This window comes from Loktanella salsilacus (assembly GCF_024206795.1).
In the GTDB taxonomy this organism is placed as follows: domain Bacteria; phylum Pseudomonadota; class Alphaproteobacteria; order Rhodobacterales; family Rhodobacteraceae; genus Loktanella; species Loktanella salsilacus.
In genome coordinates this window covers 2,013,066-2,070,736 of record NZ_CP072994.1, presented here as the reverse complement: position 1 = coordinate 2,070,736, position 57,671 = coordinate 2,013,066, and the positions used below count along the sequence as shown (strand labels likewise).

Annotated in this window: 50 protein-coding genes (2 of these 50 cut by a window edge); 23 read left to right on the top strand and 27 right to left on the bottom strand. The window is 62.5% G+C overall.

What is annotated here, in order from left to right; translation table 11 throughout:
• Both KBW81_RS10100 and KBW81_RS10095 read left to right on the top strand, forming a co-directional pair.
• Window positions 1-342, top strand: partial view of an XdhC family protein gene (locus KBW81_RS10100; protein ID WP_254247073.1) — the final stretch only. 444 nt of this gene lie to the left of the window's left edge; 342 of the gene's 786 nt are visible here — the last part of the coding sequence; its start codon lies beyond the left edge, outside the window; its stop codon occupies window positions 340-342.
• Between the two features lie 139 nt (window positions 343-481).
• Window positions 482-934, top strand: coding sequence for a CoxG family protein (locus KBW81_RS10095; RefSeq protein WP_254247072.1), 453 nt, complete (start codon window positions 482-484; stop codon window positions 932-934).
• Window positions 935-963: 29 nt separating this feature from the next.
• On the opposite strand, the gene KBW81_RS10090 is transcribed toward KBW81_RS10095, so the two are convergent.
• Window positions 964-1,395 (bottom strand): VOC family protein, encoded by a 432-nt coding sequence (locus KBW81_RS10090; protein ID WP_254247071.1) that lies wholly within the window; start codon window positions 1,393-1,395, stop codon window positions 964-966.
• A gap of 67 nt (window positions 1,396-1,462) precedes the next feature.
• Here KBW81_RS10090 and KBW81_RS10085 point away from each other — a divergent pair, with 67 nt between their 5' ends.
• Window positions 1,463-1,945 carry a nucleoside deaminase gene (locus tag KBW81_RS10085; protein ID WP_254247070.1) on the top strand — a complete coding sequence of 161 codons (483 nt, stop codon included), beginning with the start codon at window positions 1,463-1,465 and terminating at the stop codon, window positions 1,943-1,945.
• 77 nt (window positions 1,946-2,022) lie between these two features.
• Here KBW81_RS10085 and KBW81_RS10080 read toward each other — a convergent pair whose 3' ends face one another.
• From KBW81_RS10080 to KBW81_RS10060, 5 genes are all read right to left on the bottom strand, one after another.
• A complete protein-coding gene (locus KBW81_RS10080; RefSeq protein WP_254247069.1) occupies window positions 2,023-2,412 on the bottom strand; it encodes a response regulator in 390 nt (129 codons plus the stop codon).
• Window positions 2,413-2,457: 45 nt separating this feature from the next.
• Window positions 2,458-4,368 carry a PAS domain-containing sensor histidine kinase gene (locus tag KBW81_RS10075; protein ID WP_254247068.1) on the bottom strand — a complete coding sequence of 637 codons (1,911 nt, stop codon included), beginning with the start codon at window positions 4,366-4,368 and terminating at the stop codon, window positions 2,458-2,460.
• A 164-nt stretch (window positions 4,369-4,532) separates the two neighbouring features.
• A complete protein-coding gene (locus KBW81_RS10070) occupies window positions 4,533-5,915 on the bottom strand; it encodes an alpha,alpha-trehalose-phosphate synthase (UDP-forming) (RefSeq protein WP_254247067.1) in 1,383 nt (460 codons plus the stop codon).
• Window positions 5,912-6,661, bottom strand: coding sequence for a trehalose-phosphatase (gene otsB / locus KBW81_RS10065; RefSeq protein WP_254247066.1), 750 nt, complete (start codon window positions 6,659-6,661; stop codon window positions 5,912-5,914). Before otsB ends, KBW81_RS10070 begins: the two co-directional genes overlap by 4 nt.
• Entirely contained in the window at window positions 6,658-7,500 is an 843-nt protein-coding gene (locus tag KBW81_RS10060; protein ID WP_254247065.1) for a UTP--glucose-1-phosphate uridylyltransferase, read from the bottom strand. Before KBW81_RS10060 ends, otsB begins: the two co-directional genes overlap by 4 nt.
• Before the next feature lie 332 nt (window positions 7,501-7,832).
• On the opposite strand from KBW81_RS10060, the gene KBW81_RS10055 reads away from it, so the two are divergent.
• Together KBW81_RS10055 and KBW81_RS10050 are read left to right on the top strand one after the other, a co-directional pair.
• On the top strand, window positions 7,833-8,234 hold the full coding sequence (locus KBW81_RS10055) for a hypothetical protein (protein ID WP_254247064.1): 402 nt from the start codon (window positions 7,833-7,835) through the stop codon (window positions 8,232-8,234).
• Between the two features lie 63 nt (window positions 8,235-8,297).
• Window positions 8,298-8,501: a hypothetical protein gene (locus KBW81_RS10050; RefSeq protein ID WP_090189863.1), complete on the top strand. Its 204-nt coding sequence runs from the start codon at window positions 8,298-8,300 to the stop codon at window positions 8,499-8,501.
• A 315-nt stretch (window positions 8,502-8,816) separates the two neighbouring features.
• Here the strand turns inward: KBW81_RS10050 and KBW81_RS10045 are convergent, their stop codons facing one another.
• The 9 genes from KBW81_RS10045 to KBW81_RS10005 all read right to left on the bottom strand — a co-directional run bounded on the left by KBW81_RS10045 (window position 8,817) and on the right by KBW81_RS10005 (window position 24,011).
• A complete protein-coding gene (locus KBW81_RS10045) occupies window positions 8,817-12,701 on the bottom strand; it encodes a hybrid sensor histidine kinase/response regulator transcription factor (RefSeq protein WP_254247063.1) in 3,885 nt (1,294 codons plus the stop codon).
• A 336-nt stretch (window positions 12,702-13,037) separates the two neighbouring features.
• The gene (locus KBW81_RS10040) at window positions 13,038-13,721 is read right to left on the bottom strand and encodes a glutathione S-transferase family protein (protein ID WP_254247062.1); all 684 of its coding nucleotides are present in this window, start codon (window positions 13,719-13,721) and stop codon (window positions 13,038-13,040) included.
• A gap of 98 nt (window positions 13,722-13,819) precedes the next feature.
• The gene (locus tag KBW81_RS10035; protein WP_254247061.1) at window positions 13,820-15,454 is read right to left on the bottom strand and encodes an ABC transporter ATP-binding protein; all 1,635 of its coding nucleotides are present in this window, start codon (window positions 15,452-15,454) and stop codon (window positions 13,820-13,822) included.
• Window positions 15,447-16,265: an ABC transporter permease gene (locus KBW81_RS10030; RefSeq protein ID WP_254247060.1), complete on the bottom strand. Its 819-nt coding sequence runs from the start codon at window positions 16,263-16,265 to the stop codon at window positions 15,447-15,449. Before KBW81_RS10030 ends, KBW81_RS10035 begins: the two co-directional genes overlap by 8 nt.
• Window positions 16,262-17,224: an ABC transporter permease gene (locus tag KBW81_RS10025; RefSeq protein ID WP_254247059.1), complete on the bottom strand. Its 963-nt coding sequence runs from the start codon at window positions 17,222-17,224 to the stop codon at window positions 16,262-16,264. Before KBW81_RS10025 ends, KBW81_RS10030 begins: the two co-directional genes overlap by 4 nt.
• Window position 17,225: 1 nt before the next feature.
• Window positions 17,226-18,803 carry an ABC transporter substrate-binding protein gene (locus tag KBW81_RS10020; RefSeq protein ID WP_254247058.1) on the bottom strand — a complete coding sequence of 526 codons (1,578 nt, stop codon included), beginning with the start codon at window positions 18,801-18,803 and terminating at the stop codon, window positions 17,226-17,228.
• Between the two features lie 221 nt (window positions 18,804-19,024).
• A complete protein-coding gene (locus KBW81_RS10015; RefSeq protein ID WP_254247057.1) occupies window positions 19,025-19,831 on the bottom strand; it encodes a DUF6635 family protein in 807 nt (268 codons plus the stop codon).
• A 120-nt stretch (window positions 19,832-19,951) separates the two neighbouring features.
• Window positions 19,952-22,489 (bottom strand): ATP-binding protein, encoded by a 2,538-nt coding sequence (locus KBW81_RS10010; RefSeq protein WP_254247056.1) that lies wholly within the window; start codon window positions 22,487-22,489, stop codon window positions 19,952-19,954.
• Between the two features lie 217 nt (window positions 22,490-22,706).
• Window positions 22,707-24,011: a mechanosensitive ion channel family protein gene (locus KBW81_RS10005; RefSeq protein ID WP_254247055.1), complete on the bottom strand. Its 1,305-nt coding sequence runs from the start codon at window positions 24,009-24,011 to the stop codon at window positions 22,707-22,709.
• Window positions 24,012-24,581: 570 nt separating this feature from the next.
• Between KBW81_RS10005 and KBW81_RS10000 the strand changes: the two genes are divergently transcribed.
• The 17 genes from KBW81_RS10000 to KBW81_RS09920 all read left to right on the top strand — a co-directional run bounded on the left by KBW81_RS10000 (window position 24,582) and on the right by KBW81_RS09920 (window position 44,897).
• On the top strand, window positions 24,582-25,655 hold the full coding sequence (locus KBW81_RS10000) for a transporter substrate-binding protein (RefSeq protein WP_254247054.1): 1,074 nt from the start codon (window positions 24,582-24,584) through the stop codon (window positions 25,653-25,655).
• Window positions 25,652-26,251: an ANTAR domain-containing response regulator gene (locus KBW81_RS09995; RefSeq protein ID WP_254247053.1), complete on the top strand. Its 600-nt coding sequence runs from the start codon at window positions 25,652-25,654 to the stop codon at window positions 26,249-26,251. The genes KBW81_RS10000 and KBW81_RS09995 overlap by 4 nt, the downstream gene beginning before the upstream one ends.
• The gene (locus KBW81_RS09990; protein WP_254247052.1) at window positions 26,248-27,132 is read left to right on the top strand and encodes an ABC transporter permease; all 885 of its coding nucleotides are present in this window, start codon (window positions 26,248-26,250) and stop codon (window positions 27,130-27,132) included. The genes KBW81_RS09995 and KBW81_RS09990 overlap by 4 nt, the downstream gene beginning before the upstream one ends.
• Window positions 27,132-28,052, top strand: a complete 921-nt coding sequence (locus KBW81_RS09985) for an ABC transporter permease (protein WP_090189842.1) — start codon at window positions 27,132-27,134, stop codon at window positions 28,050-28,052. Before KBW81_RS09990 ends, KBW81_RS09985 begins: the two co-directional genes overlap by 1 nt.
• Before the next feature lie 19 nt (window positions 28,053-28,071).
• On the top strand, window positions 28,072-29,688 hold the full coding sequence (locus KBW81_RS09980) for an ABC transporter substrate-binding protein (protein WP_254247051.1): 1,617 nt from the start codon (window positions 28,072-28,074) through the stop codon (window positions 29,686-29,688).
• Between the two features lie 4 nt (window positions 29,689-29,692).
• Window positions 29,693-30,652, top strand: a complete 960-nt coding sequence (locus tag KBW81_RS09975; protein WP_090189838.1) for an acetamidase/formamidase family protein — start codon at window positions 29,693-29,695, stop codon at window positions 30,650-30,652.
• 32 nt (window positions 30,653-30,684) lie between these two features.
• Window positions 30,685-32,430, top strand: a complete 1,746-nt coding sequence (locus KBW81_RS09970) for an ABC transporter ATP-binding protein (protein ID WP_254249039.1) — start codon at window positions 30,685-30,687, stop codon at window positions 32,428-32,430.
• Between the two features lie 202 nt (window positions 32,431-32,632).
• Entirely contained in the window at window positions 32,633-33,676 is a 1,044-nt protein-coding gene (locus KBW81_RS09965) for a C4-dicarboxylate TRAP transporter substrate-binding protein (RefSeq protein ID WP_090189834.1), read from the top strand.
• Window positions 33,677-33,747: 71 nt separating this feature from the next.
• Window positions 33,748-34,284 carry a TRAP transporter small permease gene (locus KBW81_RS09960; RefSeq protein ID WP_254247050.1) on the top strand — a complete coding sequence of 179 codons (537 nt, stop codon included), beginning with the start codon at window positions 33,748-33,750 and terminating at the stop codon, window positions 34,282-34,284.
• Window positions 34,284-35,621: a TRAP transporter large permease gene (locus tag KBW81_RS09955; RefSeq protein ID WP_254247049.1), complete on the top strand. Its 1,338-nt coding sequence runs from the start codon at window positions 34,284-34,286 to the stop codon at window positions 35,619-35,621. Before KBW81_RS09960 ends, KBW81_RS09955 begins: the two co-directional genes overlap by 1 nt.
• Window positions 35,622-35,653: 32 nt before the next feature.
• Window positions 35,654-36,463, top strand: coding sequence for an IclR family transcriptional regulator (locus KBW81_RS09950; RefSeq protein ID WP_090189826.1), 810 nt, complete (start codon window positions 35,654-35,656; stop codon window positions 36,461-36,463).
• 90 nt (window positions 36,464-36,553) lie between these two features.
• Complete coding sequence (locus KBW81_RS09945; RefSeq protein ID WP_254247048.1) at window positions 36,554-38,641, top strand: 3-hydroxyacyl-CoA dehydrogenase NAD-binding domain-containing protein; 2,088 nt, start codon at window positions 36,554-36,556, stop codon at window positions 38,639-38,641.
• 10 nt (window positions 38,642-38,651) lie between these two features.
• Complete coding sequence (locus KBW81_RS09940; RefSeq protein ID WP_254247047.1) at window positions 38,652-39,827, top strand: acetyl-CoA C-acyltransferase; 1,176 nt, start codon at window positions 38,652-38,654, stop codon at window positions 39,825-39,827.
• 12 nt (window positions 39,828-39,839) lie between these two features.
• A complete protein-coding gene (locus KBW81_RS09935; protein ID WP_254247046.1) occupies window positions 39,840-41,030 on the top strand; it encodes an acyl-CoA dehydrogenase family protein in 1,191 nt (396 codons plus the stop codon).
• A 7-nt stretch (window positions 41,031-41,037) separates the two neighbouring features.
• Window positions 41,038-42,150, top strand: a complete 1,113-nt coding sequence (locus KBW81_RS09930) for an acyl-CoA dehydrogenase family protein (protein ID WP_254247045.1) — start codon at window positions 41,038-41,040, stop codon at window positions 42,148-42,150.
• Between the two features lie 37 nt (window positions 42,151-42,187).
• Window positions 42,188-43,681: a class I adenylate-forming enzyme family protein gene (locus KBW81_RS09925; protein WP_254247044.1), complete on the top strand. Its 1,494-nt coding sequence runs from the start codon at window positions 42,188-42,190 to the stop codon at window positions 43,679-43,681.
• 4 nt (window positions 43,682-43,685) lie between these two features.
• Window positions 43,686-44,897 carry an acyl-CoA dehydrogenase gene (locus KBW81_RS09920; protein WP_392338554.1) on the top strand — a complete coding sequence of 404 codons (1,212 nt, stop codon included), beginning with the start codon at window positions 43,686-43,688 and terminating at the stop codon, window positions 44,895-44,897.
• Window positions 44,898-44,926: 29 nt separating this feature from the next.
• Here KBW81_RS09920 and KBW81_RS09915 read toward each other — a convergent pair whose 3' ends face one another.
• Window positions 44,927-47,527: an AAA family ATPase gene (locus tag KBW81_RS09915; protein WP_254247043.1), complete on the bottom strand. Its 2,601-nt coding sequence runs from the start codon at window positions 47,525-47,527 to the stop codon at window positions 44,927-44,929.
• Window positions 47,524-48,651 carry a metallophosphoesterase family protein gene (locus tag KBW81_RS09910; RefSeq protein WP_254247042.1) on the bottom strand — a complete coding sequence of 376 codons (1,128 nt, stop codon included), beginning with the start codon at window positions 48,649-48,651 and terminating at the stop codon, window positions 47,524-47,526. Before KBW81_RS09910 ends, KBW81_RS09915 begins: the two co-directional genes overlap by 4 nt.
• A 147-nt stretch (window positions 48,652-48,798) precedes the next feature.
• Here KBW81_RS09910 and trxC point away from each other — a divergent pair, with 147 nt between their 5' ends.
• Window positions 48,799-49,221: a thioredoxin TrxC gene (gene trxC / locus KBW81_RS09905; protein ID WP_090189809.1), complete on the top strand. Its 423-nt coding sequence runs from the start codon at window positions 48,799-48,801 to the stop codon at window positions 49,219-49,221.
• A gap of 4 nt (window positions 49,222-49,225) precedes the next feature.
• On the opposite strand, the gene KBW81_RS09900 is transcribed toward trxC, so the two are convergent.
• The 10 genes from KBW81_RS09900 to KBW81_RS09855 all read right to left on the bottom strand — a co-directional run.
• Window positions 49,226-49,837 (bottom strand): ABC-type transport auxiliary lipoprotein family protein, encoded by a 612-nt coding sequence (locus KBW81_RS09900; RefSeq protein ID WP_254247041.1) that lies wholly within the window; start codon window positions 49,835-49,837, stop codon window positions 49,226-49,228.
• A 2-nt stretch (window positions 49,838-49,839) separates the two neighbouring features.
• Complete coding sequence (locus KBW81_RS09895; RefSeq protein WP_254247040.1) at window positions 49,840-51,555, bottom strand: MlaD family protein; 1,716 nt, start codon at window positions 51,553-51,555, stop codon at window positions 49,840-49,842.
• A complete protein-coding gene (locus tag KBW81_RS09890) occupies window positions 51,555-52,343 on the bottom strand; it encodes an ABC transporter ATP-binding protein (RefSeq protein WP_254247039.1) in 789 nt (262 codons plus the stop codon). Before KBW81_RS09890 ends, KBW81_RS09895 begins: the two co-directional genes overlap by 1 nt.
• A complete protein-coding gene (locus KBW81_RS09885) occupies window positions 52,343-53,428 on the bottom strand; it encodes an MlaE family ABC transporter permease (RefSeq protein ID WP_090189802.1) in 1,086 nt (361 codons plus the stop codon). Before KBW81_RS09885 ends, KBW81_RS09890 begins: the two co-directional genes overlap by 1 nt.
• 60 nt (window positions 53,429-53,488) lie before the next feature.
• Window positions 53,489-53,923, bottom strand: coding sequence for a universal stress protein (locus KBW81_RS09880; RefSeq protein WP_090189800.1), 435 nt, complete (start codon window positions 53,921-53,923; stop codon window positions 53,489-53,491).
• 83 nt (window positions 53,924-54,006) lie between these two features.
• Window positions 54,007-54,348 (bottom strand): chaperone modulator CbpM, encoded by a 342-nt coding sequence (locus KBW81_RS09875; protein ID WP_090189798.1) that lies wholly within the window; start codon window positions 54,346-54,348, stop codon window positions 54,007-54,009.
• A complete protein-coding gene (locus KBW81_RS09870) occupies window positions 54,345-55,277 on the bottom strand; it encodes a DnaJ C-terminal domain-containing protein (RefSeq protein ID WP_254247038.1) in 933 nt (310 codons plus the stop codon). Before KBW81_RS09870 ends, KBW81_RS09875 begins: the two co-directional genes overlap by 4 nt.
• 162 nt (window positions 55,278-55,439) lie before the next feature.
• On the bottom strand, window positions 55,440-56,417 hold the full coding sequence (gene speB, locus KBW81_RS09865) for an agmatinase (protein ID WP_254247037.1): 978 nt from the start codon (window positions 56,415-56,417) through the stop codon (window positions 55,440-55,442).
• 24 nt (window positions 56,418-56,441) lie between these two features.
• Window positions 56,442-57,182: an MBL fold metallo-hydrolase gene (locus KBW81_RS09860; protein ID WP_254247036.1), complete on the bottom strand. Its 741-nt coding sequence runs from the start codon at window positions 57,180-57,182 to the stop codon at window positions 56,442-56,444.
• Window positions 57,179-57,671, bottom strand: the end of a protein-coding gene (locus KBW81_RS09855) for an ABC transporter ATP-binding protein (RefSeq protein ID WP_254247035.1). The gene runs 494 nt beyond the window's last position; the window shows 493 of its 987 coding nt (coding positions 495-987); its start codon lies off the right edge, out of view; its stop codon occupies window positions 57,179-57,181. Before KBW81_RS09855 ends, KBW81_RS09860 begins: the two co-directional genes overlap by 4 nt.

Sequence of the window (57,671 nt, the reverse complement as noted above, 5' to 3'; positions counted from 1 at the left end):
GAGGCCGCAAGCGATGTGCCCCTGCCAGACCGCGCACCGGGCCGCGCCCGCTATGTCGTGATTGCCACGCAGGGGCAGGGGGATTTGGCCGCGCTGACCGCCGTTCTGACCAGCGGCGCGGACTACACCGCTTTCGTGGGCAGCGGCAAAAAGTACGCCACGCTGTCGGCGAAATTGGCCGCGCAGGACATCCCAGCGGGTCAAATCGCCGCTGTGCACGCACCTGCGGGCCTGAACATTGGTGCCGTCACGCCAGCAGAAATCGCCCTGTCGATCCTTGCGCAGATGACCGAAGTCAAACGCCAGATTTCAACGCAGGCCGCCCAAAGCGCCGCATCCTAATGACCCCGGCCAAAGGAACATGACCATGACACGACTGCGCCACGTCTTTGCTGCGCTGCGCCGCAAATGGGCCCTGACCCCAGAGCAGGCCGAGACGCTATCCACCGTAAAATTTCCCTGCTGTTAGAAAGAGATACCCATGGAACTGAAAGACGCCATCATCATCAATGCCCCGCTGGACCGGGTCTATGCCGCTTTGAATAATCCCGAAATCCTGCGCCAATGCATCCCCGGCTGCGAAGAGCTGATCCAGCATTCCGACACCGAGCTTGAGGCCAAGATCGTGCTCAAGATCGGTCCGGTCAAAGCCCGCTTTAGCGGCAATGTGCAGCTCGACAAAAGCGGCGCGCCGCATGCGTTTTCCCTGACGGGGCAAGGCAATGGCGGCGCTGCTGGTCATGCCAAGGGCGGCGCGGATGTCACGCTGGTGGCGGACGGCGACACCACGGTGCTGACCTATGACGCCAAGGCCGAAATCGGCGGCAAGTTGGCGCAGCTGGGCAGCCGCCTGATCCAAAGCACGGCCAAAAAACTGGCCGCGAAGTTCTTTCAAAGTTTCGCCGAAGTGCTGGAGGCCGAGCAGGTCGCGTGACAATAGCGGGCGGGGCCGTCCCCGCCCGTTTAGGCCGTGGTGCCTTCCATCGGCCATAGACCCGGAGAGGCCGCAATCTCCACCAGATTTCCATCGGGATCGCGGAAATACAGGCTTTTGCCGCCGCGCATCCAGCTTGTCCGGCTTAGGATGTCGACCCCGCGCGCGGTCAGATGCTCGTCCCATTCGGCAAAGGCCGCGTGCGTGGCTTCAAACGCAAAGTGGATCTGCCCCGCCGCGTCATGCGGCGGGATCTCGTTTCCGCCATCGGCCGTGGCACCCTGCGCCGTGCCGCCGCGCAAAAAGATCAGCAAAACGCTGCGTTCGTTCACGCCATAAGCGCAAAGGCGGTCTGTTTTCTTAAGCGGCCGCAGCCCCATGACGTCTTCGTAAAACGCACAGGCGCGGCCCAAGTCGTCGACATAAATCGCTGTTTCCAGAATTGATTTTAGCGCGGGCATATATTTTATCCTTTTGCGGTGGACTGTCCCCTTGGCGCACTAATTAGATCGCTAAAGGAGATTGCACATGTCCGATCTAGAAAATGACACCCGTTTATCTGAAACCGAGCGCGATGCCATTCAAGGTGTCATTGACCGGGCATTGGATGCGTCCAAAGCGGATGACCGCAATGGAATTGCCGCCGCAATTGTAAGTGGCGATCAGATTCTGGAAATCGGAGAGAACGAGGTCAATGCCCTGACCGATCCGACCAAGCATGCCGAAATGGTCGTGCTGGCCGCCGTCACGCAGCGGCTTGATCGCAAGCAATTGTCGGAATGCACCCTGATATCATCCCTGCAACCCTGCGAGATGTGCCTGTCAGCCATGCGCTTTGCCGGGATCACCCGCGTCATTTACTGCGCGCAGCAAGAAAACGTGGCGGAAAAGTATTTCGTATTTCCAAAGCTCAAGATTACCGATTTCGCAAATGCAGGCGCGGCGTTTACGCATATTGGCGGTGTGAAAGAGGCGGCGGTTATTCACCTTTACGCGGATGGTGATGAATAAAACGACAACGCCCGCGACACGCGCTTATTTGGCAAGGTTACGCAGGCGTTTGTGCTGCCTGCGGGGTGAAGGCGGCGTTAGCTAGACGCCTGCATTCTGGAACTGATCATCTGGTTCAGCTTGTCGATCAGCCGTTCTGGCTCTGTCGGTTTTAGGAACACTTCAGCGTTCGGGATCAGCGCCTTTAGCTCTGCCGGCAATCCGACCCCTGTGCAGAACACGATGGGCAAGCCCTTGGCGATCAAGGCTTGTGCCAGCGGTGTCACCGGCCCGTCGATCAGATCGACGTCTAGGATCGCGCCGGCGATGTCTGCGCCCTGGATCATCTGCAGCGCCTCGCTGACGCGGGCGCAGGGGCCCAGCACGCGGGCCTCTCGGTCCTCTAGGGCGAGGGCGATGTTCAGCGCGACAAGCATGTTGTCTTCGGCGACAAGCACAGTCGCGCCTTTGATATGACGATATGTCATTGCATGAATGTCCTGAATTTTTGAATCATGTCGGAACGCGTGCCATCAAGGTTTCGTTCCGACTTTTGCATCACGAAGTTGCGCTTTGATTTGAACCTCGACCCCCTGCGCGGGGTAATTCATCGTGGCTGACCCGTTTAGCTGGCCGCCAAGAAGGCGTTCCAGCAAGGTCGTGCCAAAGCCTGTGCGCGTTGGCGGGCAGACTTCAGGCCCGCCCATTTCGCGCCAATCAAGGGTCAGATGCTCACCCTCTGGCCCGATGGTGACGGACCAGCGCACTTCGATCTGGCCATCCTCGTTGGACAATGCGCCGTATTTGACGGCGTTCGTCGTCAGCTCGTGCACCGCCATGGTCAGCGGCACGACGGTGTCGGACGACAGAAAGACGCGTGGCCCCTTCAGGATCAGACGCTTGCCATTGTCATAGGGTTCCAGTTCGGACCGCAGCACGGCGCGCAGGTCCATGCCCTGCCATTCGGCGTCGGTGAGCGAACTGTGGCTGCGCGCCAGCGACGCGATGCGGTTGCTGACACCGGTGCGGAAACTTTCCATGTCGGTCGAGGTGCGCAGCGTGAAGCCGATGATCGCCTGCACCGTCGCCAGCGTGTTCTTGACGCGGTGGTGCAGTTCTCTGACCATCAGGGCCTGACGCTCTTCAAAGTCTTTGCGCTCGTCAATATCCAATCCCGATCCCAGCAGGCCGACAAAGGTGCCGTCTGTGGTAAAGCGGGGCTGGGCGGTGTTCAGCGTCCAGACATAAGTGCCGTCCTCTTGGCGCAGACGGTATTCCAGCTCGAATACATCATGATCGACGTGGGCTTGTTGCAGGGCAAGGCGCACCTCTTCTAGATCATCGGGGTGGACGGCATCCAGCCAGCCATTGCCGCGTACGTCCTGCGCGGTTTGCCCGGTAAAGCTATGCCAACGTTGGTTAACATAGGTGCAACCGCCCGACGGCTCTGTCATCCAGATAAAGTTTGGCGCGTTATCGGCCATTTCGCGAAAGCGGGTTTCGCTTTCGGTCAGCGCGCCTTGGCTGATCATCCGCTCGGTCACGTCATGCCCGTCAATGAACACGCCGGTGACTTCGCCGTCATCGCCCTTGATGGGCTGAAAGATGAACGACACGTACCGGTCCGTCGGCGCGCTGTCTTCCGAGGTCTGAAAGGTGACCTTGGCGTCTTGGTTCACGAACGGCTGACCGGTCGCATAGACCTCGTCCAGAATTTCAAAAAAGCCTTGCCCCGCGATATCGGGCAGGGCCTCTCTGACCGACCGTCCGATGATGTCATCGCGCCCGATCAGGCGGTTATAGGCGGCGTTGGTCGATTCAAAGATGTGGCGCGGCCCGCGCAGGATCGCCATAAAGCTGGGGGCCATCGCGAACATATTTTCCAGCCGTTCGCTTTCGGCGATTTCGCGGCGGCGGGCCATGACTTCTTTGGTGGTTTCGGTGCAGGCACAGAACATGCCCATGACAGTCCCGCTGCCGCCCCGCACAGGCGTGTAGGAAAAGGCAAAGTGCGCTTCTTCGGGATAACCGTGTCGGTGGATCAGCAACATCAGATCGTCCATATGCGTGCTTTCGCCCGCAAAGGCCTTGTCCATGATCGGCTTCACCACGTCGATAATATCGTGCCAAACGTCGAAAAACGGCCGCCCTAGCGCGTCGGGGTGGCGTGCACCCAACACGGTCGCATAGGCGTCGTTGTAAAGCATTGTGCGCGCGTCCCCCCAGGCCAGAAACATGGGCTGGCGTGACTGCAGCATCACCTCGACCAGTGTGGTTAGCGCGGTGGGCCAGGTTGACGGCGCGCCAAGCGGCGTGGTCTGCCAGTCGAACGCGCACATGCGCTGACCCAGCTCGCCGCCGCCTAAAAACGCAGGGGCATGTCCGCTGTCTTTTGGTGCAGACTTAGCATCAAAGGACTCTTTAGGGGCACTGGACTCGATCATGGCGCGCACTTTCCAAAAACAAATACGCCTCAGCCGATGGACTTGCCCAGAGGTCGCAACCCCTAGTGTAAAAGTGTCGCAGGCGATTGAATAGAGGGGATCGCATGCTGCACAGCGCATTGACGGTGCGTCAAGCTTGGGCCGTTATGCGGGGCCCTGCTGGATCAGACCGCCTCTGCCACCAGCGGTTTATGCGCAATCCGGGCCATGGCTGCCAGATAGCTATCCGTCCAGTGCCCAATGTCGTCGCGCTGCACCACCTTGAATAAGGCCGCGTGCCGTTCGCGCCGCTCTGCCAGGGGCATCGACAGGGCGGTGCGCAATGCGGCGGCCATTTCGCCGATGTCATAGGGGTTCACGATCAGGGCCGACGTCATCTGTTCTGCCGCGCCAGCGAACTGCGATAGGATCAGCACGCCGGGGTCTTCGTGTGATTGGGCTGCAACATATTCCTTGGCCACAAGGTTCATGCCATCGGCAAAGGGCGTGACAAAGCCCACATCCGCCGCCCGGTACAGCGCCGCCAGCGTATCGCGGGGGATGCCCCGGTGGATGTAACGGATCGGGGTCCAGTCCAGATCGGAATGCAGTCCGTTCACCTTGCCGGAAATCCGCTCCATCTCTGACCTGATGTTCTGATAGGCGGTCACGGCTTCCCGCGTGGGCGGGGCGATTTGCAGCAAGGATGCGCGCGGATCGCCGTCTTCGCGGGCCTCTAGGTACTGGCCAAAGGCGCTTAGGCGATTGTCGAGTCCTTTGGAATAATCCAGCCGGTCCACACCGATCACCAGCCGTTCGTCTGTGGCAAGGTTGAGCAAGGCGCGGCCATCGCGGCGACCCGCCTCTTTGGCAAAGGCATCCACGTCGATCCCGATGGGAAAACTGCGGATTTCAAAGTTCCGGCCCCGATATTGCAGCGATCCGTCGCGCAGCTGCTCTGCCCCAACAAGGGACCGATACATCTCGAGCGCGGCGGCAACATCGCGCTGGGTTTGCAGACCGACAAGGTCGAAACTGGCGATCCATTGCGGGAAAATGTGGTGCTGGGGCAGGGCCAGCAGGTCATGCACGGCCGGAAACGGAATGTGGTGGAAAAAGCCGATGGTCGCGGTGACGCCCAGTTCGCGCAGGCAGGCGGCAAGGGGCAGGAAATGATAGTCGTGAATCCAGACCTGATCGTCGGGGCGCAATTCGCGGGCCATCATTTTGGCAAGGCGGCGGTTCACAGCGATATAGGTTTCAAAATCGCCCGTGCTCAGCGCCATCAGATCGGCGCGGCGGTGACACAGCGGCCACAGGACAGAGTTGGCGTAGCCAAGGTAATAGCCGTCGTGTTCGGCCTGCGTCAGATCAAAGGTGCGCATGTCATAGCCATCGCCAGCCACATCGCTGAACCCGTCGCTGGGTGCATCGTTGATCTGGCCAGAGGTGCCGTACCACACGCCGCCATTTTCGTGCAGGCAATCATGCAGCGCGACAACAAGCCCGCCAGAAGGCGGCCCGTCCGATGGCACCCGGTTCGAGACGACGACAAGACGACCAGTCATAATGTTTCCTCCGATAGCCACGATTCAAGCAAAGCCAGCACCGCCGCCGGGTTCGGCAGGCGGTAGGCGGCGCAGGTGTCGCCGCCGCCGACGCGCACAGCGAAACCGCCCGCGGCGTTGGCCACCACCATCGCCTCTTCATCCGTGACGTCATCACCGATCACGACGGGGCGGATGCCGCTGGGCTGCTCTGCGATGATGGCGTGCACTGCGCCGGCCTTGCTGGCGTCCGATGGCCTGATTTCGAACGCCATTTTAGAGGTGTGCATTTCCATGCCCGGCGCGGCAGCCGCAATGGTTTCAGCCGCCGCGCGGGCAGCGGCTTCGGCTTGCGGGACAGCGCGGTAGTGGATGACAGCGCCGGTGTCTTTTGTTTCCAGCGTCACGCCGTGCATCTGCGCCACCGCGTCTTGCGCTTGGCTTTGCACGCTAGCGACCACCGGGCTGCCGACAAGCGGGTGACGCGACAGGGTGCCGCCCCGCCGCGCCTCTGCCCCGTGGGCCCCAAAGATGTCGCCGGGGAAATCCGGCAAAAAGCGTTCCAGCACCGCGACTTCGCGGCCCGACACCAGACACAGCCGCCCATCCAGTTTGGCGTGCAGGCCCGCCAGCAAGCCGTGCAGGCGGGCGGGCACGTGAATGCCATCCGGCGTCGGGGCCAGATCAATCAGCGTGCCGTCAAAGTCGAGCATCAGGTAAATATCAGTGGTCCCTTCGCGCGTTGTTGCGTCGATGTCATCCGTCATTCGGCCGCCACGGCGCAGGTCAGTTCCGTGGCGCGGGCATTCGCCGCGCCCAGCAATCCGGCATGCGATCCGCAGTCGTGGCGCGCGCCGGAAAAGCGAAAGCCCGCCAGCCCGAACGCTGGCGCATCGGCTGCAATCGCGTCAGTCAGCTGATATTCACCGCCAGCGCCGGGTTCCAGATTGCGCAGCGCGTCAAAGATGCGGCTGTCTAGGATATAGCGGCCCACGGCGGCCAGTTGCGACGGGGCGACTTCGGGGCTTGGCTTTTCCACCAGTTCCGACGCTTGTACGATCTTGCCGATGGACGCGGCGGCGGTTGGGCGGAAAATGCCGTATTTCTTAACATCCGCGCGGTCCACATCCATCGCCGCGATCATGTGGCCGCCGCTATACGCCTGCGCCATTTCCGGCAGGCAAGGTTGCCCAAGGATCACATCGTCGGGCAGGATCACACCAAAGGCATCGCCGCGCACATGGTCTGCGGCCATCAGCACCGCGTGACCCAGACCCAGCGGCTCGTCCTGTTCGACAAAGATCACCTCGACGCCGCTGCCCAGCGTGATTTCATCCAGCGCGCGGGCCAATTCAACCTTGCCGTCACTTTCCAACACGTCCTTAAGCGCGCTGTCCGGCTGCAAATAATCCCCGATCGCAGGCTTTGAGGCATGGGTGACGAACACAAGCCGCTTTGCCCCGGCCTTGATCGCCTCTTCAACCGCGAATTGCAGGATCGGCTTGTCATAGACGGGCAGCAGTTCTTTTGGGACCGATTTGGTCAGCGGCAAAAGCCTTGTGCCCCGTCCGGCGACTGGAAAGACAACGGTGTCCAAGATCGGCATTTGAATTCTCCTGATGGCAGTCATGTGATTATGCTGCGGTAACGTGTGGCTGATGGGGATGTTCCCCGCCCCATGGGGGCCATCGGCGCAAATTTGCCTGATATGCCGCGACCGCAGGCGCGATGCTGACAAAAACGGCAGCCGCGAAACTTGGTTTACAACTGCAGGTCATGACGGATGCCGCGCGCCATCACACCGCAGCGTGTGAAATTGGCAGACTTTGCACTTTTTTCGCACCCTGCACGCTGGGTGCATATTCACTGCAAATCCGCTCCTCAAACTTATCGCAAAAGCATCAGGCGACGGCGCGATTTGCGCCAAAACAGGAGAAGATGATGTTTCCCAAGATCAATAAACGCGCAAGCAATCAGCGCGGCACAATGACGTCCGCAGGCAAAGGCCCGACCGCGCTGTCATTCGCCTTTGTCGCCGCTATCACGCTGCTTAGTGCGGCGGCTGTGACGACATCGGGCGCGATGGCCCAAGGCGCAGAGGGCCAAGGTCCGAAAGGGCAGGGGCCGAACCCGATGGACGCCGTGGCCGAAGCCTTGGACCTGACGCCGTCCCAGATGCAAAGCTGCATGGGGCCACGGCCCGAGCCGGGCAGCGAACCATCACAGGCTGATCGCGCGGCCCTTGTCGATTGTCTGATGGTGCAGAACCCGTCGCTGACCCCCGCACTTATCGACGCCGCGATGGAGCAGATGCGCAAGGCCCCGCCGCCGCGCAATTAGATCAGGCTGTGAAAACGGCCTGCGCAATGTGCAGGCCATCAAGACACCAAAAGGATAAAGACTATGTTTCGCAAATCTCTGACCATACTGGCCGCCACGCTGTCGCTGGCCGCCCCGGTGGCATCCTATGCCCAGCAAGCCCCAGCGCCGCGCGCCGCCCAATACGCCCAACCGGCCCCCGCCCGCGGCGGCATGGATGCGGCCAGCCTGTTGCTGCCCCTTGCGCTGGTGGTGATTGTGGTTGGCGCTTTGGCGCATAAGCACTGACGCGCATACGGCACCGCGCGTTTGCGCGGTGCCGCCGTTTGTTATCCGGCACCGCGCGAACGCAGCGAGGAGCGGGGTGGACGCATTAAATTGTAGTTGAATGGATACCGGTCAAAAAACGTGACGTATCATCGGGGGTCGCCCTAAAAGTCCACCACCTCAGCGGAGATCAATAATCCGCGCCTTACCCTTGCCGTCTGCGTCATGCTGGCTCAACCGGGGATGGCATGGCTTCGGCGCAATTGGCGCGGCCTGCACAACAAGACGGCTGTTTGGCACAAGGTTCGACCGCTATTTAGGCCGCCGGCAAAGCAATTAGCCCGTCCGGACGGATGTTTGCGCCGCTGCATAGTCGCGCGGGGACTGGCCATGAAACGCTTTGAACCGCCGCGAAAAGCTGGACAAGTTGCGATAGCCGCAGGCGCTTGCGACATCGGTGACGCTTTGGCGGCCCTGCTGCAACAGATCGCCTGCGTGCTGCATCCGGCGGTCCGACAGCAGCGTATTGAACGGCTGCGGGCACAGCGCGTCGATCTTGCGCTGCAAGACCCGCGTGCTGACACCGCAAGCCGTTGCCGCATCCTCGATCCGCGCATCAGGGTTCGCAAGAGCGCCTTCAAAAAACACATCCAGCCGGTCCAGTAACTGCCGATCAAACGGCGCAAGGTCCGGTTGCAGCGCAGGCGCGGGCGCGCCGGGGTCCGGCAGCAGATGGTCGACGACATAGTTCTGCACCCGCTCTGCTGCGCGCAGCCGTAGCTGCACCTTACGCAGCACATCTTGCGGGTCAAAGGGCTTGGTCAGGTAATCATCCGCCCAAGCATCCTGCGCCGCGCGGCGGGCGGCGGTGTCCTGCAAGGCGGTCAGAAAGATCAGACCGATATGGGCGGTGGCCTTGTCGGACTTTAGCGATTTGCCAAAATCAAAGGCCCGCCCATCGGGCAGCATCACATCGCATAGCACCAGTTGTACCGGGTGCCGGTCCAGCGCCCGGCGCGCAGCGGCAAGCGATCCGACGGCGCGGATCTGGCCCACCTCGGCCAGAAGGTCCGCCAAAAAGCCGCGCAGATCGCTGTCGTCTTCGACGATCAGGATGGTGGGGGCATCGTCCTGCGCCGCCTTGGACAGCGGTGCCATGGCGGCGCCATCGTCCTGCGCTAAGGGTAACGCTTGCGGCGCAAGGGTCGCATCGCAGGGGATCACCACCTGAAGGGTCGTCTGTGGGCCGGTGTTTACACTCAGTTCGCCCTGCAACTGCAGAACGGACTGCGCAATGATATCCAAACCTTTTGATGGCTCGACCTCAAGGCTGCGCGCGATCAACCGGTCCGCAAGGTGCTGTGGCAACGGCGCGGTGTTGGTGACGCGAATTGTCAGATCTTGCGCCTGTGCGGTGATCTGCACGGCGACAGTGCCGCCCGCAGGCGTGTGGCGCACGGCGTTGGACAACAGGTTGTGCAGCAAGGCATCGCAGGCGCTGGGATCAAGGGTCGCCGCCCCGCTGAGCGGCGTTGTCGCAGACCAGATCAAGCCGCGCTCTTGCGCCATCTCGTGGTAGAAATCGACAATCGGTTGCACAAAAGACGCTAGATCAAGGGTCGCGCGGCCACCGCCCAGCCCTTCGGGGGCGGCGGCGGTATCAGCCATTTGCTGGGTCAGCATGGTCATACGGGCGGCGGCGCGGATCACAAGGTTGATCAGGCGCCGGGCCTCGGCGGGCAGGTCCGGCAGGCGCAAGGCGTGGTCCAGCGGCGCGCTGATCAGCGACAGGGGTGTGCGGATTTCATGCACGGTGCGCGCGTAAAACGCCGCCCGGTCCCGCGCAACGCAGGCCAGCTTGGCATTTTGCTGCGCCAGTTCGGCGGTTTTTGCGGCGACGATCTGCTCTAGACTGCGATTGCGTGCCCGGACTTGCCGCGTGCGCAGACGGGACACGGCCACAAGCCCGCCAGCGGCAATCGCGGCATAGCAAAGCCACGCCCACCAGCGCTGCGTAAAGGGTGGCATGACCTGAAAGGCAACCGCAACGGGGGCGGATGCGACCCCTGCAGAGGATATGCCCTGATATTCCAGCTGGTAATCGCCAGCCTTGAGCAGTTGGTAATTGATCCGGTGCCGCACGCCGCTGGCTGTCGTCCAATCGGTCTGATCCGGCAGCAGCCGCCAGCGCAGGGCGTTATCACCCGGCTTGTCATATTGGATAACGGACAGATCAATCGCGATGCCAAAGGGGGCGATAATTGGGGTCGTCGGCTGCTGATCCCACACCGCCGACACGCGCGGCGCGCTGCGCTCTGCATAAATTTCGCGGGGGTCGAACAGGGAAAACCCGTCGATCCCGCCCACCGCGATGGACCCGTCGTCCAGCACGGTGCCAGCGTTAAAGTTGAACTCTGCGCCTTGCAGCCCGTCAGAGGCGCGGAATACGTCGATCTGGTCCGTCGCCAGATCAAGCCGCGCCAGACCGTTGTTCGTGGTCAGCCACAGATCACCAAGGCTACCCGGCAGCATCTTGTAAATCGTCTCGTTCGGCAGACCATTCGCCCGGCCGATCTGCCGGAGTGGGGCCATATCGCTGTCCAGCAGAACGATCCCGCCTTGCGTGCCAACATAAAGCGGATCGCCCGGCGCGCCCTGCCAGACCGCGCGCACGTCGTTGTCGGGCAACACATCAAGGCCGGATACGGTGGTGAAATCGCCAGTGTCCGCGTTCCACCGGCTTAGCCCGCCGCTGGTGCCAATCCAGATCGTGTCGTCCGGCCCCTGATACAGGCTTCGCGTGCGGTTATGGGGCAAGTCGCGCGGCCCGTCGCCTTCGACGTAATGCGCAAGCTGCGTGCCATCTGCGCCAACGTGAAACACCCCGGTATGTGTGCCGATCCACAGCGTGCCATCCGCCGCGCGCAGCAGCAGCCGGATAAAGGCATCGCCCGCGACAGGCGTGCCATCCGGTGCGGTCATGCGGGACCACGTCAGCTGACCCGCTTTGCGCCGCTGCAGGCCATGGTCGCGCACGGCGATAATGACGCCCGACGGCTCTGACAGGATCGTGCGGACATCGTGGGGGCCGGGGCCAAGGTCTTTGTCCAGATCGACAATGGCCAGATCCTGCAGGTTCCGGTTCAGGCGCAAAAGGCCATCCTTACCGCCGATCCAGAGCCCACTTCGGCCTGCGTCGGCCAGCGCCCAGATGACGCCGCTGTCTTGCGGGTAGTAGGTTTCGAACAGGTCGGGGGACTGGGACACGCTGCTGACGCCGTTGTCATAGGTGCCGATCCACATACGCCCCAGATTGCCGGGCGTCAGCGCGACGATAGTGTCAGAGCTGATGCGCTGGCGCACGCCGCGGCGGCTGCGGTAGTTTTCCATGACGCCGGTGGCGGGGTCATAGACGAAAATGCCGTTTGACCATGTGCCAATCCACAGCCGCCCGTCTTGCCCCTGCGCAAGGGCTTCGACGTCGTCATCGGGGATGGCAAGTGGCTGGTCGATGACGCCTGTATCAGGTGTTAGACGGTGCAGTCCCGCGTCCTCTGTCGCGATCCAGACAAGGCCGTCGGTGTCGATCAGCACGTCAAGCACGGTCAATCCGGTCAGCGCGCTATTGCTGTCATCCCAATGGGTAAGCTGCCCGCTTGCCGGATCAAAGTGATAAAGCCCTGCGCTGCCGGTGCCAATGTAAACGCCGCCATCTGCACTGACCACAAGGCTGCGGATATAGTCGGTGTCGATGTCCGCAGGCTGCGCGCCGCCGGGCTGGGTAAAGGTGCCATCGTCCAGACGCAACTGCGTGACGCCGCGGCCATGGGCGATCCACATCGTGCCGTCGGGGCCGGGGGCAAGGTCGAAAACCTCGTCCGAGGCAAATAGACCACTGGCGGCGCGCAGGCTGGCCACGGGGTTCACCTGCTGGTCAAACACCGCGATCCCGCCGCCCAAGGTGCCCACCCAGATCAGCCCGTTAGTATCCTGCGCCAGCGCAAAGGTGTAATTGTTCGCCAGTCCCGGCGCGTCCGGCTGGGCGCGATAGACGTATTGAAAACTTTCCCCGTCATACAGGCTTAGCCCGTCGCCCGTCGCAAACCACATCCGGCCATCGTCGGCCTGAAGGATGTCATTGACGGTGCTTTGCGACATGCCGTCGTTGATCGTCAATTGGATCGCAGATTTCTGCGTCTCGGATCGGGCGGGTTGGCACATTGCGCAGACCAGGGACAGGGCGGCAATGGTAAGACGCGTAAGATTGGAAATGATGACACACCTAAAAAATATCGACGTAAAATAAATTGAAAACAGACGATTGTCTGGTGACGTTAAAGTCAAATTGAACGACGCCGCCCAAACGGAGTCCAGTAATACTTTAGATTGTGTTAAAATCGACCCTGCACGCTGTGCCATTTCCACCCAAAAGGCGAATTGGCGCATACTGCATATAAATAGGGGTTCGCTGCAAAGTCTTGGTCGCGGCAGCAATCGGCAGCGCTGTCCAAGCCAGCAAGGTCCGGCGCATATCGCGCCGGACCCATCGCAATCGCGTTACGCGAGGCGCTTGTTCTGCGGGAACATCATGGCCTTCGCATCGTCGTCCATCTCTTTTTTAAAGGTATGGCTGGCGAACATCGCCTCTGCGGCCTTTGCGGCGGGACGCGCATTAATTTCGTCCAGCAACCGCTTGAGGTTGGGCAGGTTTTCCCATGCGTCAGCGCCAAGGATGAACGGCACAGCGCGCGCCCAGCCCCAGACGGCCATGTCCAGAACGGTATAGGTTTCGCCCATCATATAGGCACCTTCCGAAAGGCGCTGGTCGATCAGGCCCCAGTGACGCTCTGCCTCATAGCCGTAACGGTTGACGGCATAGTCTTTTGGCTCTGGCGCGAAGTGCTTGAAGTGCACGCTTTGGCCCGAATAGGGGCCGATGCCACTGGCGACGAACATCATCCAGGACAGGTACTGCGCCTGCGCCTCTGGTGTGTTGTCGGGCAGGAATTTACCCTCTTTATTGGCCAGATACATCAAGATCGCGGTGCTATCGAACAGTTTGGCGTCGCCATCGGTCATCGCGGGCGTCTTGCCGTTGGGGTTGATCGCTAGGAATTCTGGCGTGAACTGCTCGCCTTTGCGGGTGTCCACGGGAACCGCGTCATAGGCAACGCCCAGCTCTTCCAGCAGCAGGGCGACTTTGGCGGGGTTCGGGGAGGGGTGAAAATAGAATTTGATCATCGGATCGTCCATTCGTGGATAAGATGGGTTTCGCTGGCGAAGTTAAGGTGGGGCAAGCGCCTGATTGCAAGTCACAAAGCGTTGCCCGCCACGCCCCGCTACCTTCCCGCGCTTTCAATCTTGCGGGATGCCACGACGTTTTCGAGCCATCCGACTTTCATCTCTGGCACAGAGGCGAGCAGCAGGTCTGTGTAGTCGTCGAAGGGCGGGGCGATGACCTGTGATTTGGGGCCGTATCGGACGACTTTGCCGCGGTGCATGACGGCGATTTGGTCGGCGATGGCTTTGACGGTGGCCAGGTCGTGGGTGATGAACATATAGGCGACGCCTTCTTGCGCCTGCAGGTCCAGCAGCAGTTTCAGGATGCCGTCGGCGACCAGCGGATCAAGGGCGGATGTGACCTCGTCGCAGATGATCAGGCGGGGTTTGGCGGCCAGGGCGCGGGCGATGCAGACGCGTTGCTTTTGCCCGCCTGACAGTTCCGCTGGGTAGCGGTCGATAAAGCCTTTGCCCATCTCGATCTGGTCTAGCAGTTCCTGCACGCGGGCGCGTTTAGCCGCGCCTTTGAGGCCAAAGTAGAACTCTAGCGGGCGCCCGATGATGGTGCCGACGGTGTGGCGCGGGTTCATCGCGGTATCGGCCATTTGATAGATCATTTGCAATTCGCGCAGATCGTCCCGGGCGCGGCCGTCCAGCGCGGCGGGCAGGGTGCGCCCGTCGAATGTGATCTGCCCGTCAGACGGGGGCAGCAGGCCGGTGACGACGCGGGCCAGCGTGGATTTACCAGAGCCGCTTTCGCCGACCACGGCCAGCGTTTGCCCCGGCGCGATCTGGACGCTGACGTCTTTGAGCACGTCCAGTTTGACCCCCGGATAACGGGCGGTCATGTTGTCCACGCGCAGCAGCGGCGCGGCGGGTTCTTTTTCCGTGTGGTCGATGGACCGGACCGACACGAGGGCGCGGGTGTAGTCCTGTTGCGGGGCCTCAATGATCTGGCGCACCTGCGCGTGTTCAATGGTTTTGCCGGACTTAAGGACCATAATCTCGTCCGACACCTGCGCCACGACGGCCAGATCGTGGGTGATGTAAAGCGCGGCGACACCGGTGTCCTGAATGGCCTTTTTGATCGCCGACAGCACGTCAATCTGCGTGGTGACATCCAGCGCGGTCGTCGGCTCGTCAAAGATCACTAGCGACGGGCGCGGGCACAGGGCCATGGCGGTCATCACGCGCTGCAATTGCCCGCCAGAGACTTGGTGCGGATAGCGCCGCCCGATGCTGTCCGGGTCCGGCAGGCCCAGCTGGCCGAACAGCTGCACGGCGCGGGCCTCGGCCTCTGCCCGGGTGGCAAGGCCGTGGCGGACCGTGGCCTCGACCACTTGGTCCATCAGGCGCATCGCGGGGTTAAAGGCGGCGGCGGCGGATTGGGCGACGTAGGTGACCTCTTGCCCGCGCAAATTGCGCAGGCCCGCCGCGCGCTCTTGCAGGATATCGCGGCCGTTCAGGAACACCTGACCGCCGGTGATCCGCACGCCGCCGCGCCCGTAGGCCATGGCGGACAGACCGATGGTGGACTTGCCCGCGCCGGATTCCCCGATCAGCCCCAGCACGCGGCCCTTGGCTAGGGTGAACGACACGCCGTGCACGATAGAGATGTCTTTGGGCGCGGCATCAGGCGGATAGACCGTCGCGCCAATCGTCAGATTGCGCACATCAAGCAGGGTATCATCCATCCCGGCCTCCTTTCAGGCTGGCGGTGCGGCTCAGCACCCAGTCCGCCACCAGATTGACAGAGATCGCGAGCGTCGCGATGGCAAAGGCCGGGATCAGCGCGGCAGGGATGCCGTAGACGATACCGTCCTTGTTTTCCTTCACGATACCGCCCCAATCCGCCAAGGGCGGTTGCACGCCAAGCCCGAGGAACGACAGGGTCGAGATGAAGAGCACCATAAAGATGAACCGCAGGCCCATTTCGGCCACCAGCGGCGACAGGGCGTTTGGCAGGATCTCGTGGAAGATGATCCAGCGGTTGCCTTCGCCGCGCAGGCGGGCGGCCTCCACGTAATCCATCACGGTGATATCGACGGCGACGGCGCGGGACAGGCGGAATACACGGGTGGCGTCCAGCAGGCCCATGACGACGATCAAGACGGGCAGGGTGACGGGCATCACCGACAGCACGACAAGGGCAAAGATCAGCGCCGGGATCGACATGATGAGATCGACAAACCGCGACAGAAACTGGTCAACCCAGCCGCCTGCCACAGCGGCGGTCAGCCCCATGATCGACCCCACGGTAAAGCTAAGGATCGTGGCGGCGGTGGCGACAAAGATCGTCGTCTGCCCGCCAAAGATGATCCGGCTCAGCAGATCGCGGCCAATGCTGTCGGTGCCTAGCAGGTGTTCGGATGACGCAGGCTCCCACACATCGCCGACGACCTCGGCCATGCCGTAGGGGGCGATGAAGCCTGCAAAAATCGCGCCAAAGGCATAAAGCGCAACAAAGGCGAGCCCGATCAGGGCGGAAACAGGTATCCCCCTCATTTCGGGTGCCGCAGGCGGGGGTTGGACAGGATCGACACGATATCAGCCACCATATTCAGGCCGATATAAACGGCAGCAAAGACAAGCCCGCAGGCCTGCACGACAGGCACGTCACGCTTTGTGACGTGATCGACAAGGTATTGGCCCATGCCGGGAAAGACAAAGACCACCTCGACCACCACAACGCCCACGATCAGATAGGCCATGTTCAGCATGACCACGTTGACCACAGGCGCGATGGCATTGGGAAAGGCGTGGCGGGCGATCACGGTGATCGGGCGCAGGCCCTTCAACTCGGCGGTCTCGATATAGGCCGATTGCATCACGTTCAGGATCGCGGCGCGGGTCATGCGCATCATATGGCCCAGCACGACCAGCACCAACACCAACACCGGGATCGCCACGGCATGCAGCTTTTCGCCAAGGCTCATGCTGTCGTAGATCGTGGATACGGATGGAAAGATGCGGAACTGCACCGTCAGAATGAACATCGCGATATAGCCCAGCATAAATTCCGGGATCGATACCGATGTCAGCGTGATGCCAGAGATCAGCTTGTCCGGCCATTGCCCGCGGTAGCGCACCGCGATGACGCCAAGGATGATCGCCAGAGGCACGGCAATGATCGCAGCGCAGCTTGCCAGGAACAGCGTATTGGCCAGCCGCCCCGACATGGCGGTCCAGATATCCTGACCATTGGTCAGCGCCGTGCCCAGATCGCCGCGCAGAATGCCGCCCAGCCAATCAAAGTAGCGCGCCAAGGCAGGCTCGTTCAGGCCAAGCTCGTTGCGCAGGTTCGCCAGCGCCTGCGGAGTTGCGCTTTGGCCAAGGATGGACTGGGCCACATCGCCGGGCAAAATCTCGGTGCCCATAAAGATCAAGGCAGAGGCCGCGAGCAGCAAGAGCAGGCCCAGCGATAAACGCTGGGCCAACAAAAAGACAATCGGGTTGCGCGTCACCTTAGCTGGCCAACCACGTCTTGTGCGGTGCAAGGCCGTTCATCGTGTCGCCGCCGCCGTCTGCGACCCAGCCCTGCACGTCATTGCTGACCGCCTCGATGAAGTCGTTGAACATTGGCACGATCACGCCGCCTTCGTCATGCACAATGGCGCCCATTTGCGCATAGGTCGCGGTGCGCGCGGCGGGGTCCAGTTCGGCCCGGGCTTGCAGCAGCAGATCGTCGAAGGCTGCGTTCGTGAACCGGGTGTCGTTCCAGTCTGCCGTCGACAGATAGGCGGTCGTGTACATCTGGTCCTGCACCGGGCGGCCGCCCCAATAGGATGCGCAGAACGGCTCTTTGTTCCAGACCTCGGACCAGTAGCCATCGTTGGGCACGCGCTGGATTTCCAGCGGAATGCCAGCCGCGGCGGCGGATTGCTGGAACAGCGCGGCGGCATCGACAGCGCCGGGGAACGCGGTATCCGCGACCTTCAGCACGATCGGGCTGCCGTCGTGGCCGGACGCCTTGTAGTGCTCGGCGGCCTTTTCGATGTCAAAGGTGCGCTGCGGCAGGCTGTCGTCAAACAGCGGATAGGCGGCGTTGATCGGGGTGTCGTTGCCGATCGTGCCAAAACCCTGCAGGATCTTGTCGACCATTTCCGCGCGGTTGACGGCGTATTTCAGGGCCAAACGCAGGTCGGCATTATCAAACGGCGCGGTGTCGGTGTGCATGACAAAGACGTAGTGACCGCGGCCAGAGACGCTCTTGACCTCGAGCGTTGGCGCACGGTTCAGCAGGCCCGCAACCTTAGGCTCCACGAGGTTGGCAATATGCACCTGGCCGGACTGCAGCGCCGCCATCCGGGCGGTGGCATCGTTGATTACAAGGAATTCCACCGCGTCGTAGTGACCGCGCTCGCTGTCCCAATACTCTGCATGCTTTTCAAAGGTATAGCGCACGCCGGGTTCCTGCGCGACGATCTTATACGCGCCAGCGCCAATGCCTGCTGCCGCATCGTCGCGGCCGCCGTTTGGCTGGATCTGCAGGTGATAATCGGCCATCAGATAGGGCAGGTCGGCGTTCGCCGTGGTCAGCGTGACCTCGACCCAGTCGCCATCGACGCGCATGGATTCAATGCCCTGCATGATGCCAAGGGCACCGGACTGAGAGTCCTCGTCCGAGTGCCGCTCTAGCGTGGCCAGCACATCGTCCGGTGTCATCACCGCGCCGTTGTGGAACGTGACACCTTGGCGGATCTTGAACCGCCAGACCTTCGCCTCGGCGTCGCTCTCGACCTCTTCGGCCAGACGCATTTCCAACTGCCCGTCGGGGGTGACATCCACCAACTGCTCGCCCAGCGTCCGCATCAGGTGGAATGTGACAGGGTTCGCCGCCAGCGCCGGATCAAGGCTGTCCGTGCTGCCGCCGCCGCCAAGGCCCATCTTCAGCGTCCCGCCCTTCACAGCCGTCTGCGCCCGCGCGCCGCTTGCCAGCATCGCGCTGCCAACCGCCGCCGTCATCGCAAGCGCAGACGCGCGGCCCAGAAAAGAGCGGCGGTTCAGGCTGGTGCGGCCTTTGGTGTTGACTGTCTTGTGCATATTCGGAATCCCTGTTGTCGTCTTTTTCGTCAATAAATTACGTGCGCCTCTTAATGAGCGCAGGCCATATTGCGGGGAAAATCCTGCGTTGTCAAAATCTTGAGGTTCAGACGTGAAAACGCGCGTGGGATTGGCCTTGATATGGTCGCCCAATATTGCGCTGTAACGTGTAACAAAATGACTGCGCTGCCGGGCGATTGCAGCCCCGCAAAGCCTTTAGTCTATGACCGAAAGACACGTAGCAAACTGATGCCTGCGTCCATCAGATCAGCGACGCGGGCCAGGATATGTTCCGGTGCCAGACCAGGGGAGCCGCCCTCGATCAGGGCGATTTTGCCCATCAGGCGGATCAATCGGCGGCGGTGAATCCCCAGATGCGCCTGCACCGGGTCTGCGATGATACCCGCAAATGTTGTGACCACGGACGCCGACATGGCAAGCCCTGCGCCGATGGCGATGACAAACCAGACCGGCAGCGCGACGGGAAACACACCATACCACGCGCCGCCCAGCGTTGATCCCAGCGGAAAATTCGTGACCGCCGTCGCATGCCCGACATAGCCCGATACGGCAGGTGCCAGCGACGCGATCCCCGGCGTGGCCGTGCCGAACAGCAGCCAGCCGGTCGTCAGCACAATCAGCGATGTCGTGATTTCCGCCACAGCAGAACGGACCGAGGTGTAGTCGTCGATCAACGCTTGGCTGCGCGCGGTAAGGGGCGCAGCTTGCAGCAAATCGGCTGCGATATCCGCCTCGATCTTGCGCGCGACAGAGGTGCGCAGCAGCACCCGCCGCGCCATGAGCCACGCGCTAAAACGGCGAAGTTTAAAAAGCCGCGCCACAAGGGCGACCAGCGCCATCAGCAAAAAGATCGGCGCAAGCGCCACGTTGATCGGCGCGCGAAGCAGGTCCCAGCCAAGCGCACTGCGATGCAGTCGCAGGGTCGCGCCCAAGTGGAAATGCCGCCGCACAAAAGCATCAACCGCGGCCTTAACCGCCTGTGCGTTCTGGTCTGGCGCTGCGGGCATCGGGTTCATTTTCGTAAAGGGGCGCATGTGAATGACTTAAGGTGGGCGGCATTTGTTTGAAAGGGCCGCAGTGTTCCCGCCGTCCGGCATCAGTGCGGCGGCCCGCAATTGAACTGCGCGTTATTCCAGCGCCTTTGCCACCGCGGCCAGCAAATCGGCCCGGCGGACAGGTTTCATCAGCCGGGTATCACCGGCTTTGACCCCATCGCAATTCATGTGCGCATCGCTCGCGTAGCCAGACATAAAGACGATGGGCAGGTCAGGCCATTTGTGCCTAATTTTCTGCGCCAAATGGGTGCCCTGCAATTTCCCCGGCATGACGATATCGGTCAAAAGCAGATCAAAGGTCGGGTCTTTGCTAAATACGGAATAGGCTTCATCGCCCGACGCGGTTTGCGTGACAAGATAACCAGCACGTTCTAGCATTGTCACAATTGCAGCGCGCACCGCGTGTTCATCTTCGGCGACAAGAATCCGTCCCAAAGATGTGCCCGCTTCCGTCTTTTCAGTTTTCGATGCTTCGGCGGACGTATCGGCCGTGTTTGCTGCAGGAAAGTACAGTTTAAATGTCGTTCCTTGGTCTGGATTAGATTCAACCTGAACCGTTCCACCAGATTGTTTCATAAAGCCAACAATCATCGACAGGCCTAGGCCCGACCCTTCACCCTGCCGCTTAGTGGTAAAAAACGGCTCAAAGATCAGGGCGAGGTTGTCTGGCGCAATGCCTTCGCCCGTATCTTTGACGGTCAACATCACATAGCGACCGGGGGCAAGTTCGCCTTGCTGGTTTTGTATATCAGAGGCGTCGATCACAACATTTGACGTTGCAATGGTGACATTGCCCGACCCCAACATCGCATCGCGCGCGTTTAGAATTAAGTTGAGCAAAGAGTTTTCAAGCGAACTCAGGTCAGCCTCTATAGGCCATAAATTCGTAGATAAAGAGGTGTCGATCACCACGCTTTTCGGCATGGTGCGGCCGATCCATGTTTGCGCATCGCGCACAACTGCGTTCAAATCTAATATAACGGGCGTTAGCCGCGCCTTGCGGGCGAAAGAAAGCATGCTTTTGGTCAATTCAGCGCCGCGCATGGTCGCCGTGATCGCATTGGTGATCAATTCGGCATGCATCGCCGGATCTGTTTCATCCATTAGCAATTCAAGGTTGCCAAGGATCACGGCAAGCAGGTTGTTGAAGTCATGTGCGACTCCGCCGGTCAGTTGGCCAATACTTTCGATCTTCTGCGCCCGATGAGAGATTTCCCGCTCTTTTTCGATCTGTTGTTGAACCTGCACCTCGCTGGTGACGTCAAGAATGATCGCCTCGATCATAACGCGATCATTTGAAAAAATTGGGCCGCCGCGAAATTCAAGCCAGCGCGTGCTGCCGTCCCGCGCCGTAATCATATAGCGGTGTGAAAAGGGCGTGGCAGTTGTGATGCTTTGCCGGACTGCGGCTAAAAATACAGGACGATCCTGAGGATCATGCGCTGTTACAAGTAGGGAATTATCGGCATAAAGCTCTTGGTCGGTATATCCCCAAAGTGACAGGCATTTGGGGCCGATGTAGATAATATTGGTGTTGTTTGGATCGGTGATGTCAATTTGAAAGACGACACCGGGTAAATTATCGGCAATCAAAGCCACACGCGCCATTGATTCAAGGTGAACGCGCTCAGCCTCTCTGATGTCGGTCACGTCGAAGTGGATTGCAATGATCCCAAGCTTCTTGCCATTGCGATCAAATTCGCCAATCCAATTCTCGTGTATATCGCGAACTCTCCCATCGGGTCTAATGATGCGATAGTCAAATATACCTTGATCATGCGTTGGTGAATTAATCTCTCGCATCGCCGCAAGGACTGTTGGGACATCGTCAGGGTAAATGGAACCAAGCCATTCGGACCGCGTGACCGACGTCGTCCCTGGGGGTAAGCCGTAAATCGACACGTATACCTCGTCGACCGTCCCCCTGTAATCTTCGAGCGCACGCTCGAACAATCCGACTTTTGTATGTTTCAGCGCAAAATGAAGGCGCTTTGCCAGGAGCGTGGCCTTTGAGACTTGGCTGGCAAAGTGTTGGGCAATAACGGTAATCAGGGTTGTCAGTGCAATGGATGTGCCGCCGATAGAAGTCGACGCCAAAACGGCCTTATGCAGACATTCCCATTTATTATCTGGGTTGAAGATAAAAGGATGTACAACAACATGGCCAATTTGAAATATAACAAAGCCGAGTGCAATATAAACGATGGCGCGGCTTGGTATCACATTTGGGTTTTTTGAAGGCACCAGACATCGGACGATAAGGCCGATGATTGGAAACATCAAAGCAAGGTTCGGCGAAAATCCGGTAGCCTGACCGTCGAACAATATCCGAAACAAAGTCCACATCGCGGCTGCAACCAAGGCACCAATTGGTCCGCCTAAATAGCCTGCGAAAATTAATGGCCCAGCTTTGATATCAAGCTCTGCATGCAAGGGCTGCATGGAAAGTCCCTGCGACGCCAAAGATGCCGCCAAAATCCCGAAGGCCGCGCCCACCATGATCTGCTGGATCCGCACCGCGCGCGTCAGGCGCTCTGACATCAGGATCGCGTATAAAAACGTCCCGGTAAAAATAAGGCCGGTTAAGCTTTGAAAGATTGAAAGGAACATGAATCCTCCACGTATTCGGGCGATCCTTGCATATTTGGTCGCCGATACGGGTTAAAAAATTAGAAAATGTGCAAGATTTATGTGATTTTTGGAATGCGTCGGCGATTTAGGCATCATTTTCGCGCGCGGCGCACCTGACCTGCGCCCTGCGGTGGGATCACATTGCGAAACGGGGGGCATTTTCAGTCCAAAGGAAGTCCGCGCCGCGCGTCCCGTGTCAAGGAAAGCCAGCGCCTTTGATTTCGACGACGCGGTGCGGATACGGGATTTCGATGTCATGCGCCTTGAGCGCGTTCCACACGGCGAATAGCACGTCGGAAGTGTATTTATTCTGGCCATCGTCGATACCTTCGACCCAGAATTCTACTGCAAAATCAATACCGCTGTCGCCAAACCCGCGCAGCTCGCAGTCGGGCGGCTCTGGGGTGTTCAGCACGCCGGGCACCTGCGCCACGGCGGCGCAGATGATGTCCGGCACGCGGTTAATGTCGGTGTCATAGCTGACGGAAAACAGCGCCTCTAGCCGGTTGTTGGACCCGGCATCGGAATAGTTCGTGACCCGCGTGACGATAAAATCCTCGTTCGGGACCACGATCCAGCGGCCGTCATATGTCTCTAGGATTGTTGCGCGGGCCATCATTTTGTGGATGCGTCCCGCTTCGCCGCCATCAAGTTCGACGTAGTCGCCGACGGTCGCCTGTCCTTCGAGCAGCAAAATCACGCCAGAGATAAAGTTGGACGCGATCTTTTGCAGGCCAAAGCCAAGGCCAACGCCGACCGCGCCGCCGATGACGGCAAGGCTGGTCAGGCTGATGCCCATGATGTTCATCAGCAGCAAGAACGCGAAGCCAAAGATTGCGAACTCTGCAGCCTTTACAATCAGTTGCCGCACGGCGGGGCGCATGGGCTGGCGGCCGATGTAGCCTGCGGTCTGGCTGTTGGACCAATGGCCGAACCAGAATAGCAATGCGCCGGCAATAAGCCCGCGGATCAGCGCGAGCGCGGAAAACTGGATGCTGCCGATGCCGACGACCGTGCCTTCGAGCAGGGTCATCACGGCGGGCAAGATGCCCAGCGCGTACAGCGCGGCGACGGGGACCAGCACATAGGTTGCCAGAAAACGCAGGAACGGCTCGGTCAGGATACGCCGCGCAAGGGCGCGCGCAGCAAGGAACAAAAACACGCGCTTACCAAAGGCGATGATCGCGCCGGACCCGAACAGCGACCGGGTGACCTGCTCGCCTGCGGCGGTCAGGACATAGGCTAGCAGCGGCAGCAGCAGGGGCAAGAACATGCGGGCAAAACGGCGGGCCGTCGCAAAGATAGAGGTATTCGCGTCCTCTGGCGTCAGCAGCGCCCGCAGGCGGGGCGCGATCATGCGGGCGAGGACCAAGGCCAGCAGATAGGCAGCGATGAGCAGGGCGAACTGTGACCAAGACGCGGGACGCAGCAGCCAGTCCTGTGCAAAAGCGACCCCTTGAGCGGCGTAATCGCGCGCTGTGTCGACATAAGTGCTGTCCATGGCCGTCCCCAAATTGCCCGCCTCTGTCATGCGATAAACAGGGCGGGTGGCGCAAGCGGCTTGCGGGCGAAGGGGGGCGGGTGGGGCCTGAATAAGGCCGCGTGCTGCACATTACGGCAAGATGCCTTCGTCAGAACCCATCGCCGTGATGGTTTTGCGGACGCTGTCCGCGCAAAGGGGGCGGCAAAAGGGGACAGTTTAGAATCAGATTCAGTCGATTTGGGTCCGTGACGGCGCAAGCTGCGGTCTTTTGCAGGCGCGCTGGCGCATTTTTCTTCGGAAAGTCTGCTCTGCCCATAATTTGCGCATCTATCCCAAAACCTGAGCATTTTCTTGGGCCGCGGGGCGAAAATCAGCCGCACCATCAACTTTTACCCATGCTGATTGACGTCAATACGCACGTTAAGCGTGTAACTGGTCGCCCGGTTTTTGAACCCCACTTGACCGCATCGCCGCCACGCGACACCTTTCTTGCAAATCCGGCTGAACGCCGATCGGCAAACGCGCCTCGACCCGACCATCAGGTTTACTGATGTCTTGGGGCGGGGCTTTTTTCGTTAGGGGCACCCTTTGAAACGCACCATTCCGCTAGGCCTGCTGTATTCTGTGACCGGCAGCTATGCCCGTATCGGTCAGGCCTGCCGCACGGGTGCGCTGAACGCGATCGCGGCCATTAACGCAGATGCGGCGCGGCAGGTGGCGTTTGATCCGCTTGACCGCGATCCGGGCGGCAATATCGACCTATATGCGCCGCTGTGCGACGATATTCTGCGGCATACCACCGCGCGGCATATCATCGGCTGCGTCACGTCATGGAGCCGCAAGGAAGTCATCCCGACGCTGGAAAAGCATGGCGGCACGCTGTGGTATGCGGTCCCTTACGAGGGGTTCGAGGCGTCCGATCACGTCGTTTACCTGCACGCCTGTCCGAACCAGCATCTGTTGCCGCTGCTGGACTGGGCGCTGCCGACCTATGGCAAGCGCGGCTTTCTGACCGGATCCAACTACATCTGGGGCTGGGAGATGAACCGCCTTGCCCGCGACACGATCCACGCCAAAGGCGGAGAGGTCTTGGGCGAGCGCTACCTGCCGCTCGGGTCCGTTGATGTCGCCCGCATGATCGAAGAAATCCGCGCCACTGCGCCGGACTTCATCCTCAATTCGCTGATCGGCCCGTCGTCCTATGCCTTCCTGCGGGCGCTGGCGGAATTGGCCGCGCGCGATCCGCGCTTTGCGCCGGACCGCTGCCCCGTGCTGTCGTGCAACATGACGGAATGCGAACTGGCCGACGTCGGGGCCGCGGCAGAAGGGCTGATCGCGGCCGGGCCGTATTTCCGCGATGGCGCAGGCTTTGGCAGCAGCCACGAGGCCGCCGCTTACCGCGCCGTCATCGCGCTGGCCGATATGCTGGAACAATCGCCAGACACCGCCAGCCTGCCGCTGTCGGCTTTGCTGGACACGCCCGCCGGGCAGCGCAGCGGCATTGACGCCAAGACGCATCACACGGCGCAGCCTGCCTTGATCGCGCAGGTGCGGGGCGGCGCATTTCAGGTCGTGCATAATGGCGGCGTGCGGGCAGGGGACCCTTATTTGACGGGGCCCGCGCCCAGCGCCAGCGTCACGCGCCTGCGGGTAATCTCGTGACCGGGCCGGTGCGCATTGCAGACCTTGGCGGCGCGCGGGCGATCATCCTGCACCGTCCCCACGCCGTCGTCACCGCCCTGACGCGGCAGCTGCAAGCGGTCGGTCTGCAGGTCACGACCTGCTGGCCAGAGCTGCCGGCAGAGGCGCTGGCCGCCGACTTTGTCTTTTTTGACGCCGACATGGGCTTTGACGACCAATTCCCTTGGGGCAAGGGCGCAGCCCCGATGCCGATGATCGCCCTGATCGGGTCCGAAGCACCCGGCCGTGTCGAATGGGCGCTGGCCACGGGGGCCAATGCGCAGGTCTTGAAACCCGTTGGCGACAGCGGCGTTTACAGCGCCCTGCTGATCGCCCGCCACGGGTTCGAGGCGCGGCGCACCTTGGCCGCAGAGGCTGCCGATCTGCGCCGCCGCTTGGGCGAACGCCAAACCGTTGTGCGCGCTGTGGTGCAGCTGATGCAGACGACCGGGTCAGAGGATGCCGCCTATGCCGCCCTGCGTGCTGCCGCGATGGACGGACGTGTCGGGCTAGAAGAGGCCGCCGCGCGCATTCTGTCGCAACCAATCCGCCCCGTTACGAAAGGCACCCCCCGATGACCGCCGCCACCACGAATACGCGCGCCGTGCCAGAGTCCGCTTGGACCCGTCTGCGCCGCCGCAAGATGGCGATGTTCGGGCTTGCGCTGGTGATCTTGATTGTCGGGGCCGCCATCCTTGCCCCGTGGATCGCGCCCTATGATCCGTTCGAGCAGAAATTCGACGGTCTGACGATGTTCGGCGAACCGCTGCCGCCCGGCGGGGCCTATGTCCTTGGCACCGACTTGCTGGGCCGCGATCTGCTAAGCCGTCTGCTTTACGGGGCCCGCACATCGCTCATCATCGGCGTCGTCGCCAATGGCATCGCGCTGGTGATCGGCACGATCATCGGGCTGACGGCGGGCTTCTTTCAAGGTTGGATCGGCGCAATCCTGATGCGCTTTACCGACCTGATGATGGCCTTTCCGGCGCTTTTGCTGGCGATCTGCCTTGCCGCGATTTTCCAACCCAGCCTGTGGATCGTGGCCTTTGTCATCGCCATGGTGAACTGGGTGCAGACGGCGCGGGTCATCTATACCGAAACCAGCGCCTTGGCTGCCCGCGACTTTATCGCAGCCGAACGCACGCTCGGTGCCAGCACCCCGCGCATCCTGTTCAAGCATATCCTGCCGCATCTGGTGCCGATGATCATCGTCTGGGGCACGCTGGGGATTTCGACGACCGTCCTGCTCGAGGCGACCTTGTCCTATCTTGGCGTTGGCGTGCAGCCCCCCACGCCCAGCTGGGGCAACATCATCTTTGAAAATCAGACCTATTTCCAATCCGCCCCTTGGCTGGTGTTCTTTCCCGGTGCTGCAATCGTTGTGCTGGCGCTGGCGTTCAATCTGGTTGGCGACGCGCTGCGCGATGTGCTTGACCCAACATTGCGAGGGTCCGACTGATGGCCGCCTATCTGATCCGCCGCCTGATCCAGTCCGCCCTGATCCTGCTGGGCGTGTCCTTTATCACCTTCTTTCTGCTGTACGTGCTGCCCGCCGATCCGGTGCGCCAGATTGCGGGGCGGTCAGCCACGCCGGAAACCGTGGCGAACATCCGCGCGCAGCTTGGCCTAGATCAGCCGTTTATCGTGCAATACGGCCGCTATCTGGCGGGGCTGTTTCATGGCGACATGGGCCGCAGCTATTTGCAGAAAACCGACGTGGCCACCTTGATCATGTCGCGTCTGCCCGCATCGCTTTTGCTGATGGTTGCTGGCATCGGGGCAGAGCTGGTGGTCGGCCTGACCATGGGCGTTGTCGCCGCGCTGTTCCGGGGCCGCGTGCTGGACAATACGCTGATGATGACCAGCTTCGTCACCGTGTCCGCGCCGCAGTTCGTGGTGGCCTTGCTGCTGCTTTACGTCTTTGCGGTGCAGCTGGGCTGGTTCCCTATCGGCGGCTACGGGACGCCAGCGCATCTGGTGCTGCCGGCTATGACCCTCGGGATCCTTGGCTCTGGCTGGTACGCCCGCATGATGCGGTCCAGCATGGTCGAAGTGCTGCGCGCCGATTTTGTCCGCACCGCCCGCGCCAAGGGTCTGACCCGGTCCCGCGTGATCCTGCGCCACGCGCTGCCCAATGCAATCCTGCCCATTATCGCAATGATCGGCATTGATATCGGCATCTTTATGGGCGGCATCGTCGTCGTCGAAGGCGTCTTTGGCTGGCCCGGCATTGGCCAACTGGCGTGGCAGGCGATCCAGCGCGTCGACATCCCAATCATCATGGGCGTCACGCTCGTATCTGCCTTTGCCATCGTGCTGGGCAACCTTTTGGCCGACCTTGTGGCCCCCCTGATCGACCCTCGTATCCGTATCCGCTAACCCAACAGGAGAGACTAAAATGAAAAAACTACTTGCCTCTACCGCATTGATTGCAGCCATCGCGCTGCCAGCGTTTGCACAGGAAACACTGGACCCGAACGCTGTGTCCGGCGGCAATATCACCGTCACCTATAAGGACGACGTCGCCACGCTGGACCCGGCGATTGGCTATGACTGGCAGAACTGGTCGATGATTAAATCGCTGTTCGACGGCCTGATGGATTACGAGCCCGGCACCACAACGCTGCGCCCCGGTCTGGCCGAAAGCTATGAGATTTCCGAAGACGGCCTGACCTTCACCTTCCACTTGCGCCCCGGCGTCAAATTCCACAACGGCCGCGACATGGTGGCCGAGGATGTGAAATACTCCCTCGACCGCGTCACGAACCCGGCCACGCAATCCCCCGGCGCAGGCTTCTTTGGTGCGATCGCTGGCTATGATGCGATCACCAGCGGCGAGGCTGACACACTGGCAGGCGTCACCGTCGTTGACCCCGCCACGGTGGAAATCAAACTGTCCCGCCCTGATGCGACCTTCCTGCACGTCATGGCGCTGAACTTTGCCTCTGTCGTGCCAAGCGAAGCTGTTGACGCCGCCAACGGCGATTTCGGCAAAATGCCCGTCGGCACGGGTGCCTTCAAGCTGGGCGACTGGACCATCGGCCAAAAGCTGGTGTTCGAAAAGAACGCCGACTACTGGCGCGCCGGTCTGCCCTATCTGGACACCGTGACGTTCGAGGTCGGCCAAGAGCCTATCGTCGCCCTGCTGCGGTTGCAAAATGGCGAAGTCGACGTGCCCGGTGACGGCATTCCGCCCGCCAAATTCCAAGAGGTGATGGGCGATCCTGCCCAAGCTGCCCGCGTGATCGAAGGCGGCCAGTTGCAGACCGGCTATATCACCCTGAACGTCACAACCCCGCCGCTGGACGACGTGAATGTGCGCAAAGCTATCAATATGGCGATCAACAAGGACCGCATCACGCAGTTGATCAACAACCGCGCCGTGCCCGCGACCCAGCCGCTGCCACCCTCGATGCCCGGTTACACCGAAGGTTACGCCGGTTACGCCTATGACGTCGAAGCGGCCAAGGCGCTGCTGGCAGAAGCAGGCTTGGCAGACGGGTTCGACACAGAGCTTTACGTGATGAACACCGACCCCAACCCACGCATTGCGCAGGCGATCCAGCAGGATCTGGCGGCGATTGGCGTGAATGCGTCGATCCAGTCCCTTGCGCAGGCCAACGTGATCGAGGCAGGCGGCGCAGGCACCGCCCCGATGATCTGGTCCGGCGGCATGGCGTGGATTGCCGACTTCCCTGACCCATCCAACTTCTTTGGCCCGATCTTGGGCTGCGCTGGCGCAGAGGAAGGCGGCTGGAATTGGTCCAAGTTCTGCAACGCAGAGATCGACGCCGAAGCAACCGCTGCCGACAGCATGATCGACCCCGCCGATCCGGCCCGCATGCAGATGTGGTCCGACGTCTACATGAAGGTCATGGAAGAGGCCCCATGGGTGCCGGTGTTCAACGAACAGCGCTACACCATGAAGTCCGAACGTATGGGCGGCGCTGATGCGCTTTACGTTGATCCGGTGTCGATCCCGGTGAACTATGACTACGTCTACGTGACGGAATAACACCATGTGCAAGGCTTGCGATTACACGATCCACGGCGCGCAGCACCACTTTGGCTGGGACAATTCACTTGCCCCAGCGCAAAGGGTGGAACCGGGCCAGACGATCCTGTTTCACTGCCACGACAGTTCGGCGGGCCAGCTTGGCCCGTCGTCCACCGTGGCCGATGTGGAAACGCTGGATTTCGGCAAGATCAATCCGGTGTCCGGCCCGATCTGGGTTGAAGGGGCTCAGCCGGGGGACGCGATAAAGGTGACCCTCGACAGTTTTGCGCCCCGTGCGCAGGACGGCAAAGGCTGGGGCTGGACTGCGAACATTCCGGGCTTTGGCCTGCTGGCGGATCAGTTCACCGACCCCGCGCTGCACATCTGGACCTATGATCCAGAAACCATGGCACCGTCGCTGTTTGGCAAAGAAGGCCGCGTGCCGTTAAAGCCCTTTGCCGGCACCATCGGCAACGCGCTGGCCGAACCCGGCCTGCATTCCGTCGTCCCGCCCCGGCGGGTAGGCGGCAATCTGGACATCCGTGATCTATCCGCTGGCACGACGCTTTATCTGCCCGTGGAAGTCGCGGGCGCTTTGTTCAGTGTCGGTGACACCCACGCCGCCCAAGGCGACGGCGAAGTTTGCGGCACCGCGATTGAAAGCCCGATGGACGTGGTCCTGACCCTTGATCTGGTGAAAGGTGCGAACCTGAAAACTCCGCGTTTCACCACGCCGGGGCCCGTCACGCGGCATCTGGACCATAAAGGGTACGAGGTCACAACCGGCATCGGCCCCGACCTGATGACCGCGTCCCGCGATGCGGTGGCGGGCATGGTCGATCACCTGTGCGCCACGCGCGGCATGGCGGCGGTGGACGCCTATATGCTGGTCAGCACCTGCGGCGATCTGCGGATATCAGAAATCGTGGATATGCCGAACTGGATCGTCAGCTTTTACTTCCCGCGTTGCGTGTTCGAATGAGCGCGGATTTGAAACCATTGACCGGGGCCGACATGGCCCCGGACACCCCCGTTTTGTCGGTGCAAGACCTGACCGTTGCCGTCCGCACGCAAGGGGGGCTCCTGCCCCTGATCCGCAACATCAGCTTTGATCTGGCAAAGGGAGAGACCTTGGCGATTGCTGGCGAAAGCGGGTCTGGCAAATCCATCACCTCGCTGGCGATTATGGGCCTGCTGCCGCCCCCTGCGGTGCGCGTCACCGGGGGATGCATTAAGCTGGGCGACCGGACACTGACCGGCATGCCAGAGCCGGAATTACGCGCCGTGCGCGGCAACCGTGTTGCAATGATCTTTCAAGAGCCGATGACCAGCCTGAACCCGGTGATGACCATCGGCACCCAATTGATAGAGGCGATCCGCGCGCACGAGCCGATCTCTCGCGCGGCCGCCCGCCGCCAAGCGCTAGAGGCGCTGAGCGCCGTGCGCCTGTCCGAACCCACCCGCCGCATGGGCCAGTTCCCGCACGAGCTGTCGGGGGGGATGCGCCAGCGCGTGATGATCGCGATGGCCTTGGCGCTGAAGCCTGACGTGTTGATCGCCGATGAACCCACGACCGCGCTTGATGTCACCGTGCAGCGCGAAGTGTTGGACCTGCTGCGCGATCTGCAAGCGTCCCACGGGACCGCGATCCTGCTGATTACCCACGACATGGGCGTCGTCGCCGAAATGGCTGACCGCGTCGTGATCATGCGCAAAGGCGTGATCGAGGAAACAGGCCGCGTGGACGATATCTTTGCCGCGCCGCAGCAGCCCTATACGCAGGCGTTGCTGGCCGCCGTGCCGCGCATGGGGCAGGGCGGCCGCGCCGTGCCGCGCCCCGATGCACCTGTGGTGGCTGAATTGCGCGATGTGCAGGTCCGGTTCGATCTGCGCGGTGGTGTGCTGAACCGCGTGACCCACCGGGTCCACGCGGTCGAAGGTGTCAGCCTTGATATCCGCGCCGGGGAAACCTTTTCCCTTGTCGGCGAATCCGGCTGCGGCAAGTCCACCATTGCCCGCGCCATTGTCGGCCTTGTGCCGCATACCGGGCTGATCCGCGTGGGCGATCAGACCGTCGGCACCATGACCGCGCAGGCCCGCAAGCGGCTGAGCGCGGCGACGCAGATCATCTTTCAGGATCCGATGGCGGCCCTTGATCCGCGCATGACCGTAGGCGATCAGATTGCTGAACCCTTGCTGATCCACGGGACGGGCGATGCCACCAGCCGCCGCGCCCGCGCCGCCGCCTTGATGGAAAAGGTCGGTCTGACGACAGCGCAGCTGGACAACTACCCGCACGAATTTTCCGGCGGCCAGCGCCAGCGGATTTGCATCGCCCGCGCGCTGGCCCTGACGCCCAAGCTGATTATCGCGGACGAAAGCGTGTCGGCGCTGGATGTGTCGGTGCAGGCGCGGGTGCTGGATTTGCTGCGTAGCCTCAAGGACGAGTTTGGCATCGCCATGCTGTTCATCAGTCACGACATGGCCGTGGTCGAGAATATCTCTGACCGGGTTGCGGTGATGCACCTTGGCCAAATCGTAGAGGTCGGCAGTCGGGCGCAGATTTTCGGCAACCCGCAACACGCCTATACGAAGCGGTTGATGGCGGCGGTGCCAATTGCCGACCCACGCGCCCAGCGCCCTGACACGCCGCGCATGTCGGGCGATATCCCCAACCCCGTCCACCCCGCCGGCGCCATCGTGGCGCGGCATCTGATGCAAGAGGTCGCCAGCGGCCACATGGTTGCTGTTCCCGGTTAAGGCAGCGTTCACTTCTCGACTTTATCGTGACCAAACCGGCCGCCCTACGGGGTGGCCGGGGCGTTTGCGATGCGGTGCGACGACCCCTAGGGCGGGCCACAATTTAGGGTAGCAAACTTCGGATATCCTCTCTTGCTTCATAAACTCAATTCCGTATAGTGGAAGTGTATTCTACTTATTGGAAGTTCTGGGAGGAGCGACGATGAAGAAGACTCTGGCTTCAGCCACGCTAGCGCTATGCATGGCAACGACCGCGCTAAGCGCGCAAACCACACTTATTCTGGGCGAGGCTGGCCCCAATCGCGGCGCACGCGCTGTGGCGACTCAGGCCTTTGCCGATGACGTGACTGCGCGCACGAATGGCGATCTGGTGATCGACATCCAGTGGGGCGGGGCGCTGTTCAAGGCTGATGCTGCACTGCAAGGCGTCAGCGACGGCGTGGCCGACCTTGGCACCATCATTGGCGTCTATTTCCCGCAGGAAATGATCGCCTATGGCATCGCCGATCTGCCGCTGCTGAACGCGGACGCTTGGGTTGGTATGCGCGCCACGGACGAGCTGATGCGCACCGATCCGATCATCGCCGCCAACTTGGCCGATCAGGATCTGGTCTATCTGGGCACCTTCACCACCTCTGCCGTGAACATCGGCTGCAAAGGCGCGGCGATCCGCACCGCAGAGGATGTGTCGGGCCTTAAAGTGCGCGGCGTGGGCGCTTATGGCGACGTCTTCCGCGATCTGGGCGCGAACATGGTCGCGATGTCGATCTATGACGCCTATCAGGGCATGGACACCGGCTTGCTGGACTGCTCGCAGGGGTATTCCTACGCCGTGGCCGCGCTGAAGCAGCAAGAGGTCATGACGAGCTACACACTGATGAACTGGGGCCAAGTTGGCGCGCTGGGCATCTTTATGAACAAGTATGCTTACGACGCCCTGACGCCCGAGCAGCAGACCGCGATGAACGACGCGGGCGTCGGCATGGCCGACACGCTGGGCGAGCTGATTACCGCTGATAATGACGCCGCCGTGCAGACGATGAAGGATGCAGGCGTCGAAGTGATCGAACTGGACGCGGCAGAGCGTGACAAACTGGTCGAGCGCGGCGCGCCTTACATCGACGCATGGGTCGAGCAGGCAACTGCTGCCGGCCTTGACGGTGCAGGCATGCTGGACAGCTACCGCGCACTGCTGGCGAAATACACCGAAGAGCGGGACGCGCAGGGCTATCCCTGGACCCGCTAATCCGGACCTTAGGGCTGCGGCGATCCTCGCCGCAGCCTGACCTATTCCAAACATAAACTTGGGGGTGGCCGATGCTGTATCGCATCGAACGGCTGTTGCTTGACCTTGCCTGCTGCGCTGTCATCGCGCTGGGCGCATTGATTACCGCCAGCGTCCTGCTGCGGGTCACGCTGAATTCGGGCATTCCCGACACCATCGTCATGGTGCGCGAATTGATGGTGGTCGCCATCGTGCTGCCACTGGCCGCCGCAACCACGGCGCGGGCGCATATCGTGGTAGAGTTCGTGTCCAATCGCCTGCCGATGCGGGCGCAGGGCATGTTGGTCATCTTTGGCGGCATGTTTGGCCTGCTGGCGCTGTCCCCGCTGCTTTATGCTGGTTGGAAGGAGACGGTGCATATGATCACAAGCGGGTCATATTATTTCGGCCAGTTGAACCTGCCAAAGTGGCCGGGCCGGGTGCTGTTTCTGATCGGCATGTCGTTCTGCTGGCTGCGCCTGCTGCTGCTGGTCATCGGCGACATCCGCACCCTGCGCGCAGGCGGCATCCCCGCCTTGTCGGAAACCACCAGCTCTACCTTTGTTGAAGACGAAAAGGACCGCGCATAATGGACGGCACCCTGATTGGCCTATGCGCCTTTGCCGCTGTGATCGGCCTTCTGGCCCTTCGCGTCCCGATTGCCTTTGCGCTGGCAGGCATCGGCACCATCGGCACCTTTGTAATTTTTGCCACCCGCACCGGCGCGTTCACCCCAGACCGGGCGGTGCGTCCGACCACGTCGCTGGTGTTTTCGAACTCCTTCGACCTGATCCATTCCTACGATCTGTCGATGATCCCGCTGTTCATCGCGCTGGGCCATATCGCCTACCGCGCGGATATCACGACGCGCATCTATGACGCCGCCCGCGTTTGGCTGGCCAAGGTGCCTGGCGGCGTGGCGATGGCCTCTGTTGTGGGCTGCGGCGGATTTTCTGCGATCACCGGATCGTCCATCGCCTGCGCATCGACCATGGGCCGCATCTGCGCGCCAGAGATGTTGCGCATGGGCTACGACAAGGGCCTTGCCACCGCATCGGTCGCCGCTGGCGGCACGCTGGGATCGCTCATTCCGCCGTCGGTGCTGTTCATCATCTATGGCATCTTTACCGAAACCTCGATCTCGTCGCTGTTCCTTGCTGGCGTACTGCCGGGCCTGTTGTCGCTGGCGGGCTTTTTGCTGGCGATCTACATCTGGGTCAAATCCAAGCCCTCTGCCGCGCCCGCCTATCAAGGCGAGATTACGATGCAGGACAAGCTGAACGCCGCCATCGGCGCATGGCCCGCTGTTGCGCTGTTCGGTCTGATCGTCGGCGGCATCTACGGCGGCTTTTTCACCGCGACAGAGGCTGCCGCGATCTGCGTCGCCGCCGCCTGTGTCATCGGTTTTGCCCAGCGCAAGCTGACATGGCGCGATCTGTGGGACAGCCTGCGCGAGACCTGCATCCAGACGTCGAGCATTTTCCTGATCGCCGCCGCTGCCAAGATTTTCGTCGCCTTCATCGCCCTGACCGGCGTGGCGTCGGATATCGTGACCTCTGTCAGCGACGCGCAGCTGTCGCCGGTCCTGCTGCTGGCCGCCATTGCGGTGATCTATCTGATCCTTGGCATGTTCCTTGACCCTATCGGGATCATGGTGCTGACCCTGCCGCTGATGGTGCCGCTGGTCGAAAGCTATGGCTTTAACCTGATCTGGTTCGGCGTGGTCGTGGTCAAGCTGCTGGAAATTGGCCTGATTACGCCGCCTGTGGGTCTGAATGTCTTTGTTATCAGCAACGTGGTGGGCAAAGCCGTGCCCATCGACAAGATTTTTGCCGGCATCTGGCGTTTTCTTGCGATCGACGTCGTCGTGTTAATCTTGTTGATGAGCTTTCCGATTATCTCGCTTCTAATCCCCAATTCGCTATAGCTGGCGGTGACATAAGATAAAGGATGCCCTCTATGGACGGTGATTTGGAAAAAGACCGACGCTTTGCAACGACATTGGCGCGGGGGCTCAGCGTCCTGCGCGCCTTTCGCCCCTCTGACGACGGGCTTGGCAACGCCGAGATTTCGGATCGCACGGGTCTGCCCAAATCAACCGTCTCTCGCCTGACCTTTACGCTGCAGTCGCTGGGGTATCTGACCCACACGCGGCGGCACGACCGCTATCGCCCCGGTCCTGCGTTGCTGGCGCTGGGGAATATGGCCAGCGCGTCACTGTCCTTTGTCGATCTGTCCGGCCCGCTGATGCAGCGGCTGGCGGATGAAACCGGCACGCTGTCGCTGCTGCTGGTGCGGGACGCGGGCAAGATGCTGATCGTCAAAACATGGCGTCCGCGCGGCGTGGCGTCTTTGTGGCTAGAGGTTGGGCACAGGCTGCCGTTTAACGGCACATCGTCTGGTCATGCGATGCTGGGGGCGCTGCCCGTCGACGGCTTTGCCCAAGCGGTGCGCGATGCGGCCGGCGACCGCGGCCTGACGCCCGATCAGGCGCATGTGAACCGCGATCTGGCGCAGAGTCAGATCCAGACCCGCGGCTATGTGATCACCGACCCGGACAGCTATTTTGCCGCCAATATTCACGCCGTCGCCGTACCCTTTCAATCGCGCGAGCTGGGCGATCCAGTGGTCTTTACCTGCGGCGCGATGCCCGAAGCCCTCTCTGTCGCGCGTATGCGCGAAGAGGTGGGGCCAAAGCTGCTGCAGACCGTGCGCGATCTGGAACGGATGATGGGCCAATCAAGCGGGATGAGCGCGCATGACCTTTAAATCCTATTCCGCATAATGGAATAGGATTTTACATGTTGAAATCTCTCGTCAGGTTGATATCGTCAACCCAATGCCGAGGGAGAGACGCGCATGACCCAAGTGAGTTACGAAAAAGCTGGCAATGTCGCTGTGATCACGGTGGACAATCCGCCTGTGAACGCGCTGGGGCAAGCCGTGCGCCAAGGGCTGTGGGACGCGATCACCTGCTTTGAAGGCGACGACGACGCGCAGGCTGCAATCATAATCGGGGCAGGGCGGCTGTTCATCGGCGGCGCTGATATCACCGAATTTGGCAAGCCGCCGGTTAAACCGTTCCTGCCCGACCTGATCAACCGCATCGCGGCCAGCCCAAAGCCTGTGATCGCCGCAATCCACGGCACGGCTTTGGGTGGCGGGCTAGAGGTCGCGCTGGGCGCGCATTACCGCATCGCGACCAAATCAGCGAAACTGGGCCTGCCCGAAGTCACCCTTGGCGTGATCCCGGGCGCTGGCGGCACGCAGCGGATGCCGCGCCTTGTGGGTCTGGACGCCGCCCTGACCCTGATGACCAGCGGCCGCCCTGTCAGCGGCGCGCAAGCGCTTGATATGGGCTTTGTCGATGCGCTGGCGGGGGACGATTTGCGCGCCGACGCGCTGGCCTATGCAGCCCAGCTGATTGCAGATGGCGCTGGCCCCCGCGCCGTGACCGACCTGTCATTCCCGGCCGCAGACGCCGCGTTGCTGGCGGATTGGCGTGCCCGCCTGACCAAAACCGCCAAAGGCCAAGTCGCCCCGCTGGCCGTCTTGGACGCCGTCATTGCTGGCACCGAACTGTCCTACCAAGATGCCTCTGCCACAGAACGTCGCCTGTTCCTGTCGATGCTGGACACGCCGCAGCGGTCCGGCATGATGCACGCCTTCTTTGCCGAACGCGCCGTGGCCAAAGTGCCAGAGATCAAAGGCGTCGCCCCCCGCGACATCGCCCGCGCTGGCGTCATCGGCGGTGGCACCATGGGGGCGGGGATCGCCACAGCAATGGTGTTGGCCGGCCTGCATGTTACGCTGGTTGAACGCGACGAGGGTAGCGCCGCCCGCGCCCGCGACACCATCGCCCGCAACCTGGCCAGCGCCGTCAAACGCGGCAAGCTAGCCGAGGCCGCCCGCGATGCGATCCTGTCCGATGCACTGGCCACTGTCGTCGGCTATGATGCGCTGTCGGATGCCGATCTGGTGGTCGAGGCGGTGTTCGAAAACATGGACGTCAAAACGCAGGTGTTCCAAGAGCTTGACCGTGTCTGCAAACCCGGCGCGGTGCTGGCGACCAACACGTCCTACCTTGACGTAAACCAGATCGCGCAGGCCACCAGCCGCCCCGGCGACGTCATCGGTTTACACTTCTTTTCCCCCGCCCATGTGATGAAATTGCTGGAAATCGTCGTGGCCGACGCCACCGCGACCGACGTGACCGCGACCGCCTTTGCGCTGGCGAAAAAGCTGGGCAAGATCGGCGTGCGGGCAGGGGTCTGCGATGGCTTTATCGGCAACCGCATCCTGTCCCACTACCGCACCGCCGTCGATCACATGGTGCTGGACGGCGCGAGCCCCTACGCCGTGGATCGCGCCCTTGTGGATTTCGGCTTTGCCATGGGACCCTATCAGGTCAGCGACCTTGCGGGCCTTGATATCGGCTATATGACCCGCCAGCGCAAAGCGCCGGATGCCCATCCGCTGGACCGGGCGCCCGTCTTTGCCGATGCGCTGTATCATCAAGGCTGGCTTGGGCAGAAAGCCAAGCACGGCTATTACATCTATGACGACGCCAGCCCTAAGGGGCGGACAGACGCCGCCGTCACCGCGATCATCGCCCAGTCCCGCGAGGGCCTTGGCCTGACGCCGCGCGACTTCACCGCAGACGAGATTACCCGCCGCACCATGGCCGCCATGGTGAACGAGGCGGCCCGCGTGGTGGAAGAGGGGATCGCGCAGCGTCCCTCTGACGTGGATGTGGTGTTTTTGTCGGGCTATGGCTTTCCGCGCTATCGCGGCGGCCCGCTGCATTATGCCGACACCACCGGGCTGGACGTGATCCTGGCCGACATCCGCGCCTTTGCGCAAACCGATCCCCATTTCTGGTCCCCTGCGCCGCTGCTGGAACAGCTTGCCGCTGCTGGGAAAACCTTTGCCAGCCTGAACCGTTAAAGGACGCATTATGTCACATCCCGTTATCGTTTCCGTCGCACGCACCCCCATCGGCAAGGCCGGGCGCGGCGCATTCAACATGACCCATGGCGCCGTCATGGCCGGTCACGCCGCCCGCCACGCGGTTGACCGCGCAGGCATCGACCCCGCGCTGATCGAAGACAGCATTTGGGGCTGCGGCTATCCCGAATACGTCACCGGCGGCAACATCGCCCGCCAAGCCATCATCCGTGCAGGTCTGCCCGTCAGCATCGCGGGCACCACGGTCAACCGCTTTTGCGCCAGCGGCTTGCAGGCCATCGCCATGGGCGGCCACATGGTCGCCCAAGAGGGCGCGAAGGCTGTGCTTGTCGGCGGTGTGGAAAGCATTTCCATGGTGCAGCCGCCCGTGCGCAATTCGCGAGAAGACTGGATTTTGGCAAATAAGCCAGAGCTTTACATGCCGATGATCGAAACCGCCGACATTGTCGCCGCCCGCTACGGCGTGTCCCGCGCGGCGCAGGACGAACTGGCCTTTCAAAGCCAGCAGCGCACCGCTGCGGGGCAAGAAGCGGGCAAGTTTGACGATGAAATCGCGCCGATCACCGTGACCATGCAGGTGACGGATAAAGAGACGAAAGAGGTGTCGACCCGCGAAATCACCGTCGCAGCGGACGAATGCAACCGCCCCTCGACTACGCTGGAAGGTTTGCAAAAACTGTCCCCCGTGCGCGGCGATGACCAGTTCATCACCGCTGGCAACGCCTCTCAGCTGTCCGACGGGGCCGCATCGCTGGTCATGATGGACGCGAAAGAGGCAGAGCGCGCCGGCCTGACGCCGCTGGGTGCCTTTCGCGGTTTCGCCGTCGCAGGCTGCGAGCCGGACGAGATGGGCATCGGCCCGATCTATGCCGTGCCGCGCCTGCTGGAACGCGCAGGCTTGCGCGTGGACGACATCGACCTGTGGGAAATCAACGAGGCTTTCGCCAGCCAAGCGCTGTACTGCCGCGACTTTCTGGGCATCGACAATGACAAGCTGAACGTGAACGGCGGCTCGATCTCCATTGGCCATCCCTTTGGCATGACGGGGGCCCGGATGACCGGCCACCTGCTGATCGAAGGCCGCCGCCGGGGTGCAAAGCTGGGCGTTGTGACGATGTGCATCGGCGGCGGGCAGGGTGCCGCTGGCCTGTTTGAAATCTATTAAGGGGGCCGGGTTATGGACCTGAATTACACCGATGCGCAGATCGCCTTTCGCAGCGACGTGCGCGATTTTCTAAGCGACAATCTGCCAATGCACCTGTCCGATAAAGTGCGCGATGGCGTTGCGCTGACCAAGGCCGACCACGAGGAATGGCACGCCATCCTGAACGCCCAAGGGTGGCTGGCGGGCAACTGGCCGGTGGATCATGGCGGCACCGGTTGGGATTCCGTGCAGCGCCATATCTTCGAGGACGAGATGACGAAGGCGAACGCGCCGCGCATCGTGCCCTTTGGCCTTGCGATGCTGGGGCCGGTGCTGATGGCCTTCGGCTCTGACGAACAGAAATCCTACTGGCTGCCGCGCATCCTGAACGGCGACGACTGGTGGTGTCAGGGCTATTCCGAACCGGGCGCGGGGTCTGACCTTGCCTCTGTCCGGACCATGGCAGAGCGGGACGGTGACGACTACATCGTCAACGGGCAAAAGACGTGGACCACGCTGGGTCAATACGCGAACATGATCTTCTGCCTTGTCCGCACCAGCAAAGAGGGTAAGCGGCAGGAAGGGATTTCGTTCCTGCTGATCGACATGAACTCCCCCGGCATCACCGTCCGCCCCATCGTGCTGATCGACGGCGGCGCAGAGGTGAACGAGGTCTTCTTTGACAACGTCCGCGTGCCTGTCGCCAATCTGGTGGGCGAGGAAAACAAAGGCTGGACCTACGCCAAATACCTGCTGACCCACGAGCGCACCAATATCGCGGGCGTCGGCTTTGCCAGCGCGGGACTAGAGCAGCTGAAGCGGATCGCGCGGGCGGAACTGTCGGGCGGCAAGCCGCTGATCCAGCACCCGTTGTTTGCGGCCCGCATCGCGCAGGTACAGATTGACCTGATGGCCATGGCCACCACCAACCTGCGCGTCATCAGCGCCGCCGCTGCAGGGCAAGCCCCCGGCGCCGAAAGCTCTATGCTCAAGGTCAAAGGGACGCAGGTGCGCCAAGAAATCAACGCGCTGACCATGCAAGCCATCGGCCCCTACGCCATGCCCTTCGTGTCAGAGGCGCTGGACGGCGACAACGATCCCGTCGGCCCCGCCTATGCGCAGGCCCCCACCGGGCAATACCTGAACAACCGCAAGCTTTCGATCTATGGCGGATCGAACGAAGTGCAGCGGTCGATTATCGCCAAAGCTATTCTGGAACTGTGAGGACATCATGAACTTTGATCTGACCGAAGAGCGCCAGATGCTGCAAGACGGCCTGCGCCGTTTCCTGCGCGACCAATACACCCCCGATTTGCTGGCGCAGATCGAAACCAGCGACACGGGCACGTCCCCCGAAGTCTGGGCTGGCCTTGCCGACATGGGCGTCATCGGCGCGCTGTTCACCGAAGACCAAGGCGGCTTTGGCGGCGCGGGCTTTGACCTTGCGCTGGTGGCCGAGGAAATGGGCCGCGTCGGCGCGACCGACCCGCTGATCGACACCGGTATTCTGGGCGGCGGCTTGATTGCTGCGCTTGGGGACGAGGGTCAGCAGGCCATGCTGGACGACATCATCGCAGGCACCCGCCAGTTGGCGCTGGCGCATGGCGAACCCAGCAGCCGCTATGACCTGTCGCGCGTTGAAACCACCGCCACGGATGGCAAATTGACGGGCCGCAAGGCCGTCGTCGTCAACGGCGGCGCGGCGGATACCTTGATCGTCAGCGCCCGCACGGCAGGCGATGTGGCGGATACGGACGGCATCAGCCTGTTTATCGTCGCAGCGGACGCCCCCGGCCTGATGCGCCGCAGCTATCCGCTGACAGGCGGCGGTCATGCCGCTGAAATCACGCTCGATAACACCCCCGGCACGCTGCTAGGCACCGCTGGCCAAGGCTACGCCGCGCTTGCCACCGCCCACGCCCGCGCCACCCTTGCGATCAGCGCAGAGGCGGTGGGCCTGATGGACGCGGTCCGCACCTTGACCACCGACTATCTGAAAACCCGCAAGCAGTTCGGCCAGCCCATCGGCAAATTCCAAGCCTTGCAACACCGCATGGCCGACGTGCTGATCGAGATCGAGCAGGCCCGCTCTGCCGTGATCAACCTTGCGGGCCATCTGGACGCGGACACCCAGACCCGCGACACCCATGTCGCGGCGACGAAAACCCTGATCGGCCAAGTCGCCCGTCTGGTGGCAGAGGAATCCATTCAGATGCACGGCGGCATCGGCATGACGCAGGAATATGCGCTGGGTCATCTGGCGAAACGCCTGCTAATGGTCGATCACCGCTTTGGCGATACGCTGTATCACATGGATAAATTTATCGCCCTCGCTGTCGCCTAGCCGCCCCATCAGGCCACCGCGAGGAGGCGGTGTTTGCATGCAAGATCAATCCCATATCGACGCGGTGATCGCGGGCCAAGCGGGTAGGAGCCCCGCCGCCACCGCGATCATCGACAGCGCGGGCAGCACAACGTTTGCGCAATACGATGCGCATATTACGGCTGCTGCGGGCCTGCTGAAAACCGCAGGGGCACAGCCCGGTGACCGCGTGCTGATCGTGGCGGAAAACTGCCTTGCGACTGCCGTGTTCATCTTTGCCGCCAGCCGCGCGGGCGCGATTGCTGTACCCGTCAACGCCCGCATGACCGCGCCGGAAATCGCCCGCGTTGTGGATCACGCGCAGCCGCGCTGCATCGTCTACACCTCGGCCTGCTCGGCCGAGGCGGCGATCCATGCGGCGGATGCCAGCGCACAAGACATCGGTTTTGGCCCGTTCCACATGACCCAGCTGGACCCCGCGCCTCTGGATGCGGATACCGCCGATGTCGCGGTGATCCTTTACACCACCGGCACCACAGGCGCGCCCAAGGGCGTGATGCTGACCCATGCCAATCTGCTGTTCGCGGGCAATCTGTCGATGAACCTGCGCGGCATGACGGCGGGCGATCATGTCTACGGCGTGCTGCCGCTGACGCATATCTTCGGCCTTGCCTCTGTCCTGCTGGCCTGCGCGATTAGCGGGGCGACATTGCAGCTGGAAACCCGCTTTACACCCGCCAAACTGCATGCGGCCCTGCTGGGCGGGGCGACCGTCTTTCCCGCTGTGCCGCAGATGCACGCGCTGCTGATGCAATACGCCGCCGATCAGGGCCTGACCCGGCTGGAAGGGGCAAAGCTGCGCTATGTCTCTTCCGGCGCTGCGCCGCTTGACCCCGCGTGGAAGGCCAAGGCCGAAGGCTTTTACGGCCTGCCGCTGCAAAATGGTTATGGCATGACCGAAAGCACCGCTGGCGTCAGCGGCACCCGCAATGCCATCGGCAGCCCCGACACCAGCGCTGGACCGCCTTTGCCGGGGATCGAGGTGCGCATCGACGCAGCCCCCGGCGCTGACGCGGGCGAGGTGCTGACCCGCGGTGCCCATGTGATGAAGGGCTATTTCCGCGCCCCTGACCTGACCGCGCAAACCGTGCAGGACGGCTGGCTGCGCACGGGCGATCTGGGCAAGCTGGACGACGCAGGCAACCTGCACATCGTTGGCCGCGCCAAGGAATTGATCATCCGCGGCGGTTTCAACGTCTACCCGCCAGAGGTAGAGGCCGCCTTGAACGACCACCCCGACGTGATCCAATGCGCTGTCATCGGCGCGAAAAACGCGGTCGGCGACGAAGACATTCTGGCCTTTGTCCAATGCCGCGATCCGCTGGCGTTCGACACTGCGGCACTGTCGCATTTTGCCGCCGCACGTCTTAGTGGGTATAAGCGCCCCACACGGATTTTCGCGGTTGATGCCTTGCCAGCCGCGCCCACAGGGAAAATACTCAAACACAAACTGCTGGATGCCTTCGCGGACCGGCTGAACCAAAAGGACTGAACTTATGGCACACGACATGCCCGGCATGGGCCCCGACCTTGGGCCATTCAAATGGGACGACGCCCTGCTGCTGGAAAACCAGCTGACCGAAGACGAACGCATGCTGCGCGATGCGGCCCGCGACTTTGCCCAGACGGTTCTGCAGCCGCGCGTGACGCAGGCCTACCGGGACGAGGCCGCAGCGCCTGACCTGTTCCCCTTGATGGGCGAGGCGGGCCTTTTGGGCTGTACCATCCCAGAGGAATACGGCGGCCTTGGCGCGTCCTACGTCACCTACGGGCTGATCGCGCGCGAAGTCGAGCGTGTGGATTCGGGTTACCGGTCGATGATGTCGGTGCAGTCATCCTTGGTGATGTATCCGATCCACGCCTACGGGTCCGAAGAGCAAAAGCAGAAATACCTGCCGGGCCTCGTCAGCGGCGATCTGATCGGCTGCTTTGGCCTGACCGAACCCGACGCGGGTTCCGATCCGGGCGGCATGAAAACCACAGCCAAGAAAACCGCTGATGGCTATGTGCTGAACGGCTCCAAGATGTGGATTTCCAACGCGCCTTTCGCTGACGTCTTCGTCGTGTGGGCCAAGTCCGAAGCGCATGACGGCAAGATCCGCGGCTTCGTGCTGGAAAAGGGCATGGAAGGGCTGTCTGCGCCTAAAATCGGCGGCAAACTGTCCTTGCGCGCCTCGACCACAGGCGAGATCGTGATGAAGGACGTGGCCGTGGGCGAAGACGCGCTGCTGCCCGGTGTGCAAGGCCTGAAAGGCCCGTTCGGCTGTTTGAACCGTGCGCGCTACGGCATCGCTTGGGGCACCATGGGCGCGGCAGAGTTCTGCTTTCACGCCGCCCGCCAATACGGGATGGACCGTAAGCAGTTCGGCAAGCCGCTGGCGCAAACGCAGCTTTACCAGAAAAAACTGGCGGATATGCAGACCGAAATCACCCTCGGCTTGCAAGCGGCCTTGCAGGTGGGCCGCTTGATGGACACCGGCCATGCCGCGCCCGAAATGATCAGCTTGATCAAGCGGAACAACTGCGGCAAGGCACTGGATATCGCTCGTCACAGCCGCGACATGCACGGCGGCAACGGCATTTCCGACGAATTCCAGATCATGCGCCACATGATCAACTTGGAAACCGTGAACACCTATGAAGGCACCCACGACGTGCACGCGCTGATCCTTGGCCGTGCGATCACGGGCCTGCAGGCGTTCTTTTAAACCAACGCGATGGCGTGCCGCCTGATCCGTCAGGCGGCACCCGGCAGCAGCTGCAACCGATGCCCGCCCAGATCGCGGAACGCCCGCTGGCGGCAGCTAAAGACGATAATCTGCAAATCCCCCGCCTGCCGATGCAGCGCATCGAACATCCGCTCGATCCGGTCGTCGTCGGTGTACACCAGCGCGTCGTCCAGCAGCACCGGCGCATGTTGCCCGCCGCGTTCCAGCATTCGCGCAAAGGCCAGCCGCACCAGCAGGGCGATCTGTTCCTGCGTGCCGCCTGACAGAATATCCAGCGGCTCTGTCTGTCCATCGCGGATCAGCGATTCTGGCAAAAGCGTATCCTGCGTCCACGTCAGTTCCGCCTGCGGCCATAGCAGATGCAGCAGCGGCTTCAGCTCTGCCGCGACGGGGGCGAAATAACGCTCGCGCGCGGCGACGCGGGCCTCGGTCAAGGCGGCGGCAAGGCGTTGCAGCACGGCAACCTCGTGATCATAGCGCGCGAGGGTCTGCTCTGCGGCGGTCAGCTGCTGTTCGCACTCCGCCAATCGCTCTTCGACGGCGTCGCCTGCGCCGATGGCGATGCGTTCGTCCAGCGTTGCGATTTGCGGGCGCAGCAGGGCGATTTCGGCGCTGGCCGCGGCCTCGATTGACGTGGCGCGGGCTAGGGCGGCTTCGGCGCCCGCCAGATCGGGGGCATCGGTGCTTTGTGCCGCGTGAACAGCCTCTGCAGCGGTTAGCTCTGCCATCGCCGCCGCCATGATCTGCGCCAGCGTGTCTGCGGTATCCTCGCCAGAGGCGGCCATGCTGGCCTGCGCCCGGTTCAGCCGATCCCGCGCCGCTTGCGCTGCGACCTCGGCCCCCGCAAGATGTGCCCGCAAGCTGGCCAATGCCTCTGCCGCCGTGCGGCTGGCGGATTGCGCCGCCGCTGCGCTACTCTCAGCCGCTGTCAGCTGCGCCGCTGTCGCCGCTGGATCAAGCGGAGCATCATCCGCTGCCGCTGCCGGAATTTGCGCCAAGGCCTCGCGCAGTTTGTCGATGCCGCCGGGGGCCAGCGCCTCCAGCCGCGCGCGCGCTTCGCCCGTCACGGTGACAGCCTGCGCCCGGATGTCAGCAGCGGCGCGGGCGGCGGCGACATCTGGCAGATCAAGCGCCGCAAGCGCCTGTGTCAGTGCCCGCTGCGCCTGCTGCACGGCGTCCGTGTCCTGCGCGCCAGCGCCGGGACGGATTTCGACCTGTCCCAGTCCGGCGATGTTCAGGACCCCGCCGCGCGTGATGGGGTAGGCCACGCCGTCATCCAGCGCCGCGCCATCCAGCTGCACGCCGTCCTTGCGGCCAGCCGCATAGGTCACGATGACCTGCGTCGCCAGCGCATCGCGCGTCGCGAGCGCTGTGGCCAGCGCAGTCGACAGCTGTTCAAGCCGCTGCACCGCCGCCATGTCCGGCCCGGTTTTCGCCGCTGCCGCATGGGTTTCGATGACCGCGCGCGCGGCCTCTGCCTCTGCAATGCGCGTCGTTAGCTCTGTGCGGCGCAAGGCTCCTTCGCGCGCCGCCGTCTGGCGATCTAGGCGCGCTTGATCCGCCTGCGCGGTCTTAAGCGCTCCCTCTGCCGCCTCCAACTTGGCCTGCGCTGCGACGGACGCTGCTTGCGCGGTCGCAAATTGCGCGCTGACCTCTGCCTTGGCAGCGCTGGTTTGCGCCGCCCAGTCCGCCGCCGCATCGCGTTCGGTCTGCGCGCTGCGCAGGGCATCCAGCCGGGTGCGGGCTGCCGTCACGGCCAGCCTTGCCGCTGTGACTTTGCGCGCTGCACCTTCGACTTGTTCGGCGTGCCGTTCTGCCACGCGGTGCGCGGCGGTGGCCGCGTCCAATCGGTCCTTGCGCGCGGCCATGGCGGCGGGGTCTGCGACCTCTGCCAAGGCGCGGCGCTTTTGTTGGCGATCATTTAGGGCTGTGTGCAGGGCCTGCGCAGTCGCCGCCAAATCTGCCTGCTGGCTGCGCAATTCATCCACCCGGTCCGCCGCCGTGCGCCATGCACCGCCAGCCTTTTTCTGCCCCGTTGCCGTGGCCAGCTGCGCCAGTTCCGCCTTGCACCGCGCCAGCGCCGCATCCATGCGCCGCCCGCCGGTCATCGCCTCGACCTCGTCCGACACCGATGACATCAGATCGCGGCGCGCCTCTAGCGCGGCGGCCTGTTCGCCCTTCGATCCATCCGTCAGCCCGGTCAAACCCTGCCGCACCCAGACCAGCCCGGACGGGCCGCCCGCGCTGGTGCCGGTCAGCTTGGCGATCCAATCTTCTGCCGCATCCGCCTGCGCGATCAGCGTGCCGCCCTTGTGCACCGTTGCCTGCGCCTTTGACGTCCAGCGCTTGAAGATGACAAAGCGGCCATCGGGTGTTTCCACCTCGACCGTGACCTCTGGCGCGCCGCCCGCGTGGGGTTTGAGCGCTTTGATCTCTTTGTCATTGGCCCCGTAAGCCTTAAAGAACAGCGCGTGGATCGCGTCGAACAGCGTGGATTTGCCGTGCTCGTTCGGCTCGCTTAATACGTTCAGCCCGTCGCCGATATTCGCAAGGGTCACAGGCGCGGTAAAGCGGCGCACGTTGTTCAGGGTGATGGCGCGCAGCTTCATGACTGCTCCTCTTTCACGATGGCATAAAGCCGGGCAAGGGCATCCGCCGCGACCTCCCGGTCGGACCCGGCAGCGCTCGCGTCCTCTGCTGCGGCCAGCAGCGTATCGGCGGCAAGGCGCAGGGCGCCGCCGCGATCAATCTCGTCCAGATCGGCCACATCGTATTGCGTGCCAAGGGCGCCCATTTGCAGTTCGAAATGCGCAAACTCTGGCCCCAGCTGGTCAGCAGCGCGGCGCAAGGCGACCTGATCGGGCAGGCCGGCCCAACCGCTGGCCTGCACGCGGATCATCAGATCGCGCCGTCCGGCGGTGGGCAGCAACGCTGCCAGCGCCGCCGCATCACTGCGCGGCGTCAGTTCCAGCGCCAGTTCTTGCCACAGGAATTGACCCACGGTGACTTCTGTGACGTGCGGCACAGCGCCGGTGCCATCCAGCGTAACGGCAAGGCAAAGGCCGCGCTGGCCGTGTTTAAAACGGTCCTGTTCGGGGCTGCCGGGATAATGCACGCGGGGGCCGACCTGCACGCGGCCATGCCAGTCGCCCAGCGCCAGATAATCCAGCCGCGCAGAGACGTCGCGGTTCGGGGGGATGCTGGCGCCGCTGTCGGTGAAATCGGTGACACCGCCATGGGCCAGCCCGATCCGCAGCACGCCGGGGGCGGTGGCGATCTGCGCAAGGCCATCCGTCGGGTCGGTTCCGGCAGACCGCCAAACGACCGGGCAGGGCAGCAGCACCGCGCCCGGTGCCAGCACGATGGGGTCTGCCGTGCGGACACCTTGCACATTGGCGGGGGCGCTGGCGGCGATCATGTCCCACAGCGGCTCTGCCTCGCGCAGGTTGTCGTGGTTGCCGGGCAGAAGCCACCAGCGCACGGATGTGTCCTCGCCCATCGCGGCAAGCGCTTGACGCACCAGCCCATGCGACGGCGTTGGCGTATGGAACGTGTCGCCCGCCAGCACGATATCGCTGGCCCCGTGATCCCGCGCGGCCTGCGCAATCCGGCCAATCACCGCGTGCCGCGCCTCGCGCAAGCGGCCGCGAATGGTGCCGTCGGACGGCTCTGGGATATTGGCGAACTTGATCCCAAGATGCAGGTCAGAGGCGTGGATAAAACGAAAGGCCATAGGGTGCTCCAAGGCGCAAACAAAAGGGGGGCCGCGCCGCTGCGGCAACGATAGGATGTGTCGCGGCGCTGCGCCAGCCAAAGGCGGCAACAGCTTGCGCCGCGCAGATTGCACCCTAAATATAAGTTAACTTATAGGAGCCCGATCATGGCCGGATTGAAACTGACATGCCTGAGCTGCGCACAGGTGAACCGCGTGCCTGCGGACCGCTTGGCGGCTGCCAAATGCGCGACCTGCGGCGCAAAGCTGGCGGATGGCAAAGTGACAGAGGTCGATCTGGCCACCTTGCAAAAGGCCGCGCGCAACGATGATTTGCCGCTGGTCGCAGACTTTTGGGCCCCGTGGTGCGGGCCGTGCAAGATGATGGCCCCGCAATTCGCGCAGGCGGCAGGCGCGCTAGCGTATCAGGCGCGGCTGGTCAAGCTGAACACCGAAATGCAGCCTAAGGCCAACACGACCTATGGCATTCGCGGCATCCCGACCCTGATCGCCTTTAAGGGCGGCAAAGAAGTCAAACGGCAGGCCGGCGCGCAGCAGATGGCGCAGATCATGGCTTGGGTGCCCGAATAACCCCTTAGGCCTGCCCGGCGGCCCAGTCTGCCATCTGCGGCGCGATCACGTCGATGATCCGCTGAAAGCCTGACACAATGGCCGTTGGCGTGCTGTTTGGCACGGCTGCGGATTGGGCGAACCTGCGCGAGGCTTTGACCGCCTGCGTGCGGTCATCAATCGCGGTGAGTGTGATATCGATATGCGCAACGAATGTGTCCGGGGCTGTGACTTCGACCTCGAACACATCGATCCGCACCAGCAGCACCGTATCCGCCACAGGCCCGCCATCGGTGCGCCCGGCATAGGCGACGCGGCCGGTGCCGGAAATGCTGCGCACCAGAACGGACTGCATCACGACGGGCAAATCATCGCTCCACCGTGCGTCCGGCAGATAGGTCACGGATGCAGGGGCTGGGCGGATCATCAGCCGGTCGGTGCCAATGGGGGCTGCTGCCTCTGGCAGGGCGACCAGCAGCGTGGCTGCGCTGCTGCGGCCAGACACTGCGCCGGATGCGGGGCGCAGGTCATAGGTGTCCAGCGGGGTGGCTGCCGCATCAAGCGCTGAAATGGCGCTGCATCCGCCCAGCAAAGCGGCTCCGCCCAGCAGGGCCATGCGGCGGGATAGATGGGTCATTGTCACCTCCTGTATTCGGGGACGCGGTCATCAAGGATAAAGCGGGCCGGGTCATTGGTCACCCGGCGCACCATGGTATCAAGCGCATTCACCAACCCCCGCGCGTCAGAGGCAAGACGCGACAGTTCCGGCAGGCCATTGGTGGCAAAGCTGCCGATGCCGGGCGCGCTGGCCGCCACAGCGCTTTGCACCTGGCCCACTACGGTATCCGCGCGGGCGATCAGCGCGCGCAAATCAGCGGTGATGGCGGGGGCGTCGCTGGCGACTTGATCCACCGCCGTGCTGATCTGGCCTGCGGCGGTGCGGATATCGTTCAAGGCGGGCTCTAGATCGGTCTGCATCAACCCATCGGCAGATGTGAACGCCGATTGCGCAGAGGCGAGGGCGCCATCCGCCCCGCGCAGCGTGGTATCGAGCCCGTCGAGACTAGAGTTCGCGCGGGTCAGCAAATCCCGCGCTGCGACCAGTGCCGCCTGCGCGTCTGCCGTGATCGGGTCGATCCGGCCTGTCGCCGCTGTCAGATCGGCGGCGATGCGGTCCACGGCGGCTGCGGCGGTCGCTGTGGCGGCGCGGATATCGGCGACGACGGCGGGGACGTCGTTCTGGGCGATGACCTCGATCGTGGCCATGGACCGCTGGGCCGCGGCCAGCACGTCCCGCGCCTCTGCCACCATCAAGGTGCCATCGCCGTCGACAAGGGTGTTAAAGCTGTCGGACGCCGTTGTGACAGCGGCAAAGGCGGTATTGGCGGCTTGCAGCGATTGTTCCAGCTCGGCCAGCCGGGCGTTCAGCAGATCCGGCGTGGCAGACAGCCCGTCCAGCGCCGTGCCGGACCGTTCTTGCAAATCCGCAATCGCAGCGCGGGCCTGCGCGGCGGTGCCTGCGATATCGGCTAGGATGGCGGGCACGTCATTGCCTAACATCGCCTCGACGCTAGCAATCGCGGCGGTGGCTGATGTGACGGCGGGGCCAGCGTCCGTCAGCACCGTATCGGCGCTGTCAAAGGTGCGCGTGACGCTGGCAAGCGTCTCGTCCGCCTGCGCCAAGGTATGTGTCACCGCTGCCGCCAACCCGTCCAGCCGATTGGTAAAGACCGAGATTTGCGAAACCCCTTCGCTCACCGTCCCGGTGATGTCGGAAAAGTCGTTCAACGCCTCGTCCAGCCGCGCAGAAGAGGTGTCGAGGTTGCCCAAGATCGCCGCCACATGCGCCTGATTTTCAGGCCCGGTGATCTGGCGAAACTGTTCCAGCAGGCGCGTCGCCTCTGCCACAAGATCGGGCGCGTCTTCGACCAAAGCCTGCATCGTGGACCGGCGCGAGGCGATAATCCGCAAACCGCTGGCGTCCACATCGGGCGCTGCCGCATCAGGCGTGCCGCCGGAGAGCGAAATATAACTGACGCCCGTCACGCCCTGTGATTGCAGCTGCGCCACGGTGTTGGCACGGATCGGGGTGGCGGCGTCGATTTCCACCGTCGTCAGCACGCGCGACGGATCGGTCGGATCAATGGCCAGCGCAATGACAGAGCCCACGGCGATCCCGTTGAACCGCACATCGCCAGAGGCACCAAGCCCCGAGACATCGTCGAAATAGATGCCATAGGTCGCATATTGCCGGTCCAGCTGCATCCCGGCCAGCCAGATCAAAAACCCAAGCGAGCCGACAATCGCCAGCAGCGTAAACGCCCCGATCAGCAGGTAATTTGCACGGGTTTCCATCAGCTTGTCTTTCCCGCAGAGGCGAGCGCGGCGCGGGCGCGGGGGCCGTGAAAATATTCACGCACCCAAGGGTGATCGACTTTCATCATGTCGTCCATGGTCCCGACTGCCAGCACCTTGCGGTCCGCCAGCACGGCGATCCGGTCGCAGATCGCGTTCAGACTATCAAGGTCATGGGTCACAAGGAACACCGTCAGCCCAAGGGCCGCCTGTAATTGTTTAATCAGCGTATCAAAGGCCGCAGCCCCGACCGGGTCCAGCCCTGCCGTCGGTTCGTCCAAGAACACAATCGCCGGGTCCAGCGCAATGGCGCGTGCAAATCCGGCGCGTTTGCGCATGCCGCCCGACAGCTCTGACGGGAACTTGTCCATCGCGTCCTCTGGCAGACCAACCATGCGGACTTTGATACCCGCCAAGGTTTCGCGCAGGGCATCGGGCAGATCAAGCTGTTCACGCATCGGCGCTTCGACGTTCTGCCGCACGGTCAGGGATGAAAACAGCGCCCCGTCCTGAAACATCACACCCCAGCGGCGGCGCAGGTCGCGGTAGGCGTCGACGCCGGTATCGCGCACGCTTTCGCCGAACACCTCGATCTTGCCTGCCTGCGGCTGCAACAACCCGACAATCGCGCGCAGCAGCACGGATTTGCCTGTGCCGGACCCGCCGACGATGCCGATGATTTCGCCGCGGCGCACATCAAGGTCGAGGCCGTCGTGCACGGTATGCGCGCCGAACCGCGTGACAAGGCCGCGCACGCGGATGATGTGGTCATCGGAATCGGTCACCATCAGATCCCCACCGTCGCGAAAAAGATCGAAAACAGGGCGTCCATCACGATCACCATAAAGATCGACAACACGACAGAGGTCGAGGTCAGCCGCCCCAGCGATTCCGCATCGCCGCCAACGCTCATCCCCTCGTAGCAGCCGATGATGCCGATGATCAGCGCAAAGAACGGCGCTTTGATCATGCCGACGCCAAAGTGCCAGACGTCCGTGTTCGACAGCAGCCGCGCCTGAAATACCGCAGGCGATACGCCCAGATCGATCCACGACATCATCGCGCCGCCGATCAGGCCCGACAGGTCAGCGACAAACCCCAGCGCGGGCAGCATCAGCATCAGCGCCAGCACGCGGGGCACGACCAAAACGTCAATGGGATCAAGGCCAAGCGTGCGCAGGGCGTCGATTTCCTCTCGCATTTTCATCGACCCGATGGCGGCGGTAAAGGCGGACCCGGACCGTCCCGCGACGATGATCGCGGTCAGCAAAATCCCCAGCTCGCGCAGGACAGAGATCGAGATCAGATCAACCACGAACACCTCTGCCCCGAACTGGCGCAACTGGGCAGAGCCTTGGAACGCCAGCACCACGCCGATCAGGAAGGCCATCAGCGCAACAATCGGCACGGCGTTCAGCCCGACTTGCTGGCATTGATGCACGAGCGAGGTCAGGCGCAGCCGCCGCGGCCGCCATAGCAATCCCGCGATGGCGGCGACAACTTGGCCCAGAAACGACAGCAGTTCCTTAGCGGTCTGGCCCGCCGTCGCGACGCGTTTGCCAAAATCGCTGACCCGCGCGGTCAGATCATCCGGGGCAGGCGGCGCGGCATCCGCTGGGGCCAGATTGGCGCGGACGGTTTCGATCAGCTGCGTCTGCACGGGCGTTGCACCAACGATCTGCGCGCCGCCCGCGCGATCCTGCAAGTCGATCAAAAACCACGCGCCCGCCGTATCCATATGCGTCATATCGGTCACGTCGATCACAGCGCCCGCCACCGCAGCGGGGGCAAGCGCCGCCACGGCGTCAATCGTCAGCGCCCCCGCAACGCGCAGGCCATCGTCCGTCGCGGTCAGGCGCGCGGCGGTTGTCATGACGCTGCGGTGCCCGCCGCAACCCGGCAAGCTGGTCGAGGGGTCAGGCGTATCAAGGCGTCATTGCACCGTCAAAACAGGGCATTCAGCATGAGTCGTCAGCTTTTGCGACACGCTGCCCACCAGCAGCCCGCGCAGGGTGCCAAAGCCGCGGCGGCCTGCGACGATCAGATCGGTGCCCGTGTCCTTGGCATGCAGCAAAATCGCCTCTGCCGCAGCGCCGCGCAGCACCTTGGTGCTGACGTCCGCATGTCCGGCGTCAGCTGCGATCACGACGGCCTTTGCCAGCATCTGTTCGGCTAAAGCCTTGATTTCGCTATCATCAATGGGAATAAAAATCACCTCTGATCCGACAGCGACGGCGTCATTGCGCAGCTCTGGCACATGGACGATTTGCAATTCGGACCCGTATTTGCCCGCGATGTCAGCCGCGATCCGCAGCGCCCGTTCGGCGTGGTCAGAGCCATCGAAACCGACCAAAATCTTGTTGAACATGACGATCCCCTTTCCAAGGTTATGCCCCAATATAAACTGGCTTGCGGCGCGGCGTGTTGACTTGGATCAACCAAACCTTGCCGCTAGTGCAAAACGCCGCGCATCTGCTGCGTCAAACGCTGTGCCAGCGCACGCTGCACATCATCTGGCGCGGTTTCAGTGATCGCTGTGCCAAGGGCCTGCACCTGCCGGCGCATGTCGTAAAGCTGGTCCAGCAGGGACAGCACGACCGGCATGGCATGATCGTCGATCTCCATCGTGCCGCGCAGTTCTAGGATCAGCTTGATCCGCGCGACGTCGATGTCCTGAAACACCAGATCGCCCGCGTCATCATCGGGGCGCACCCAGCTTTGCGCGATCCACAGATCCAGATCCTGCCGGTTCAGACCGGACACTTCGGCGACAAGAACATCAATGCTAATCATGCTTTATCCTCCATAGCGGCGCGGGGATTAACGGGGTCTTTCGGCGTCCACTCCGCTAAAAACGCCTTAAGCGCGTCATCGGGCGCACCGATCACGACGCTTAGTTTCGCATACAGATTGCCCGCGTCTTGTTTGCCATGCGCTGGCACGCCGCGCCCGCGCAGGCGCAGCTCCGTGCCGCTGTCAGAGCCTGCGGGGATCTTCATCTTGACCGGGCCTTGCGGCGTCGGCACCTGCACCGGCCCACCCAGCGCGGCCTCTGTAATCGTCACGGGCAGGGTCACGTGGATGTCGTTGCCGCGCCGTTCAAAATAGGCGTGCGGCTTGATCGTCACGGTGATCAGCGCATCCCCCGCCGCGCCGCCGCCAAGCCCCTCTGCCCCCTGACCGCGCAGGCGCAGGATTTGGCCATCCTTGGTGCCCGCCGGGATTTTCACGCTCAGCGAGCGTCCATCGGGCAGGGTCAGGCGGGGCGTGGCACCGTTGATCGCGTCCAGAAAATCGCAGGTCAGGGTATAATTTTCGTCGCTGCCGCGCTGGGGCATATTGCGCCGCCGCTGGCCTTGGCCAAACATCGACCCGAACACATCGTTCAAATCCTCGGGGTTCCAGCCACCGCTTTGCGCGCCCGCGCGGCTATAGCGCTGGCCAGCGCCTTGCTGCGCATAGTCACGATAGGACGGGCCGGTGGCCTTTTCCTGCCCGCTGGCGTCAATCTCTCCACGATCAAACTTGCCGCGCTTTTCGGCGTCGGACAGCAATTCATTCGCGGCAGAGGCTTTCTTAAACGCAGCCTCTGCCACCGCGTCGCCGGGGTTCAGGTCAGGGTGATGTTGCCGCGCCAGCTTGCGATAGGCTTTGCGAATCTCGTCTTGGGTCGCGGTGCGCGGCACGCCGAGCGTGGCATAAGGGTCGTCCAGCTTGGCCAAGGGGCTGTTCCTTTTCTGATGTCGCCTGCCACGGGCTGTTCAGCGCGGGGCAGGCGACTGTGATCTTGCAATTTATGCTTGCAGCTTAGCACGCCTGTGCCGCGCTTACATTGATCTTAATCAGATAGGTTTAGTGAAACCGCAAAGCAGCCCCCGCCGCGCTTAAAACGCAATATCGGACCTTGGCGCAGCGGTGCCGCGCGGCACGCCGGGCAGGGCGCACAGCATTTCAAACAGCAGACCCGCGCCTGCGACGGCGGTGTTGCCGGGCATATCGTAGGGTGGCGACACCTCGACCAGATCGGCCCCTACGATGTTCAGGCCCGCGCAGCCGCGCACGATTTCCATGCCCTGCGCCATGGTCAGCCCGCCGATTTCCGCCGTGCCGGTACCGGGGGCATAGGCAGGATCAAGGCTGTCGATATCAAAGGTCAGATAGACCGGCGTGTCGCCAATCATCGCACGGATTTTGTCCATCAAAGGCGAGAGGGATTTGTGCCAGCACGCCTCTGCCGGGACAACCTTCCAGCCGCGCTCTCGTCCCCAGTCGAAATCAGCGGGGGCATATCCGGTGCCGCGCAGACCGATCTGGAACACTTTGTCGTTGATCAGGCAGCCGTCTTCATGCGCGCGGCGAAAGGGGCAGCCGTGGGCGACCTCTTCTCCGAACATATTCTCGTTTGTGTCGGCATGGGCGTCGATATGGATCAAGGCGACGGGGCCGTGTTTCGCCTTGATCGCCTTTAGGATCGGCCACGACAGCGTGTGATCGCCGCCAAGGGTCAGGGGGATGACGTCGTGTTTCAGGATCGCGTGGTAGTGATCTTCGATGATCTGCACGGATTTTTTCAGATCGAAGGTATTGATCGGCACATCGCCAAGATCGGCCACCCGCAAGCTGTCAAAAGGCGCGGCCCCCGTCGCCATGTTATAGGGGCGCAGCATCCGGCTTTCATCGCGGATTTGCCGCGGCCCAAGCCGTGTGCCGGGGCGGTTCGACGTGCCAATATCCATCGGCACCCCGACAAAGCAGACGTCCAGCCCTGCGGCGGTGTCTTGACTTGGCAGGCGCATCATCGTGGCAGGCCCGCCAAAGCGGGGCATGGTGTTGCCGCCAAGCGGCTGGTTGTTCTGGGTCATGGTATGCTCCGGTTTTGGGTGGGGTCAGGCGCCTTTGGCGCGCAGCCAGTTCGTGATGATGTCGCGGTGGCGTGCGCCGTCATAGGACGGAAAATGGCCGCCGTGGACGGTTTGCACGGGCAGGTCCAGCAGGCGCTTCATGCTGGTGACATATTGCTGCATCTCGGCGGGATCATCGCTTTCGATTAGCGGACCGTCATAGACGATATCGCCCGAGATCAGCATGCCTGTCGCGGCCTCGAACAAGGCAATCCCGCCGGGGCTGTGGCCGGGGGTGTGGATCACCTCGAAATGGCGATCCCCAAGGTCGATGATGTCGCGATCTTGCAAGATCCGCGTCGCGGGGGCGGATTTCACGGTGTAGGTCGCGGATTGATAGGGCTGCGGCGGCAGCGCGGTAAAGATGTCGTCGGTCACGTAGTCGGCGGCAAAGGTGTTTTCGCGCGTGGGATTGGCCAGAATATCCGCCTCTGCCGCGTGGCACAGACGGCAGGGAAATTCGTGGTGCGTGCCGATATGGTCGAAATGGGTGTGGCTGGCGACGGCATCTAGCGGGCGCTCGGTGACCAGCGGCACCCAGTCGCGCAGGCTCAGCACGCCCATGCCGCTATCGACCAGCATGTCTCGGTCGCGGCCACGTACATGCCAGACGTTGCAGCGATAAAACTCTTTGATATGCGGCTCGTCGATATGGGTCACACCGTCGGATAGGGTGCGCGTGCGGTACCAGTCCTGTGGTTTAGCCCGCTTCATGGCCGCAGTCATGGTGCGGCCTGCAACGCGACGACATGGGACGCGAACAGCGGCACCGTGGCCCCCGGCGCGGGCAGATCGCCCAGCGGCAGGTGGGCCACATAGGGCGTGGCGGCGGCGTCCGTGCTGCGGAAATGGCAGCGGTGGTAGGTGCCGAAAAACGCCGTGCTGTCCAATGTCGCGGGGCCAAGGGCGACGTCGCCTTTCAAGCCGACATTCTCTGGCCGCACGCCATGCGCCATGCCCGGCTTGGCTGGATGAAGATCGCCCGGCAACAGATTGATATCCCCCATAAAGTTAGCCGTGAACAACGTCTTGGGCCGCAGGTAAATCTCCTCTGGTGCGCCGAAGTCTTCAACCCGGCCTTGGTTCATCACGACGATGCGGTCAGCGATGGCCATCGCCTCTTCTTGGTCGTGGGTGACGTGGACAAAGGTGGTGCCGACCTTGCGCTGGATCGCTTTGAGCTCGTCTTGCATCTGGCGGCGCAGCTTGAGGTCT

What these genes read in the sequence shown, in the direction of transcription:
- KBW81_RS10095 (WP_254247072.1), top strand. Translation starts at nt 482, where the DNA reads ATGGAACTGAAAGACGCCATCATCATCAATGCCCCGCTGGACCGGGTC.
- KBW81_RS10090 (WP_254247071.1), bottom strand. Translation starts at nt 1,395, where the DNA reads ATGCCCGCGCTAAAATCAATTCTGGAAACAGCGATTTATGTCGACGAC.
- KBW81_RS10085 (WP_254247070.1), top strand. Translation starts at nt 1,463, where the DNA reads ATGTCCGATCTAGAAAATGACACCCGTTTATCTGAAACCGAGCGCGAT.
- KBW81_RS10080 (WP_254247069.1), bottom strand. Translation starts at nt 2,412, where the DNA reads ATGACATATCGTCATATCAAAGGCGCGACTGTGCTTGTCGCCGAAGAC.
- KBW81_RS10075 (WP_254247068.1), bottom strand. Translation starts at nt 4,368, where the DNA reads ATGATCGAGTCCAGTGCCCCTAAAGAGTCCTTTGATGCTAAGTCTGCA.
- KBW81_RS10070 (WP_254247067.1), bottom strand. Translation starts at nt 5,915, where the DNA reads ATGACTGGTCGTCTTGTCGTCGTCTCGAACCGGGTGCCATCGGACGGG.
- otsB (WP_254247066.1), bottom strand. Translation starts at nt 6,661, where the DNA reads ATGACGGATGACATCGACGCAACAACGCGCGAAGGGACCACTGATATT.
- KBW81_RS10060 (WP_254247065.1), bottom strand. Translation starts at nt 7,500, where the DNA reads ATGCCGATCTTGGACACCGTTGTCTTTCCAGTCGCCGGACGGGGCACA.
- KBW81_RS10055 (WP_254247064.1), top strand. Translation starts at nt 7,833, where the DNA reads ATGATGTTTCCCAAGATCAATAAACGCGCAAGCAATCAGCGCGGCACA.
- KBW81_RS10050 (WP_090189863.1), top strand. Translation starts at nt 8,298, where the DNA reads ATGTTTCGCAAATCTCTGACCATACTGGCCGCCACGCTGTCGCTGGCC.
- KBW81_RS10045 (WP_254247063.1), bottom strand. Translation starts at nt 12,701, where the DNA reads ATGTGCCAACCCGCCCGATCCGAGACGCAGAAATCTGCGATCCAATTG.
- KBW81_RS10040 (WP_254247062.1), bottom strand. Translation starts at nt 13,721, where the DNA reads ATGATCAAATTCTATTTTCACCCCTCCCCGAACCCCGCCAAAGTCGCC.
- KBW81_RS10035 (WP_254247061.1), bottom strand. Translation starts at nt 15,454, where the DNA reads ATGGATGATACCCTGCTTGATGTGCGCAATCTGACGATTGGCGCGACG.
- KBW81_RS10030 (WP_254247060.1), bottom strand. Translation starts at nt 16,265, where the DNA reads ATGAGGGGGATACCTGTTTCCGCCCTGATCGGGCTCGCCTTTGTTGCG.
- KBW81_RS10020 (WP_254247058.1), bottom strand. Translation starts at nt 18,803, where the DNA reads ATGCACAAGACAGTCAACACCAAAGGCCGCACCAGCCTGAACCGCCGC.
- KBW81_RS10015 (WP_254247057.1), bottom strand. Translation starts at nt 19,831, where the DNA reads ATGCCCGCAGCGCCAGACCAGAACGCACAGGCGGTTAAGGCCGCGGTT.
- KBW81_RS10010 (WP_254247056.1), bottom strand. Translation starts at nt 22,489, where the DNA reads ATGTTCCTTTCAATCTTTCAAAGCTTAACCGGCCTTATTTTTACCGGG.
- KBW81_RS10005 (WP_254247055.1), bottom strand. Translation starts at nt 24,011, where the DNA reads ATGGACAGCACTTATGTCGACACAGCGCGCGATTACGCCGCTCAAGGG.
- KBW81_RS09990 (WP_254247052.1), top strand. Translation starts at nt 26,248, where the DNA reads ATGACCGCCGCCACCACGAATACGCGCGCCGTGCCAGAGTCCGCTTGG.
- KBW81_RS09985 (WP_090189842.1), top strand. Translation starts at nt 27,132, where the DNA reads ATGGCCGCCTATCTGATCCGCCGCCTGATCCAGTCCGCCCTGATCCTG.
- KBW81_RS09980 (WP_254247051.1), top strand. Translation starts at nt 28,072, where the DNA reads ATGAAAAAACTACTTGCCTCTACCGCATTGATTGCAGCCATCGCGCTG.
- KBW81_RS09975 (WP_090189838.1), top strand. Translation starts at nt 29,693, where the DNA reads ATGTGCAAGGCTTGCGATTACACGATCCACGGCGCGCAGCACCACTTT.
- KBW81_RS09970 (WP_254249039.1), top strand. Translation starts at nt 30,685, where the DNA reads ATGGCCCCGGACACCCCCGTTTTGTCGGTGCAAGACCTGACCGTTGCC.
- KBW81_RS09965 (WP_090189834.1), top strand. Translation starts at nt 32,633, where the DNA reads ATGAAGAAGACTCTGGCTTCAGCCACGCTAGCGCTATGCATGGCAACG.
- KBW81_RS09960 (WP_254247050.1), top strand. Translation starts at nt 33,748, where the DNA reads ATGCTGTATCGCATCGAACGGCTGTTGCTTGACCTTGCCTGCTGCGCT.
- KBW81_RS09955 (WP_254247049.1), top strand. Translation starts at nt 34,284, where the DNA reads ATGGACGGCACCCTGATTGGCCTATGCGCCTTTGCCGCTGTGATCGGC.
- KBW81_RS09950 (WP_090189826.1), top strand. Translation starts at nt 35,654, where the DNA reads ATGGACGGTGATTTGGAAAAAGACCGACGCTTTGCAACGACATTGGCG.
- KBW81_RS09945 (WP_254247048.1), top strand. Translation starts at nt 36,554, where the DNA reads ATGACCCAAGTGAGTTACGAAAAAGCTGGCAATGTCGCTGTGATCACG.
- KBW81_RS09940 (WP_254247047.1), top strand. Translation starts at nt 38,652, where the DNA reads ATGTCACATCCCGTTATCGTTTCCGTCGCACGCACCCCCATCGGCAAG.
- KBW81_RS09935 (WP_254247046.1), top strand. Translation starts at nt 39,840, where the DNA reads ATGGACCTGAATTACACCGATGCGCAGATCGCCTTTCGCAGCGACGTG.
- KBW81_RS09930 (WP_254247045.1), top strand. Translation starts at nt 41,038, where the DNA reads ATGAACTTTGATCTGACCGAAGAGCGCCAGATGCTGCAAGACGGCCTG.
- KBW81_RS09925 (WP_254247044.1), top strand. Translation starts at nt 42,188, where the DNA reads ATGCAAGATCAATCCCATATCGACGCGGTGATCGCGGGCCAAGCGGGT.
- KBW81_RS09920 (WP_392338554.1), top strand. Translation starts at nt 43,686, where the DNA reads ATGGCACACGACATGCCCGGCATGGGCCCCGACCTTGGGCCATTCAAA.
- KBW81_RS09915 (WP_254247043.1), bottom strand. Translation starts at nt 47,527, where the DNA reads ATGAAGCTGCGCGCCATCACCCTGAACAACGTGCGCCGCTTTACCGCG.
- KBW81_RS09910 (WP_254247042.1), bottom strand. Translation starts at nt 48,651, where the DNA reads ATGGCCTTTCGTTTTATCCACGCCTCTGACCTGCATCTTGGGATCAAG.
- trxC (WP_090189809.1), top strand. Translation starts at nt 48,799, where the DNA reads ATGGCCGGATTGAAACTGACATGCCTGAGCTGCGCACAGGTGAACCGC.
- KBW81_RS09900 (WP_254247041.1), bottom strand. Translation starts at nt 49,837, where the DNA reads ATGACCCATCTATCCCGCCGCATGGCCCTGCTGGGCGGAGCCGCTTTG.
- KBW81_RS09895 (WP_254247040.1), bottom strand. Translation starts at nt 51,555, where the DNA reads ATGGAAACCCGTGCAAATTACCTGCTGATCGGGGCGTTTACGCTGCTG.
- KBW81_RS09890 (WP_254247039.1), bottom strand. Translation starts at nt 52,343, where the DNA reads ATGGTGACCGATTCCGATGACCACATCATCCGCGTGCGCGGCCTTGTC.
- KBW81_RS09885 (WP_090189802.1), bottom strand. Translation starts at nt 53,428, where the DNA reads ATGACAACCGCCGCGCGCCTGACCGCGACGGACGATGGCCTGCGCGTT.
- KBW81_RS09880 (WP_090189800.1), bottom strand. Translation starts at nt 53,923, where the DNA reads ATGTTCAACAAGATTTTGGTCGGTTTCGATGGCTCTGACCACGCCGAA.
- KBW81_RS09875 (WP_090189798.1), bottom strand. Translation starts at nt 54,348, where the DNA reads ATGATTAGCATTGATGTTCTTGTCGCCGAAGTGTCCGGTCTGAACCGG.
- speB (WP_254247037.1), bottom strand. Translation starts at nt 56,417, where the DNA reads ATGACCCAGAACAACCAGCCGCTTGGCGGCAACACCATGCCCCGCTTT.
- KBW81_RS09860 (WP_254247036.1), bottom strand. Translation starts at nt 57,182, where the DNA reads ATGACTGCGGCCATGAAGCGGGCTAAACCACAGGACTGGTACCGCACG.